Source organism: Okeania sp. KiyG1, from assembly GCF_014132355.1.
Classification (GTDB): domain Bacteria; phylum Cyanobacteriota; class Cyanobacteriia; order Cyanobacteriales; family Microcoleaceae; genus Okeania.
Genome location: NZ_BLZO01000033.1, coordinates 57672 through 115342 on the forward strand (window position 1 = coordinate 57672; position 57671 = coordinate 115342).

At 35.2% G+C, this 57671-nt stretch carries 38 protein-coding genes and 2 pseudogenes (2 of these 40 cut by a window edge); 19 read left to right on the forward strand and 21 right to left on the reverse strand.

The features are described from left to right. The 3 genes from SAGCYANO_RS05240 to SAGCYANO_RS05250 form a co-directional block, all read left to right on the forward strand. On the forward strand, positions 1–278 hold the end of the coding sequence (locus SAGCYANO_RS05240) for a hypothetical protein (RefSeq protein ID WP_202219104.1). The gene continues 355 nt to the left of window position 1, outside the view; only the last 278 of its 633 coding nucleotides appear in the window; the start codon falls outside the window, past its left edge; it ends in the stop codon at positions 276–278. Between the two features lie 75 nt (positions 279–353). Further along, a complete protein-coding gene (locus SAGCYANO_RS05245; protein WP_202219105.1) occupies positions 354–788 on the forward strand; it encodes a hypothetical protein in 435 nt (144 codons plus the stop codon). A gap of 552 nt (positions 789–1340) precedes the next feature. Then, the gene (locus tag SAGCYANO_RS05250) at positions 1341–2846 is read left to right on the forward strand and encodes an MBOAT family protein (RefSeq protein ID WP_202219106.1); all 1506 of its coding nucleotides are present in this window, start codon (positions 1341–1343) and stop codon (positions 2844–2846) included. A 2399-nt stretch (positions 2847–5245) separates the two neighbouring features. On the opposite strand, the gene SAGCYANO_RS05255 is transcribed toward SAGCYANO_RS05250, so the two are convergent. The 5 genes and pseudogenes from SAGCYANO_RS05255 to SAGCYANO_RS05280 all read right to left on the reverse strand — a co-directional run bounded on the left by SAGCYANO_RS05255 (position 5246) and on the right by SAGCYANO_RS05280 (position 12076). Continuing rightward, positions 5246–5539: a serpin family protein gene (locus tag SAGCYANO_RS05255; RefSeq protein WP_307785826.1), complete on the reverse strand. Its 294-nt coding sequence runs from the start codon at positions 5537–5539 to the stop codon at positions 5246–5248. A 44-nt stretch (positions 5540–5583) separates the two neighbouring features. Continuing rightward, positions 5584–6690, reverse strand: a pseudogene (locus tag SAGCYANO_RS05260) (serpin family protein). A 466-nt stretch (positions 6691–7156) separates the two neighbouring features. Beyond that, a complete protein-coding gene (locus tag SAGCYANO_RS05270; RefSeq protein WP_202219108.1) occupies positions 7157–8281 on the reverse strand; it encodes a serpin family protein in 1125 nt (374 codons plus the stop codon). Between the two features lie 413 nt (positions 8282–8694). Continuing rightward, the gene (locus tag SAGCYANO_RS05275) at positions 8695–9819 is read right to left on the reverse strand and encodes a serpin family protein (RefSeq protein WP_202219109.1); all 1125 of its coding nucleotides are present in this window, start codon (positions 9817–9819) and stop codon (positions 8695–8697) included. A 943-nt stretch (positions 9820–10762) separates the two neighbouring features. Then, positions 10763–12076 (reverse strand): serpin family protein, encoded by a 1314-nt coding sequence (locus SAGCYANO_RS05280; RefSeq protein ID WP_237395822.1) that lies wholly within the window; start codon positions 12074–12076, stop codon positions 10763–10765. Between the two features lie 292 nt (positions 12077–12368). Here SAGCYANO_RS05280 and SAGCYANO_RS05285 point away from each other — a divergent pair, with 292 nt between their 5' ends. From SAGCYANO_RS05285 to SAGCYANO_RS05300, 4 genes are all read left to right on the forward strand, one after another. Then, positions 12369–12851 (forward strand): ABA4-like family protein, encoded by a 483-nt coding sequence (locus SAGCYANO_RS05285; RefSeq protein WP_202219110.1) that lies wholly within the window; start codon positions 12369–12371, stop codon positions 12849–12851. A gap of 1049 nt (positions 12852–13900) precedes the next feature. Then, positions 13901–15322, forward strand: a complete 1422-nt coding sequence (locus SAGCYANO_RS05290; RefSeq protein WP_202219111.1) for an NAD(P)/FAD-dependent oxidoreductase — start codon at positions 13901–13903, stop codon at positions 15320–15322. Positions 15323–16049: 727 nt separating this feature from the next. Then, positions 16050–16490 carry a Uma2 family endonuclease gene (locus tag SAGCYANO_RS05295; RefSeq protein ID WP_237395824.1) on the forward strand — a complete coding sequence of 147 codons (441 nt, stop codon included), beginning with the start codon at positions 16050–16052 and terminating at the stop codon, positions 16488–16490. Between the two features lie 306 nt (positions 16491–16796). Beyond that, positions 16797–18479, forward strand: a complete 1683-nt coding sequence (locus SAGCYANO_RS05300; RefSeq protein ID WP_237395825.1) for a DUF262 domain-containing protein — start codon at positions 16797–16799, stop codon at positions 18477–18479. A gap of 365 nt (positions 18480–18844) precedes the next feature. On the opposite strand, the gene SAGCYANO_RS05305 is transcribed toward SAGCYANO_RS05300, so the two are convergent. The 8 genes and pseudogenes from SAGCYANO_RS05305 to SAGCYANO_RS44175 form a co-directional block, all read right to left on the reverse strand. Beyond that, positions 18845–19084, reverse strand: coding sequence for a hypothetical protein (locus tag SAGCYANO_RS05305; RefSeq protein ID WP_237395830.1), 240 nt, complete (start codon positions 19082–19084; stop codon positions 18845–18847). Positions 19085–19571: 487 nt separating this feature from the next. Continuing rightward, positions 19572–19781: a hypothetical protein gene (locus tag SAGCYANO_RS05315; RefSeq protein ID WP_202219114.1), complete on the reverse strand. Its 210-nt coding sequence runs from the start codon at positions 19779–19781 to the stop codon at positions 19572–19574. A gap of 130 nt (positions 19782–19911) precedes the next feature. Beyond that, positions 19912–20805, reverse strand: coding sequence for a CHAT domain-containing protein (locus tag SAGCYANO_RS05320; protein ID WP_202219115.1), 894 nt, complete (start codon positions 20803–20805; stop codon positions 19912–19914). A gap of 531 nt (positions 20806–21336) precedes the next feature. Continuing rightward, a pseudogene (locus SAGCYANO_RS05325) lies at positions 21337–22089 on the reverse strand (hypothetical protein); the annotation flags it as partial. A 506-nt stretch (positions 22090–22595) separates the two neighbouring features. Then, on the reverse strand, positions 22596–24401 hold the full coding sequence (locus SAGCYANO_RS05340) for a tetratricopeptide repeat protein (protein WP_202219116.1): 1806 nt from the start codon (positions 24399–24401) through the stop codon (positions 22596–22598). Then, the gene (locus SAGCYANO_RS44165; protein WP_237395832.1) at positions 24394–24819 is read right to left on the reverse strand and encodes a hypothetical protein; all 426 of its coding nucleotides are present in this window, start codon (positions 24817–24819) and stop codon (positions 24394–24396) included. The genes SAGCYANO_RS05340 and SAGCYANO_RS44165 overlap by 8 nt, the downstream gene beginning before the upstream one ends. Positions 24820–24840: 21 nt before the next feature. Next, positions 24841–25239, reverse strand: coding sequence for a hypothetical protein (locus SAGCYANO_RS44170; RefSeq protein ID WP_237395834.1), 399 nt, complete (start codon positions 25237–25239; stop codon positions 24841–24843). A gap of 51 nt (positions 25240–25290) precedes the next feature. Beyond that, complete coding sequence (locus SAGCYANO_RS44175; protein ID WP_237395835.1) at positions 25291–25722, reverse strand: ATP-binding protein; 432 nt, start codon at positions 25720–25722, stop codon at positions 25291–25293. Positions 25723–26696: 974 nt separating this feature from the next. On the opposite strand from SAGCYANO_RS44175, the gene SAGCYANO_RS05350 reads away from it, so the two are divergent. Beyond that, positions 26697–29621 carry an efflux RND transporter permease subunit gene (locus tag SAGCYANO_RS05350; protein ID WP_202219117.1) on the forward strand — a complete coding sequence of 975 codons (2925 nt, stop codon included), beginning with the start codon at positions 26697–26699 and terminating at the stop codon, positions 29619–29621. Between the two features lie 749 nt (positions 29622–30370). Further along, positions 30371–30844, forward strand: a complete 474-nt coding sequence (locus SAGCYANO_RS05355) for a pentapeptide repeat-containing protein (RefSeq protein WP_202219118.1) — start codon at positions 30371–30373, stop codon at positions 30842–30844. A gap of 567 nt (positions 30845–31411) precedes the next feature. Here the strand turns inward: SAGCYANO_RS05355 and SAGCYANO_RS05360 are convergent. Continuing rightward, on the reverse strand, positions 31412–33031 hold the full coding sequence (locus SAGCYANO_RS05360) for a serine/threonine-protein kinase (RefSeq protein ID WP_202219119.1): 1620 nt from the start codon (positions 33029–33031) through the stop codon (positions 31412–31414). 1305 nt (positions 33032–34336) lie between these two features. Here SAGCYANO_RS05360 and pheT point away from each other — a divergent pair. From pheT to SAGCYANO_RS05380, 4 genes are all read left to right on the forward strand, one after another. Beyond that, on the forward strand, positions 34337–36790 hold the full coding sequence (gene pheT, locus SAGCYANO_RS05365) for a phenylalanine--tRNA ligase subunit beta (RefSeq protein ID WP_202219120.1): 2454 nt from the start codon (positions 34337–34339) through the stop codon (positions 36788–36790). A 1558-nt stretch (positions 36791–38348) separates the two neighbouring features. Beyond that, positions 38349–39107, forward strand: coding sequence for a hypothetical protein (locus tag SAGCYANO_RS05370; RefSeq protein WP_202219121.1), 759 nt, complete (start codon positions 38349–38351; stop codon positions 39105–39107). A gap of 80 nt (positions 39108–39187) precedes the next feature. After that, positions 39188–41296, forward strand: coding sequence for a PAS domain-containing hybrid sensor histidine kinase/response regulator (locus SAGCYANO_RS05375; protein ID WP_202219122.1), 2109 nt, complete (start codon positions 39188–39190; stop codon positions 41294–41296). Further along, complete coding sequence (locus tag SAGCYANO_RS05380; protein WP_202219123.1) at positions 41290–42576, forward strand: response regulator; 1287 nt, start codon at positions 41290–41292, stop codon at positions 42574–42576. Before SAGCYANO_RS05375 ends, SAGCYANO_RS05380 begins: the two co-directional genes overlap by 7 nt. Before the next feature lie 713 nt (positions 42577–43289). On the opposite strand, the gene SAGCYANO_RS05385 is transcribed toward SAGCYANO_RS05380, so the two are convergent. Beyond that, complete coding sequence (locus tag SAGCYANO_RS05385) at positions 43290–44645, reverse strand: NAD(P)/FAD-dependent oxidoreductase (RefSeq protein ID WP_202219124.1); 1356 nt, start codon at positions 44643–44645, stop codon at positions 43290–43292. Positions 44646–45692: 1047 nt separating this feature from the next. Next, positions 45693–46727 carry a hypothetical protein gene (locus tag SAGCYANO_RS05390; protein ID WP_202219125.1) on the reverse strand — a complete coding sequence of 345 codons (1035 nt, stop codon included), beginning with the start codon at positions 46725–46727 and terminating at the stop codon, positions 45693–45695. A 103-nt stretch (positions 46728–46830) separates the two neighbouring features. On the opposite strand from SAGCYANO_RS05390, the gene SAGCYANO_RS05395 reads away from it, so the two are divergent. From SAGCYANO_RS05395 to SAGCYANO_RS05410, 4 genes are read left to right on the forward strand one after another with little or no spacing between them, the layout of a single operon-like run. Next, complete coding sequence (locus SAGCYANO_RS05395) at positions 46831–47046, forward strand: hypothetical protein (protein ID WP_202219126.1); 216 nt, start codon at positions 46831–46833, stop codon at positions 47044–47046. 3 nt (positions 47047–47049) lie between these two features. After that, positions 47050–47247 carry a hypothetical protein gene (locus SAGCYANO_RS05400; protein ID WP_202219127.1) on the forward strand — a complete coding sequence of 66 codons (198 nt, stop codon included), beginning with the start codon at positions 47050–47052 and terminating at the stop codon, positions 47245–47247. Positions 47248–47250: 3 nt separating this feature from the next. Continuing rightward, the gene (locus tag SAGCYANO_RS05405) at positions 47251–47448 is read left to right on the forward strand and encodes a hypothetical protein (RefSeq protein ID WP_202219128.1); all 198 of its coding nucleotides are present in this window, start codon (positions 47251–47253) and stop codon (positions 47446–47448) included. Continuing rightward, positions 47385–47654, forward strand: coding sequence for a hypothetical protein (locus SAGCYANO_RS05410; protein ID WP_202219129.1), 270 nt, complete (start codon positions 47385–47387; stop codon positions 47652–47654). Before SAGCYANO_RS05405 ends, SAGCYANO_RS05410 begins: the two co-directional genes overlap by 64 nt. Before the next feature lie 667 nt (positions 47655–48321). Here SAGCYANO_RS05410 and SAGCYANO_RS05415 read toward each other — a convergent pair. The 4 genes from SAGCYANO_RS05415 to SAGCYANO_RS05430 all read right to left on the reverse strand — a co-directional run bounded on the left by SAGCYANO_RS05415 (position 48322) and on the right by SAGCYANO_RS05430 (position 53883). Beyond that, positions 48322–49380 carry a WG repeat-containing protein gene (locus tag SAGCYANO_RS05415; protein ID WP_202219130.1) on the reverse strand — a complete coding sequence of 353 codons (1059 nt, stop codon included), beginning with the start codon at positions 49378–49380 and terminating at the stop codon, positions 48322–48324. Between the two features lie 333 nt (positions 49381–49713). After that, on the reverse strand, positions 49714–50931 hold the full coding sequence (locus SAGCYANO_RS05420; protein ID WP_202219131.1) for a caspase family protein: 1218 nt from the start codon (positions 50929–50931) through the stop codon (positions 49714–49716). An 897-nt stretch (positions 50932–51828) separates the two neighbouring features. Beyond that, entirely contained in the window at positions 51829–52686 is an 858-nt protein-coding gene (locus SAGCYANO_RS05425) for a M28 family peptidase (RefSeq protein WP_202219132.1), read from the reverse strand. Between the two features lie 324 nt (positions 52687–53010). Next, complete coding sequence (locus SAGCYANO_RS05430) at positions 53011–53883, reverse strand: EamA family transporter (RefSeq protein WP_202219133.1); 873 nt, start codon at positions 53881–53883, stop codon at positions 53011–53013. 1371 nt (positions 53884–55254) lie between these two features. On the opposite strand from SAGCYANO_RS05430, the gene SAGCYANO_RS05435 reads away from it, so the two are divergent. Both SAGCYANO_RS05435 and SAGCYANO_RS44180 read left to right on the forward strand, forming a co-directional pair. Then, entirely contained in the window at positions 55255–55902 is a 648-nt protein-coding gene (locus SAGCYANO_RS05435) for a PEP-CTERM sorting domain-containing protein (RefSeq protein WP_202219134.1), read from the forward strand. A gap of 253 nt (positions 55903–56155) precedes the next feature. Beyond that, complete coding sequence (locus SAGCYANO_RS44180) at positions 56156–56614, forward strand: hypothetical protein (protein WP_237395836.1); 459 nt, start codon at positions 56156–56158, stop codon at positions 56612–56614. 398 nt (positions 56615–57012) lie between these two features. Here SAGCYANO_RS44180 and SAGCYANO_RS05445 read toward each other — a convergent pair whose 3' ends face one another. Beyond that, on the reverse strand, positions 57013–57671 hold the 3' portion of the coding sequence (locus SAGCYANO_RS05445) for a glycerophosphodiester phosphodiesterase (protein WP_202219135.1). The gene runs 58 nt beyond the window's last position; the window shows 659 of its 717 coding nt (coding positions 59–717); its start codon lies beyond the right edge, outside the window; its stop codon occupies positions 57013–57015.

Below are 57671 nucleotides of genomic sequence, written 5' to 3' on the forward strand. Positions count from 1 at the left end.
TTTATTTAAGAAAAATAATTGCTTTAAGACCGGCCAATTTAAAGTGGTTATTTATAGAATACTACGATTATTTAATTGAAGAGCTAGGTGATGCAGATTCTTTCAGAAGTATATATTGGCATACTCCCAGGCAAACTATCTTAGCTTTAGGTATAACTTTGGAACAAGAAAAACCTTTGCGAAAAAAGTTTTATAGTGCTTATGGTAATTTAAAAGTCTATTCTATAGAACTTTATGGATGGGTAGATTTTCTGATTTTTGGTCAGAAAAAGTCTTAGGTTATAATTTAGTTGAATTTATAAAACAACCATACTCCAAACTGTTGATACAAGAATCTGGATATTCTGCTTCAGATGGGAAAAAAACCTGCTAAAAGTGAGATTGGTCGTCGGCAAAGATTTTTAAATAATTTAGATGATTATTATCAAAGGGTAGATAAGTTGAAGCAAAGGAACACTGCATCAATTAATTTCTCTAAAACTTATAGCTTGAAGGTTCTCAAAAATATGTGCGATCGCATCGAAGAACAGGGAATTAAGCCCATTCTTTTTATATCTCCAACTTTGGAATATCAAGAATCAACAGCAATCGAATTGTATAAACGGTACAATAAATCGGCAGTTTTTGCTTTAGACAATCCCGAAATTTTCCCTACTTTATATCAAGTTGAAAGTAGATGGGGTTTCGCGCACCTAAATGACAGAGGTGCAAGGGAATTTACTCGTTTTATGGCAGAACAATTTGCTCAATATCTTGAAACAGAAAAATCAGGAATCTATCCTTTTTAACGAAGTCAGAAGTCAGAAGTCAGAAGTTATTTTTGTAAGGGGGATTTGAGCAAGGTTCCAAAAATATTTCGTCTTAAAAGGTGGGGTTGCGCGACTCAATCCTGTTTGATAAACATTTGATAAACATTAAAAATGATTTTTACATAATTTCGCTTCCTGTTTTTCTTACTTACCGAAAAATTAATAATTAATAAATTTTAATTCAATAATTCAGCTTTATTAGCCGACCCTTTCAAGCGGAAAAAGAAATAATATTTCCTCACATTCAATTCCGTAAAGATTTTAACCATAGGTAATTATCCATTATCTATTAATGAAAGTTTTCTGTATCTATAAAATGCTGTAAATGTTATAATTTTAAAGAGTGATAGATTATATATTGGATAGACAAAAATTTATGACAAAAGTTGATATATCGAGAGATTCAACCCACCCCTAACCCTCCCAGGATGGGAAGTAGGGGATTTGAGCTTCGCTCCAAAAATATTTCGCCTTAAAAGGTGGGGTTGCGCGACCCAATCCTGTTTGATAAACATTTGATAAACATTAGAAATGATTTTTACTGAATTTCGCTTCCTGTTTTTCTTCCTTACAGTTTTCTGTATCTATTGGATATTAAGCGAACACCAACATCGTAAAATTTGGTTACTCATTTGCAGCTATATTTTTTATGGCGCTTGGAATTGGCGCTTCTTATCTTTAATGTTGGCTTCCACAGTCATCGATTATATCGTTGGTTTGATGATATCTAGACCGATAATTGATGATGCTAATTCAGATTGGGAAACTAAGGAAACTGATAAAACGAAAAACTTTGATTGGAACAACATTGCGTCCAAACCTATAGACTCCCGACAACGCCAACTATGGCTAGTATTAAGTTTAATAGGCAATCTTGGTATCTTAGGATTTTTTAAGTACTATAACTTTTTCACTGATTCAGCTGCTAATTTTCTCAATTTTCTCGGTTTACCTATAAGTTTTCCGATTCTACAAATTATTCTACCTGTAGGAATTAGCTTTTATACCTTTCAAACCCTCAGCTACTCTTTAGATATTTACCGAGGTAAACTCAAACCAACTAAAAACTTTTGGGATTTTGCCTTGTTTGTCAGCTTTTTCCCCCAATTGGTTGCTGGACCTATTGTTCGTGCTGCTATCTTTTTACCTCAGTTATTGACACCGAAAACATTTAGTCAAGTGGAGGTTAGGAGTTGTTTGATGCTGTTTCTGGTAGGATATTTTAAGAAAGCTTGTATCGCAGATAATCTTTCTCTTATAGTTGATAAGTATTTTGCTAATCCAGAGATTTATACAGTAGCGAGTGCTTGGATCGCTGTAATCTCTCTGAGCATCCAAGTTTACTGTGACTTTTCTGGATATTCAGATATGGCGATCGCATCTGCTGGTTTACTAGGCTATAAATTACCTTTAAATTTCAACTTTCCTTACTTTGCCAGTAACATCACGGAACTGTGGAAACGCTGGCATATTACTATGTCTAGTTGGTTCCGAGACTATCTTTATATTCCTTTGATGAGAAGGCGGGAAAAGAAAGATAGAACCAGTATATTTTCTTATAGTAATCTTATCTATACTATGCTGGTAACGGGACTATGGCATGGTGCAGCTTGGCATTTTGTGATTTGGGGAGGACTAAATGGTATAGCTTTAGCGGTACATAAAGAATGGTCAATATGGGTATCTCCCTACAAGAAATTACTACCTGTCAGAAATGCTCTAGGTGTTCCTTTAACGTTTTACTGGTTTAGTGCTTCTGGAATCTTTTTTCGCAGTGAAGATTTTTTTAGTGGCTTAACTATTGTCAAGTCTTTTGTCTTGTTTAATTCTCCTGGTACTGAAAACTTAGGACTTCAAGCTGGATGGATTTTTATACCTTTAGTATTTTTACATTGGGCAGCATACAAAAACTGGTTTACTAACTGGTGGCGTATAATTCCCAATTGGAGTTTTGCAGCTATTTATGGAGTTTGTGTCTCTGCTATTTTACCTTTAGTTAGAGTTGCTCATCAACCTTTTATCTACTTCCAATTCTAAGTTTCAAGGTCATTTCAGTTATCAGTACCTCTGTAATAAGAACGGAAGAAAATACGGAATTCTCTTTCTGAAGCTCCGGAGTGACTGCTTTGTTTCCTCAACTGCTCTGGTGTTAAAGTCAATTTATCTGCTTTTGTCATTTTATGAAGCACTACTAATGTGAGTGGTGATATTTTCCTTCTGTTGCGAATGTCGCAATAGTCGTTTCATTCTGTGAAGCTCCAAAATGATTGTGTTGGTTCCTCAACTGGTGAGGTGTTAAAGTCAATTTATCTGCTTTTGTCATTTTATGAAGCACTACTAATGTGAGTGGTGATATTTTCCTTCTGTTGCGAATGTCGCAATAGTCGTTTCATTCTGTGAAGCTCCAAAATGATTGTGTTGGTTCCTCAACTGGTGAGGTGTGAAAATCAATTTATCGGCTTTTCCCATTTTGTGAAGCTCCTGTGGTGATATTTTCCATTTGTTGCGAATGTCGCAATAGTCATTTCATTCTGTGAAGCTCCGAAGTAACTACTTTGTTTCTGCTAACTGGTGAGGTATGAAAACAATTTATCGGCTTTTCCCATTTTGTGAAGCACTCCGAATGTGAGTGGTGATATTTTCCTTCTGTTGCGAATGTCGCAATAGTCGTTTCATTCTGTGAAGCTCCGGAATGATTGTGTTGGTTCCTCAACTGCTGAGGTGTGAAAATCAATTTATCGGCTTTTCCCATTTTGTGAAGCTCCTGTGGTGATATTTTCCATTTGTTGCGTATGCCGCAATAGTCGTTTCATTCTGTGAAGCTCCGGAATGATTGTGTTGGTTCCTCAACTGCTGAGGTATGAAAATCAATTTATCGGCTTTTCCCATTTTGTGAAGCACTCCGAATGTGAGTGGTGATATTTTCCTTCTGTTGCGAATGTCGCAATAGTCGTTTCATTCTGTGAAGCTTCAAAATGATTGTGTTGGTTCCTCAACTGGTGAGGTGTGAAAATCAATTTATCGGCTTTTCCCATTTTGTGAAGCTCCTGTGGTGATATTTTCCTTCTGTTGCGTATGCCGCAATAGTCGTTTCATTCTGTGAAGCTCCGAAGTAACTACTTTGTTTCTGCTAACTGGTGAGGTATGAAAACAATTTATCGGCTTTTCCCATTTTGTGAAGCACTCCGAATGTGAGTGGTGATATTTTCCATTTGTTGCGTATGCCGCAATAGTCGTTTCATTCTGTGAAGCTCCAAAATGATTGTGTTGGTTCCTCAACTGCTGAGGTGTGAAAATCAATTTATCGGCTTTTCCCATTTTGTGAAGCTCCTGTGGTGATATTTTCCATTTGTTGCGTATGCCGCAATAGTCATTTCATTCTGTGAAGCTCCGAAGTAACTACTTTGTTTCTGCTAACTGGTGAGGTATGAAAACAATTTATCGGCTTTTCCCATTTTGTGAAGCACTCCGAATGTGAGTGGTGATATTTTCCTTCTGTTGCGAATGTCGCAATAGTCGTTTCATTCTGTGAAGCTTCAAAATGATTGTGTTGGTTCCTCAACTGGTGAGGTGTGAAAATCAATTTATCGGCTTTTCCCATTTTGTGAAGCTCCTGTGGTGATATTTTCCATTTGTTGCGTATGCCGCAATAGTCGTTTCATTCTGTGAAGCTCCGGAATGATTGTGTTGGTTCCTCAACTGCTGAGGTATGAAAATCAATTTATCGGCTTTTCCCATTTTGTGAAGCACTCCGAATGTGAGTGGTGATATTTTCCTTCTGTTGCGAATGTCGCAATAGTCGTTTCATTCTGTGAAGCTTCAAAATGATTGTGTTGGTTCCTCAACTGGTGAGGTGTGAAAATCAATTTATCGGCTTTTCCCATTTTGTGAAGCTCCTGTGGTGATATTTTCCTTCTGTTGCGTATGCCGCAATAGTCGTTTCATTCTGTGAAGCTCCGAAGTAACTACTTTGTTTCTGCTAACTGGTGAGGTATGAAAACAATTTATCGGCTTTTCCCATTTTGTGAAGCACTCCGAATGTGAGTGGTGATATTTTCCTTCTGTTGCGAATGTCGCAATAGTCGTTTCATTCTGTGAAGCTCCGGAATGATTGTGTTGGTTCCTCAACTGCTGAGGTGTGAAAATCAATTTATCGGCTTTTCCCATTTTGTGAAGCTCCTGTGGTGATATTTTCCTTCTGTTGCGTATGTCGCAATAGTCATTTCATTCTGTGAAGCTCCAGAGTAACTACTTTGTTTCTGCTAACTGGTGAGGTATGAAAACAATTTATCGGCTTTTCCCATTTTGTGAAGCACTCCGAATGTGAGTGGTGATATTTTCCTTCTGTTGCGAATGTCGCAATAGCCGTTTCATTCTGTGAAGCTCCAGAGTAACTACTTTGCTTCCTCAACTGGTGAGGTGTGAAAATCAGAAGTCTAATTTTCTGGATTTGTAATTTCTCCCATAAACAGAATAGTGCCAGATTGGTTATCCCTAATAGCAAAAAAGAAAGGACGATTAACCAACATTTCAGAAGGTGGACCTCTAAATCCTGCCACGCTAGTAACTGCTGCTGCTTCTGTTCCTTTTTCATTAACTTCAACAAATGTTTTATGTTTGACTTCATCAATGTATAACCCTGATGAATTAGACAGCATTTTAGAAAAATCAGCACCACTGTTAAAAGCTATCTCCATTCCTAAAGATTTCAGCACATCATTGAGATTCAAGAATTTAGAATTTAGAATTTAGAATTTAGAATTACCTCTTCTTTTCAAGGAGAGGATTGACTCAAAAGAAAATTTTTATTTATTATCCCCTTAAAAGGGGAGGCTTTAAACCACAATTTTTCGGTAACTTCATATTCTATTTTAAATTTTGGCAAGCCTAAATTAATTTCACTAAAATCTTGATTGAACAAAAACTGTTCCATCCAATCTTCCCAGTTTTTTTGATTTAAAACTTGATAAAACCCCTCTAAACCGACTTTTTCCCTAGGGAGAAATATATACATACTGACACGACTTTTTTTGTAGGGCAAACTCACTGCTCTAAAATTTTGGTTTTCATAGTATGAGTATATTGATAATTTTTGAAACATGATTGGATGTTGTTTTTGAGTTCCATCAGCTAAATAAAAAGGCATCTCCTTCGTAGAATCCTCTGAAAATGGTTGCTGCCAATCAGCTTGAAAATAAATAGCATTTAACAACAGCATTACTAAATCAGGGTTAATTTTTTGAATAATCTTATCGATTTTGCCTTCAGTTTTGTCTTTTACCCAATTATTGATAATTTTCGGACTTTCAGGATCGTCAAAGTCAATTTCTCTTACCTGACTCTGATAAAAATCTTGATTTATTTGCAGAAAACTTGGGAAAAAAGATATTCCCTTTCTACTCCAGATTTAATTAGCAATATTTAATTTAATCTCTGGATTTAAACTATTTAATAAAATCCCTAAATCCTGATTTGCTTGATTAATTTCCTCTAAACTCATACCCTCAAAGTTTAAAGTTTTAGCCATCGCTTCTTGAGTTTTTCCCGCAGCGCCATTGTAGGTCATTGATAGAGCGATCGCTATACTTATTGGTGAGATAAAAACATTTTCATCTGATTGGGATTTCTGAATTTCTGAAAATAGTTGAAAACCAAATTTATTATTGGCATTGACTAATTTCATCATGGTATTTTCATCTGCTGTTTGGGCTAATTCCTGCTGGTTATGATTTGTATATTTATCAGTATCAAGTTTCCGATTTATGAAAATTATTGTACTGCCTGGTAAGTTATAGACTCCGAGAATTACAATTAAAATAATTGCTCCTAGAGACATTTTGGCAGAAATACCAGAAAATTTCTTGACAAGTTCTTTAAACATTCTTTTACCGAATAATTATGGGTATGCGCCTCCCTTTTTAAAGGGATAAAAAAAGAGACTATTCCTTATATCAAGCTTCTTGCTTTCCTGGGTCATGCTGCGCAAACAGCTAGAGGTACTGATAATTGATAACTGATAATTGATAACTGATAACTGATAACTGATAACTGATAACTGAAATAACCTCACTAGAGTCAATTGATAAAAATGAAAATTATATTAATTTGCAACATTGCTAATTTTTTTTGTCAGAAATAATTTAAGACCGCTATATCAGACTTATATCATGTCCGGATAAGAGCGTGATAAAAAAACTTTCTCCTTCTTCTCCTGTTCTTTTTCTTCGAACTTCAGTCTTCCCTCCTGAGTTCCCCTCCTGGGAGGGGTTAGGGGTGGGTTTACTCCTGACTCCTGAGGACTCCGTCGTTATTTATTTATAACTGTTCAACCGGACATGATATTACTCTTAGTTTTTTGGATTTGTAATTGCTCCCATAAACAAAATAGTGCCAGAATTATTCTCTCTAATGGCAAAAAAGAAGGGACGATTAATTAACATATTGACAGGTATTGGTAAACTGACGGGCATTATTCCCACACTGGTAACAGCTGCTGCTTCTGTTCCTGTTTCATTCACTTCAACAAATGTTTTATGTTTAACTTCACTGATACATAACTGCTCAGGATTCATTTTAGAAAAATCAGCACCTTTGTTAAAAGCTATCTCCATTCCTAAAGATTTCAAAATATCGTTGAGAGTAACCTTATATTCATTTTTAAACTTGGGCAAACCTAAATTAACTTTATAACCTCCTCTAAACTGTTTCATCCAATCTTCCCAGTTTTCTTCATTCAAAACTTGATAAAATCCCTCTAAACCGACTTGTTCCCTGGGGAGAAATATATACATACTAGCCAAAGGTTTTTTATAGGGCAAACTTACTGCCTGAAAATCTTCATTCTCGTAATATAAATATCTTTGACTTTGGAACATAATTGGATGTAGTTTTGAAGTTCCATCGGCTAAATAAAAAAGCACTTCTCTAGTAGAATTTCCTGAAAATTGTTTTGCCCAATTACCCTGGAAATAAGTAGCATTTAACAACACCATGACACCGCCGGGTTCGAGTTCTTCAATAATTTCATCAATTTTGCCTTCAGTTTTGTCTTTTACCCAATTATTGATAATTTTCACACTCTCCGGATCGTTAAAGTCAATTTCTCTTACCTGACTCTGATAAAAATATTGATTTACTTGGATGAAAATTGGATAAAAAGACATTCCCTTTCTAGCCCAGATTGAGTTAGCAATATTTAATTTAATCTCGGGATTTAAACTATTTAATAAAATTCCTAAATCCTGATTTGCTTGATTAATTTCTTCTAAACTCATGCCTTGAAAATTTAAAGTTTTAGCCATAGCTTCTTGAGTTTTTCCAGCAGCGCCATTGTAGGTCATAGATAGAGCGATCGCTATACTTATTGGCGAAATAAAAACATTTTCATCTGATTGAGATTTATGAATTTCTGAAAATAGTTGAAAACCAAATTTGTTATTAGCATAAACTAAGTTATTGATTTTATTGCTCATATCTATACTTCCTATCTATACTTCCTATTTTGGTTAACCTAACCTAATAATACCAAAAATCATCAACGCTCAAAACTGCCGAATTGCTATTTTATGAAGCTCCTATGTTTCTCCTGGAAAAACTGCTTTTGTAACAATTATTGCGTATGTGGCAATGATTATTTTATTCTCAGTCTGGGATTAACTTCTGATATCATGTCCGGTAGCATCGGTATTGTATAGCAAAGGTAGGGAATAGGGAATAGGGAATAGGGAATAGGGAATAGACAGAAAAACTTAAGAAAGAGCAAGAAAAAAACTTAAATTCCCTGTAGATATTTACGCTAACTTTTACACAAACGATTGCGTTCGGACATGATATGACTTCTGACTTCTGACTTGCGTTTAGCTCTATATTCCTTTTTCCCTTTTGATTACGTTTCTGGATTTGTAATTTCTCCCATAAACAAAATAGTGCCAGAATTATTATCTCTAATAGCAAAAAAGAAGAGACGATTAACAAACATATTTAAACTTGTTACCATGGCACTTGCTGCTGCTATAGCTATACTGGTAGCTGCTGCTGCTTCTGTTCCTGTTTCATTCACTTCCACAAATGTTTTATGTTTAATTTCATCAATATATAACTCTGGTGGAATAGAACACATTCCCGAAAAATCTGCTGTCTTTCTGTCAAAAGCTATTTCCATTCCCAAAGTTTTTAATATGTTATTGAGGGTAACTTCATATTGATTTTTAAATTTGGGTAGAGTTAATGTGACTGTTTGAGGTTCAAACTGTAGCATCCAATTTTCCCAATTTTCTTCGTTTAAAGTTTTATGGAATTTTTCTAATCCTATTTCTTCTTTGGGGAGAAAGACATACATACTGACGCGACCTTCTCCGTAAGGTAAACTAATGGCTTGAAAAGTTTGATTTTCATAATATGAATATTGAGATAATTTCAACATTGTTGGATGTTGTTTTTCTATTCCATTAGATAGATAAAAAGGTCGGTCTAAGGTAGCAAAATCATCAAATTCTTCTTGCCAGTTTCCTTTAAAATAAATAGCGTTTAACAATACCATGACTGAATCAGGGTCTAGGGTTTCAATTATTCGCTCGATTTTGCCTTTAGTATTATCTTTTATCCAATTATTAATAATTTCTGGAGTTTTCTGATTTTCAAAGTCAATTTCCCTGACTTGACTCTGATAAATTTCTTGGTTTATTTGTAGAAAGTTTGGCTCAAAAGGTATTCCGATTTTAGTCCAGATTGAGTTAGAAATATTTAACTTAATGTCTGAATTTAAACTATTTAATAAATTTCCTAATTGTTGATTTGCTTGATTTATTTCCTCTAAGCTCATTCCCTGAAAGTTTAAAGTTTTAGCCATAGCTTTTTGAGTTTCTCTTCGAGCGCCGTTATAGGTCATTGATAGAGCGATCGCTATACTACTGGGTGAGATAAAAATATTTTCATTTGCCTGGGATTTTTGAATTTCTGAAAATAGTTGAAAGGCAAATTTGTTATTGGCAGAAACTAATTTTTCAATCATGTCTATATCTCCGATTTGGGGTAGGATTCAGCATTCAGCAGTCAGCTATTAGCTCTTGAGAAACACCTACATTTCCTGCTACATAATTGTATGAATTGAACTTAAACTCGTTGTTATTGTGCGTTATTCTCTGATTAAAAATGTAATAGAAGTTAAAAGAATGCTTGCTTCATTGATTAAAAAGCTAAGAACTGTTTGCGCAGCAGTCCGCAGGAAATACTTACAATAATAGCTTATTTGATTTTTATTGCTGACCGCTGATAGCGTCAGCATTCACCTATTGCTTTTAGTTTACGATAAAAGCTTGATTAATTGTCTTATATCATGTCCGGATAAATAGAAAATATACTTCCTGTTTTCTCTTCTGAAAAGCTTTATCTGTCAGCTTTTTAAGGTTTAATAATTGGTTAAAAAAACATTTGTATAAATTAAGCTTATAAAATATTGTCAAATATATTTGGAATTTAAACTAAATTTTCCCAAAAAGTTTAAATGAGCTATTTAGGGGGAAAAATGGGGATAATTTGAGTGCAAACGGGCGTTCCTTGGCCATTTGTTAAAAGTCTTGATATATAAGAAATATAGGGTGGTTGCTTGTGAAGAAATTTTCGTGTATTTTTGAGGTAAGTAATTCGCTCTGCGTAGGTGCTTATTAAAATGAAAAAGGATTAGTGAGTGGAAGTGCGATCGCGCAGCTAAACGTAGTTATCGCGTAGCGGAACGGAGTTCTATCGCGCTAGCGTAACGTAGTTTGATCGCGTAGCGGAACGGAGTTCTATCGCGCTAGCGTAACGTACTTCTTTCAATTTGGATATCTTTTTTGACTACATCAATTTTACGCAATCAAAGATACCAAATGGCTTCTATATATTCCCTTCCGGAGCTGTTGCCTGTTGCCTAAAAGCGATAAATTTTTGGCTTTATTCATGCATTGAGATGCACCCTAATTTTCTGGATTTGTAATTTCTCCCATAAATATAATAGTGCCAGAATCATCATCTCTAATTGTCAAAAAGAAGGGGCGATCGACTAACATATCAACAGGTACTTCTGCACTTCTTGACCTCATAGTGATACTGGTAGTCGCTCCCGCTTCTGTTCCTGCTTCATTAACTTCAACAAATGTTTTGTGTTTAATTTCATCAATATATAACTCTGGTGGAATAGGACGCATCCCAGAAAAATCAGCATTATTTTTGTTAAAAGCTATCTCCATTCCTAAAGATTTCAATGCATCATTGAGGGTAATTTCATATTCTGTTTTAAATTTTGGCAAGCCTAGATTTACTTTACAATAGTCAAATTGCAGCATCCAATTTTCCCAGTTTTCCTCATTTAAAATTTGATAAAATCTGTCTAATCCTACTTTTTCTTTGGGAAGGAATATATACATACTTACTCGTCCTTCCCCGTAGGGTAAACTCACTGCCTGAAACTCCTCATCTTCGTAATATAAATACCTAGATGATTGAAACATTATTGGATGTTGCTTTTTTTTGCCATTCGGTAGATAAAAAGGTTGTTCTTTTGTGGAACCTTCTGAAAATTCTTGCTCCCAATTTCCTTGAAAATAAATAGCATTTAACAATACCATTACTGTATTAGGTTCGAGTTTTTCAATGATTTTATCTATTTTGCCCTTAGTAATATCGTTGACCCAATTGTTGATAATTTCAGGACTTCTAGGATTATCGAAGTCTATTTCACTTACCTTACTATGATAAAAATTTCGATTTCTTTGCATAAATGTTGGCTCAAAAGACATCCCTTTTCTCGTCCAGATTGAGTTGGCAATATCTAATTTAATGTCTGGGTTTAAACTATTTAATAAAATGCCTAATTCTTTGTTGGCCTGATTAACCTCTTCTAAACTCATTCCCTGAAAATTTAATGCTTTAGCCATAGCATCTCTAGTTTTTCCCTCGGCACCGTTGTATGTCATTGATAGAGCGATCGCTATACTGCTAGGAGAGATAAAAATATTTTTATTTGATTGTGATTTTTGAATTTCTGAAAATAGTTGAAAGGCAAATCTATTATTAGCGGAAACTAATTTCATACTGATGTCCATATCTTCTATTTTAGCTAATATATTCTGTCGGGAATTTGTCTGATTATTGGTATAAAATGCCCGATTCTTTAACTTTATTGCAACTCCAGGCAAATTATAGATACTAATAATGATAATTATAGCTATAGTCCCTAGAGACATTTTTGCCGAAATAGCATAAAATCTATTTAAAAGTTCTTTTAACATTTTCTTACTTTTACCGAAAAATTGTGGTCAAAAGCCTACCTTTTTAAGGGGATAAAAAGCGTTCGTTTTGCTTCGCATAACTACGTTAACGGCTGTCGCCGACATGTTTGCGTAGCATGACAAACGGAAAAAGCGGAGCTTCCCGTAGGGTGAGATGGCTAGTAATCCTGGCCATATCTAATTGACTAAGAGAAAAAAGCATATTCCTGATTTTAAGCCTCCCTATTGCAGAGGTACTGATAACTGATAACTGTTAACTGATAAGTGAAATGACTGGAGTTAATAACTAACAATGACAATCGATCTAATTTTCAACGGTGCTAACTTATTTGTATTACCATTTTGGGCATTAATAATATTTTTGCCTAACTGGAAAGTTACTCGCAAAATCATGGAATCTTTTATTCCGTTTGTATTATTAGCCATCCTTTATCTTTACCTACTAATAAGTAGTATTACCCCTGAATCTGCCGCTGCTTTATCCAATCCTACTTTGCCAGATATTGCTAAATTCTTTGGAGAAGAATCTGCTGCAGCAACAGGATGGATTCATTTTCTTGTCATGGATTTATTTGTCGGTCGTTGGATTTATTGGGAAGGACAACGTACTGGTGTTTGGACTGTCCACTCAATAATTCTTTGTTTGTTTGCCGGACCTTTTGGGTTATTGTCTCATATTTTAACCTATTGGATTAGTCGAAAATTCTTCGGTAATCCTACAGATGATACAACTACAACACCCACTGTAGAACAAGTTTCAACAATTAATAATTAATAATTAATAATTACCTCTTCTTTTCAAGGAAAGGATTGACTAATCATGAATTTTTTTTCTTGTTTCCCCTTTAAAGGAAAGGCTTTAAACCTTAATTATTCGGTAAAATTGAGAGGGTGTATCTAATAGACATCTCTATAAAAGAGGGAATAGGGAATAGGGAACAGGGAACAGGGATAAATAATTGATAATTTATGGATAATAATTGATTTTATTTTGTATTTTTACCGAAGAATTAATAATTAAATAATTCAGGTTGAAACCCTCCCGTTTCAAGGGAAAAAAATAAATTTTTTCCTTTTAGTCAATCTTATCCCCTTTTAGGGAGAGGTAATTATCCATTATCCATTAATGAACAGATGTCTAATAGTTTGTTGCTTTTAGCGATTCTTAATTAATCTTCAGTAGTTTCTCATACCTGACTAATATTTTGAGGGTTAAATAAATAATTATTGGATTTGAGATTTGAAAAAGTTTGAAGATGCGGAGTTGCTTTTCTGGGATATTCCCCACTAATTAATACTACTAAATATCGTATTTTTTTGTATTAAAGCTATTCCTTAATTTGCTTTTAGTAGATAGTTTTACTGTGAATCATCTTTTCTTTGCAGGGATTAATACCCCACTGTCAATGGTTTACAAGGGTAGTGTCGCTACGCGGAAGTTAAAAGTCAATCATTTTTGATTTATAACTGTTTTATAATTTTGTAACTGGTCAGTTATTTCCGCCATCTTATAGTAGGTTTTTTACCTTTGATGTAAAAGAGTGTGGGGGGTGTGGGGAGAGGGAGAAGTTTTGAGCCATTTATTGTATAAATAAACTACATTTTTGTGGAAATTTTATACTAAATAAAAGTGATTACTCGCCTCTTTGTTAAAAACCTACTCCTGTAAGACCTTCAATGGGGGTGCTTAAAATTTTTTGGAGTTATTAAGACTCAGAAATGAAGTGGACCCTCGTTGAGTATCTATAAGCAAATTTTCCCTTCTTCCTTCTTCCTTCTTCCTCCTTCCTTCTTTTAATTTCCCATTTTTATAGAGGTAAAATTATGGCAGTTGAATATGATATTGTGATTATTGGTGGTGGTTCTGGGGGTTTAGTTGTAGCTTCTGCTGCTGCTCAACTTAAGGCTAAAGTAGCATTAGTAGAACGTGACCGTCTTGGTGGTGATTGTTTGTGGTTTGGTTGTGTTCCTAGTAAGTCTTTAATTCATGCTTCTCGTGTTGCTTATCAAGTGAAAAATGCTTCTAGTTTTGGCATTTACACTCAACCTCCAGAAATTGAATTTGCTAAGGCAACTGGTCATGTTCAACAGGTAATAGCTAATATTGAACCACATGATTCTCCAGAAAGATTTAGAGGTTTGGGTGTTGAAGTTATTTTTGGAGAGGGTAAGTTTATAGACCGCAAAACTTTTGAAGTTGATGGTAAAAAATTAACTGCTAGAGCTTTTGTTGTTGCTACGGGTTCTAGACCTGCAATTCCATCTGTGGAGGGGTTAAATTCTGCTGGTTTCCTGACAAATGAAAAAGTATTTTCTCTCAAAGAAAGACCAGATTCTTTGGCAATAATTGGTGCTGGTCCGATAGGTTGTGAGTTGGGTCAAGCTTTTTCTCGCCTTGGTAGTGAAGTAACTATTATCTCTAGTAAAAGTCATATTTTACCGAAGGAAGAACCGGAAGCTGCTCAAGTTGTACAGGAACAATTTGAGTCGGAAGGTATTAATATTTTGAAGGAAGTTAGGGCGGAAAAAGTGGAAGTTGTGGATGGGAAAAAAGTAATTACGGCAGGTGGAAAAAATATTATAGTTGATGAAATTTTAGTTGCTGGTGGTAGATTGCCAAATGTAGAATCTTTGAATTTAGATGCTGCTGGTGTGGAGGTAGGAAAGCAGGGAATTATTGTTAATGAAAAGTTGCAAACTACTAATTCTAAAATTTATGCTTGTGGTGATGTAATTGGTGGTTATCAGTTTACTCATGTGGCTGGTTATGAAGCGGTTGTAGCTTTAACAAATGCGTTATTTTTTCCTATTAGTAAGGCTAATTATCGGGTTATTCCTTGGGCAACTTTTACTGACCCAGAATTGGCAAGAGTAGGATTAACAGAACAGCAAGCAAGAGAACGTTTTGGAGATGATGTTTGTGTATTGAAGCAGCCTTTTTCTGGTGTAGACCGCGCTCAAGCTGAGGCAGCTACAACTGGATTTGGTAAGATTATTACTAGAGGTAATGGAGAAATTTTAGGGGCGCATTTAGTTGGTATTTCTGCTGGTGAATTAATCCATGAAATTGTTCTGGCAATGTCGAATAAGTTGCCTGTTTCTGCTTTGACTGGAATTCATATTTATCCGACTTTATCTGAGGTAAATAGTAAGGCAGGTTTATTGTTGAAAAAACAGAAATATGCCAATAATTTATGGCAGCAAAATATGTTGGAGAAGTTTTTTAATTGGAGGCGATCGTTTTAAAGGAAGGAAGAGGTTAAAGAATTTAGAATTTAGAATTTAGAATTTAGAATTACCTCTTCTTAATCAATGGAGAGGCTTTATACCTGAATTTTTCAGTAAATTTAAAAGCAATTCTAGGGTGCGTTGCAACGCACCTTATAACTTATAAGTAAATTCATAGAGTGGGCAAATAATAATTTTTTGGTAGTCCTGCTCGCTTAATGGTAGATAGGAATAAAAAATTATTGGTATGGGAGCAAGATGCTAAGGTGTTTCGTAACAAAAATAATTACAATGCACGACCAATGAAAGACCCAGATTTTACTGACAACTAATAACTGATAACTGATAACTGATAACTGATAACTGATAACTGGTAACTGAAATGAATAAATATCAAGAGTTTCGACTGCTTCAAAATTTCGTTAAATAATGATGTTTATTTGCGCCTCTCTACTTATAATTGCTATATTAAATCCTATAAAATTTGCCTACTTCTTTTCTATATTAAGGATATTTTTGCCCATAAATATTATTTAAAACCATGAAAAAGCAAGAGCTGAAACAGTCCAGTAGGGTGCGTTAATGAAATGTAACGCACCGCCAACCCAGATTTTACTAATAACTAATAACTGATAACTGAAAAAAACCAGATTTTACTGAAAACTAATAACTAATAACTGAAAACTAATAACTGATAACTGATAACTGATAACTGATAACTGAAAATACCCTAGAATACATGAGGATGAAATTACCCTATCGTATTCCCCAGAAAGCATTAATCAAACTCAAAGATAAAGAAACTGGCTATAATCCAGATGTATTAATTATGGATCGCCAAAATTTGATTAATGAGCAATTATGGAATGATAAATCAACTCTTATTCATGGAGAATCAATTCCTTTAGTTGTTGAAGTAGTTAGTACTAATTGGCGTGATGATTATGGTTATAAATTAATTGATTATGAAGCAATGGGTATTCGTGAATATTGGATTGTTGATTATTTAGGAATAGGAGGCTTTCGTTTTATTGGGCATCCCAAACAACCAACTATTTCTATTTATCAGCTTCTAAATGGAGAATATCAAGTACAACAATTTAGAGGAAAAGATTTAATTAATAAGTCTCTAATTTTTCCGGAATTGAATTTGACAGTTGAACAAATTTTTCAAGGTCAACGTTAACTAATTGATAATTGATAATGAATAATTATTTTTGAGCATAATTATCAATTATCCATTGGTAAGGATATTAATTCTTGCCCTCAGAAATTACAAAAGTTTCAGAAAATGTTTATGTAATTTCTCGACATATCTATATCTTAGAATTTTCTCACTCAATGCGGTTCAGATAAGATTGAAACGGTCAAAAAAATATTTTGACTAAGTTTAGTAATTCAGGTAAAATTAGTAATTGCTAAGTATAAGGAAGTAATAATCTAGCTGCCCTTAAACTTATATTGGTAGTTCCACAAAAAGAAAGCAATTATTATGCCTATTAAAATTCAAGGTACTCAATATAATATTGGAGATATTTTCTGCGATAAGTTTCTGTTTTCTATACCTTTATATCAGCGTCCTTATGATTGGGAAGAAGAAGAAGCTGGAGAATTATTGGAAGATTTACTAGGTTGTTTGGAGAATAGTTCATCTGAAGATTTAAATCCTTATTTTCTCGGAAGTATTGTTTTAATTAAGGACGAAGATTCTCCAGAAGCTCAGATTATAGATGGGCAACAACGTCTGACAACTTTAACTATTTTATTAGCAGCATTAAGAGAAGTAATCTCTGACAAAGAATACACTAATGAGTTAAGCGAATTTATCTATCAGAAAGGTAGGAAATTGACTCAAACTCCCAATTCTTACCGGTTGACTTTACGACAGCGCGATGCTGATTTTTTTAGGAAATATATTCAACATGAGGATGGAATTAGTCAACTAGAAAATTTAGATTATTCTCAACTTTCTGATAGTCAAAATAAACTCAGGAATAATACTCTATTTTGCCAGAAACGTTTGACAGAAATATCAGAAGAACAACTTATTAAGCTGGCTGGATTTATTATTAAAAAATGTCTTTTAGTGGTTGTTTCTACTCCAGATTTAGAATCCGCTTATCGAATTTTTTCTGTTCTGAATGACCGGGGTCGGGATTTATCACTTACTGATATTTTTAAGGCAGAAATTATTGGAAATATTCCCGATGAAGAGAAAGAAAAATATACAGAAAATTGGGAAAACATAGAAGAAAAATTAGGGCGAGATGAGTTTGAAAATCTCTTTTCTGATATTCTGATGATTTACCGCAAAGCTAAATCTAGTGAAGCCATTATTAAAGAACTACGAGAATATGTTAAGCCTAGCGATAATCCTACTAATTTTATTGATAATAAACTCTCCCCTTTTGCCAATGCTTTCTCCAATATTAGAAATGCTAATTATCAAAGTTCTAAATATGTCGAGCAGATAAATACTATTTTTAAAGCACTCAATCAAATAGATAATAAAAATTGGATGCCTCCAGCTATTCTTTATTTATCTAAGTACAAAAATCAACCAGAAAAGCTACTTAATTTTTTTCAAGACTTCGATCGCTTGGCATCCTGTTTAATGATAATACGAGCCAATATTAATCAACGTATAAAAAGATATGGAAGTTTGCTTTCGGAAATTGAAAATGGAGAAGATTTGCACAGACTTGACTCAGCTTTGCAACTAAAAAATCATGAATGTCAAAGAATTATTAATTCCTTGAATAAGGACTGTTTTTATGGGGAAAGAACTTGTCGTTATGTTCTACTACGTTTAGATACTGCTCTTTCTGAAGGAGTAGCTAATTACGATTTTTCTACCATTACTATTGAACATATTCTTCCTCAAAGACCTCCTCATAATAGTCAATGGTTAAATTGGTTTACTACAAAACAACGTCAAAAATATACTAATTGCTTAGGAAATTTGGTACTTCTCTCTTGTAAAAAAAATCAGCAAGCTTCTAACTATGAATTTGAGGAAAAAAAGCAGAAATACTTTTCCACAAATGATGGAGTTTCTCCTTTTGTTTTAACCACACAAGTTTTAACGGAAAATGAATGGACTCCAGAAATAATTGAGAGGAGGCAACAGAAATTATTAGAAAAATTGAAAGAGCTTTGGCGTTTAGATATTTAATTAGGGTTTGCTGAAAAAGTCTTTTTGTGGAGGTAGGGAGTAGGGAGTAGGGAGTAGGGAGTAGGGAGTAGTTAAGAGTTAGGATTTAGAGGAGTTGTAGAAGAGGTGGTCATTCATCATCCCCCCTTAGTTTTTCTGTCATAATTACCCCACTTATACTCACTTTTTCTGCTTTATCAAGCAAAAAGCTGGTACTTTTTCAGCACCTAAAATTGTTCAAACCTTTATCTCTAAATGCTTTTAGATTTAATCAGTAAGCCCTAATTATAAAAGTATTTATATTTCTTTCGAGTTTTTATTTTAATTTATTGAGTTTATCCTTTGAAGAAGTTTTTCAGGTTCGTGGAACAAACCTCAAATAGAAATTACCGATCTTTATTATTCGTCCAACTTTGATACGCTACGAACAAAAATAAAATTCCAAAGAGGAATATAAATATCCCATATTCTCGAATTAAACTTTCTGAACTATCATCAATTTCTGCTGTTTCTAATCCTAATTTACGTTGCAAAGACTTCAAAATTCCATAAAGTCTCTGGGAAAGATTCATTAAAACAAACGGGATATATTTCATATTGGAGTATTGATGTAAACGAATATTCAATCATTATTGCTCAAATATACAATTATGCAAAGATGATTATTAATCTGTTTAGTATTAGATTGAAATGTGATTTGGCTATAGGTATATTGCCACTCAGTTTATGACCTGGAGCGAAGGATTTTCTAGAAATCAGAAAAAAGAATGTAGAAACTTTCCATGTCAAGTCCCTAAGTTCGTTTTATTGGGTATCCAAAACAACCAACTATTTCTATTTATCAGCTTCTCAATGGAGAATATCAAGTACAACAATTTAGAGGAAAAGATGTGATTAATAAGTCTCTAATTTTTCCGGAATTTAATTTGAAGGTTGAACAGATTTTTCAAGGTCAACGTTCATTAATGAATAATGAATAATGAATAATGAATAATGGATAATGGATAATGGATAATTATTTTTGAGCGCAATAATTAATTATCGGGAGAGGCTTTCAATTTAATGAATTAATTACCAATTATAATTATCTATTGGTAAGTATTCAAACGAAAATCACTTATCTTTATTACTCGCCCAACTTTGATACGCTACGAACAAAAATAAAATTCCAAAGAGAAAAATAAATATACCATATTCTCGAATTAAACTTTCTGAACTATCATCAATTTCTGCTGTTTCTAATCCTAATTTACGTTGCAAAGACTTCAAAATTCCATAAAGTTTCTGGGAAAGATTCATTAAAACAAACGGGATATATTTCATATTTGGATATATAGATGTAAACGACTCTTCAATGATTATCACTCAAATATACAATTATGCAAAGATGATTATTAATCTGTTTAGTATTAGATTGAAATGTGACTTAGATATAGTTAATGAGAAATTGACTTTATTGACTAATAGCAGAAAATGCTGCCCAATAAAAAGGGTCTTTAAAAGGTTGGTCGTTATCTGATAGTTGGCGGAGTTGATATTTAAGGTCACGTCTAAGAGTTACATCAATAGGAAGTTGATTATTTTCAATCCATTCCAGTAATTCTTTTTTGGTGATATTTCGTAACCAAATTTGAGCTTTATTAAGAGCAACTGACACAGTAAAATTTTGATGAAGGTTTTGATAAAATTTAATCAGTAGGAAAGTAGTAGGTAAATCGCTAACTTTCCACAAACTACTAACAACATTAGAACTTCCTGCATAAATGAAACTGCTAGGAAAACTAATATATTCATCACTAAGATCGGTAAAATCTGTTAATCCGGTTTCACAAGCTGATAGAGTAACTAAACGACATTGACTCAAGTTAAGCTCAAAGACTTCAGCTAATGTCAAATTTTCGGTTTTAGTTTCAGCATTAGCTAATAATAGGGATGATTCTAAAGGAGAATTTATATTAAAATAACCATGACATGAAAAATGAAGGCAGTTAACTGATGAAAAGTCATTATAAGTTTTGAAGGCGGTTTTGGTTGCTTTTTCTTTTGCTAAAATTTCAGCAGAATCAAAATACGAACTAATTGTTTCTACTTCTAAGTCAGTGTAAATTAAGTCTTCCGTAGGATTTTGAATAGCAAATAATTTCTCAAAGTTAGGACGTTGCTGATTTTTAATCAGTTGCAATAATTTACAACTTGGGGAATAAGTTACTTCATAACTATCTAATAAATAACTACCATCATTTAAGATAAAAGCATGAATTGGTAATAAGTTTAAAAAGCGATGGGGAATTAAGATAATTTTCTGGCATTTTTGAGGAATATGGGAAATAATTTCATCTAAATGCAAAATTTGAGCAAAATTTCTTAGATAAAATGATAATTCACTTCGCCACTTTTGTTTATCAGAGTAGTAGAGATTCAGATATTCATTTATAGGAGCAACAAATTCATCGAAAGCAGCTTTATCTTGAAATAGAAAATTTTTGTTGATTGGTATTTCGTAGGGAACTTCAACAATTAATAATTAATAATTAATAATTAATAATTAGGGATTGCTGATTAATTCTCAAAGGATTGACAGGTAAAAGCTTGAGCCTTCTTAGATTCCCAGAAAGTTTTAGGTAAAGAGTCAAAATCCTCAAAAAGTTAGCATAAAAGGCAAACTAAGGATACAAAAATTGAGGGATAATTCTTACTTCTACCTCCTCTAAATTCCTCGTTTATCCTAACTCCTAACTCCTGACTCCTACCCTGCCAAAAGACTTTATTCAGCAAATCCTAATTACTTATTCTTGAAAAGAAGAGGATTGACTAAAAGGAAAATTTTTTCCTTTTTCTCCTTTAAAGGAGAGGCTTTAAACCTTAATTATTCGGTAATTTATCCTGAAATTAATTCATCTAACTCTTGTTGAAGTTGATTAAGTTTACTATAGTCAGTTAGTTGAGGTTGTAACCTCTCTCTTTCAGTAATTACCCTCAACTTATGATTATTTTGTTCGATAGCTAGTTGCTTTTCTTCAATATTAATCTCTCTCCTAAGTCGGTCTAGTTCTTGAATAATTGTGGGTGAAATATCGCCTTTAGGATATAAGTCGCGGTTAGTAATAAGTTCAACTAAAGTTCTATTTTTACTAAGTTCTACATACTCTATGGCTTTATCTATTTTTCCCAAATTAATGTAGGATTCAACGATGCAATAATAAACAGTAATAGCTTGAGAGATAATTTCTTGGCGACGTATTTCTGTTATTGCCCAACTACAGGAAATTTCTACTGCTTTAATAGCAATTTTGTAAGATTCAATAGCCAATTTCCATTCTGCTTTTTGAAAGTATAAATCACCTAAATTATGACTAACAGTTAAACATTCAATAGGAAAATTTTCAGCAGTAAAAATTTGCAAGGAATTTTGAAAAGCTGTAATTGCCATTTCAATATTTTCAGCTTTATCTCCTTTTATTCTGTTTCCATAGGCAATGGCTAAATTATTCTGAGTTTCTGCCCATTTCAAAGGTAAATATTGTTGGGTATAAACTTCTAAAGCTGTTTCTAAACAAGCGATCGCCATTTCAATATTTTCAGCTTTATTTCCTCTAATTCTTTCTCGGTAAGCATTGCCTAAATTATTTTGAGTTTCAGCCCATTGTAAAGGGAAATTTTATTTCATATAAACTTCTAAAGCCATGTTTAAAGAAGCAATTGCCATTTCAATATTTTCAGCTTTATTTCCTCTAATTCTTTCTCGATAAGCATTGCCTAAATTATTTTGAGTTTCAGCCCATTGTCAAGGTAAATTTTCTTTCGTATAAACTTCTAAAGCCATGTTTAAAGAAGCAATTGCCATTTCAATATTTTCAGCTTTATTTCCTCTAATTCTTTCTCGATAAGCATTGCCTAAATTATTTTGAGTTTCAGCCCATTGTCAAGGGAAATTTTCTTTCGTATCAACTTCTAAAGCCATGTTTAAAGAAGCGATCGCCATTTCAATATTTTCAGCTTTATTTCCTCTAATTCTTTCTCGGTAAGCATTACCTAGTGCAGGATGGCAGAAATAACTAACCAGTTACAAAATCCTAAAAGTCTTACCAATAAATACTTTTGACTTTTAACTTTTGACTTCCGCGTAGCAGCACTAGATTATTTTGAATTTATGCTCATGTTGTTTAGGAAAATTTCTAAAGCTGTTTTTGAACAAACGTCCGCCATTTGAATATTTTTAGCTTGATCTCCTTTTATTCTTTCCCGATAAGCATTAGTTAAATTCTTTAGAGTTTCTGCCCTTTTAAAAAGTAAATCTTGTTTCGTATAAACCATTAAAGCACTTTTAAAACAAGTTATGGCCATTTCAATATTTTCAGCTTTATCTCCTTTTATTCTTTCCCGATAAGCATTACCTAAATTGTTTTGCGTAGTTGCCCAATCTTCAGGAAAACTTTCTTTAGTATAAATTTTTAAAGATTGATAAAAACAATTAATAGCTTGCTCTAAATTTTCTTCTTTGTCTCCACATATTCTATATATATAAGCATTGCCTAAATTATTTTGAGTTTTTGCCCAATCTACAGGAAAATCTATATAAGTTCGTACTTGTAAAGCTAGGAAATAAGTACCAATAGCAGTTTCTAGATTTTCTTCTCTTTTTCCTCTTATTCTTTGAGTATAAGCAATAGCTAGATTATTTTGCGTAGTTGCCCAATCTTCAGGAAAAGTTTTACGAGTCCTAACTTTTAATGCATATAGATAATAAATAATCGCGTGTTCTAAATTTTCAGCTTTCTCGCCAAAAATACGATTACTATAAACATAACCAAGATTATTAAGAGTATTTGCCCATTGTTCCGGAAAAGTCTCGTGGGGATGAAAATTTAAAATAGTTTCTAATCCAGTAATTGCTATTTCAAAAACATTTGACCATTTTGCCCAAGAGAATTGAGAAAGATCCAGACAAAGACTTTCTACTATTCCTAAAATTGCTTCTTTTTCTTCTGGATTAACTTCAGAACAAGTATCAATTATCCACTTTTGTAATAATCTGGCAAAAAAGTAATCTAATTTATCAATATTAGATTTAATAACAGAGTAGAGAAATTTTAAATCTCCATGATTTTCATACTCTAACAAGAGAAGCTTTCCCAGCAACAAAAAATTCTCTTTATTATCTATATCTATATCTATGTCTTTATTTTGATCTAATGCAGAATTTTCAGGTGCTTTCCTTTGTTTTTCTTGATCAAGATAACGCTCAAAATTATTTTCATAACCTAACAAGAGAAGCTTTCTCAGCAACAAAAAATACTCTTTATTATCTATATCTTTCTTTTGATAAAATAATACAAAATCTTCATATACTTTCCTTTGTTTTGCTTGCTCAATATCGCCCTTAAGTGAAACAAAAGATTGTAGTAAATCAATTTCGTCGTTATCTACAGGAAACTCAAAGACTCCAGAACGCCAATCAAAAAAATCTGGGGCACGACGCACTAAATATTTTAAGGTGTATTTCTCGATTATGAAAACTAAACAGCATTTAAAATCATCTCTAAATCTTTCCCGTTGCCAATTTATATGACCTAATATGCGTGATACCGAACCTTTTTCGTGAGAAATTTTTGGTTTTTCTTGGTCTAGTTTCATAAGTTCATCTAAATTTAAAGACTTTTCAATACCACTAATAAATAAGATATTAATTGAATTATCTTTAACCTTCTCTGCAATCAAATCATATAAATTATCAATAGAATGTTCTAATTTTAAAACATCAATTTTTTTGTCTGGAATATCTTGCTCAACTTTGCCAATAATCAAACTTTTTTGTACAGGAGTACACTTGACAAATAAAATACCAAAACCTTCACGCCAGGATAAATCACGTTTCAGGGTCAGATAAATTTCTTGTTCATCTGGTCTAAATTTTTCTATGGGACTGACTAAGTTATTACTCATTAGAAATTAATCTATTTAGTGCAGATTGAAATTCTGATGTTCCCTCAATTAAAGGATGAATATCATACCAACGTACAGGATTATCTTCTACATCAACATCTCGATATTCCAATACACAACGACGGAATAATAAACTGCGATATTCCTCATTATGATCGATATTTTTTGAGCGATAAACTTTTGCCAACTTATCCCATTCTTCAGAATTAACTGCATTTCGATAAGTACCATCTCTAGCATCACTAATAGCACGATTAACCGCTTTTATATTTATCGGAAAATCATCAACTTGACGCATTGCAGATTGCATTAATAACATCAAATCTCGGACATGACCGCCAGTCATCTGACAAAGTTTTATTCTAGTTTCTGAATTATCAAAAATTTGAGTATCAATATCAATCTCAGGGTTAACCAAATGAACCCTTTTTTCAATAATTTACTTTAATTTATCTAATCCTTTCCCATAAGATTCATTTTGACGATTTTTGACCATAATCATTGGTAAAACTTGGGGACTTGCATAAATATTTCTTAGTTCAGTTGCTTGACTTGAATAAGCTAAAGAAATAGGAATCGTATAAACAATATGACAGTTTAAAGCAGTTAACTGATTACTATAATCCAGGAAAAATTCATCGTGACTTGTTCTTTTATTACCTCTTTCAATCGGTATGATTCTATCTAAATTATCAGGAATTACAACTATTTTTGATTGTGCTTCTGGTAATTTTTTTTGAGCCTCTTCAATAAATTCATTTAAAGCAGCAATTAAATCAACACTATGATTATCAACCTGTTTTCTAATAGTTTCACGGGTACTTGGAACTCGCCTCAAACTCGTAGTTAGTTTACTAAAAACATTAATTTTAGATTCAATACTTAGCTTTTAAAACTCCATATCTGATAAAGCTAAATCCTTTAATTCATGCCATCGAGACTGTAACCAATCTAATAAAAGATTAGGAGAAGCATAAGCTTGAAGCTTCTCCAAAATATTACGAGTACAAGCCAAAATAATGTCAGTATATTGAACATCTAATTCATCAATATCTCCTTCCGTTGCTGGGAAATAAACCACAAAACAACCATTTTTTTGTAAATAATCTTCTAGACGTAATAATTCTGTTGATTTACCTACACCTCGATGTCCAGTGTAAAGTTGACAGGTAGGTTCATCTGAATAAATAATAGTCTTACCAACTTCCTTAAAAATATTATCATCTCCCCTCACTTCACTACAGTTTACATAAGCTGGATCGTGAGCAGGTAAAGGATTAAATGGGTTAAATTTATTATATATATTTTTAATTAAATTCATAAGCTGGTATCTTTAACGAAGTCAGAAGTTAGAAGTTAACCCACCCCTCGCCCCTCCCAGGAGGGGAAGTAGAGGATTTGAGCAACTCTCCAAAAATATTGTGCCTTAAAACTGGAGTTTAGACCCATGTTATTTTGAGAAAAAGGATTTATTAGTCTATGTTCATTAATGGATAATTGATAATGGATAATTGATAATTACCTCTGGCTAAAACCGTTACGGAATTGAATATAAGGAAATATTATTTCTTCTCTTGGTCGATTGGATATGTCGTAGGTTTCCTCGCCATCCCATCCTACGGAATGCTCCGCAAACGACCGCTTTTTTCCCCTTAAAAGGGTCGGCTTTAAACCAGAATTATTTAATTATTAATTATTAATTATTAATTATTAATTATTAATTATTAATTATTCGGTAATCTCTAAAAATGAGATTTTAGCATAACAACTCTAGATAGAAAATTAGATATTTTACTGAACAAATAACAAGAGGATAATTCATCTGAAGATTAATTCTTTACGATGATAATCTTGAGGGATAAAAATAATTAACCATATTCCTTAAAAAATAACTTTATGAGGAAAAAATTATGACAACAGAACCTTGGTATGATAAATAAACCATTTTAGTAAGCTTTGACAAAAGGATTATCAACAGAACAAGCTGAAACACTATGTGATTTTACCTTGAATCAGTTTCAATCTCAATATACCTTAGAAAAATTTCAGAAATTAATGAACAAAACAGTATAAGGAGGAAACGCCAGAAGAATTAATAGAAGTCGGAGAGATTTGTGCTGAAGAGTTGATAAATTAGGTGGTAGGTTTTATATCAAGTACTTTGAAAAAACCTATCCTATTATACAAAGGAAATATCTCTACTCTCTTTTCTTTTAATTAGAGCTGAGGTAATTTGTCCCAAGTTCAATTAATACCATTACGGTTCCAGGACTTTATACCTACCACCTACCACCTATGAAACAATCTAAAGCAAAAAATCTACGACAACGCTGGAATATTTCCAGATGGGCGATCGCTCAACCATGGTTAACTATTTGTTTTTGGTTAAGCGTAGTAATAGCAGGTATTTTTGCCTTTAGTAGTCTCAAATATGGTTTATTTCCAGAAGTCAGTTTTCCAGTAGTGGTAGTACAAGCAACAGCAAATTTTGACAACACTATCGAAACAGAAACGCAAATTACAACTCCCATCGAGAAAGCTGTTAAAATCCTTGAAAAAAAAGGGATGTATGAATTGCGCTCCTCAACATATCCAGGTCAAGCAGTCATCAACATAGCTTTTACCACCCAAAGCAATTTAACATCAGCAACAGCAGATGTAGAAACTACACTCAAACAAGTACCCCTCCCTCCAGAAACTAACTTAGATATAATCAGTCTTGACCTAAACGAGTCAGCAGCAATTAGCTATGCCATTATTAGTGACAGTAAAACTCTCAGGGAATTAACTGCCATTGCTCAAAATCAAATTATCCCTACTATTTCAGAATTACCAGAAGTTTTAAAAGTAAATCTACTTGGTGACTCTTCCTTAAAACAAAAAGACACTGACACATCACTTCCTAACACTTTCCCGACCTTAGTCAGTTTCAATAATCAAAATGCCATAGCTTTCCAAGTAGTAAAACGTGCTGATGCCAATACATTAGAAGCTGTAAGTAAAGTAGAAGCAACCGTAGCAAAAATGCAGTCTGACTTGCCAGAAATAAAACTCCTCTTAGCAGAAACTCAAGCAGACTATATTCAGGAAGCAACCCAAGCTACTATTGATGCTTTATTATTAGCAATTATTCTAGCAGTAGCAGTCATTTTTCCATTCTTGCGGAATTTTTCAGCCACCATAATTACAGCTTTAGCAATACCTATTTCTCTATTAGGTACTTGTATTGTCATGGCAATATTTGGATTTAACCTAGAAACTATTACCCTCCTCGCCTTAGCAATAATAATTGGAATCATTGTTGATGATGCTATTGTAGATGTGGAAAACATTGCCAGACATCTTGAAGCAGGAGAAACTCCCAAACAAGCGGCCATCAATGGTACTGATGAAATAGGTTTAACCGTTGTTGCTTCTACCTGCACTATTGCCGCAGTATTTCTCCCAGTCGCTTTTATGGGAGATACCCTTGGTCAATTTTTTCAACCCTTTGGTTTAACAGTTTCCGCAGCAGTATTAATTTCTTTATTAGTTGCCCGCACTTTATCCCCAGTATTAGCAGTGTGGTGGTTAAATGAAGTCAGAAGTCAGAAGTTTGAAGGCAGAAGTTTGAAGTCAGAAGTCAGAAGTCAGAAGTTTGAAGTTAGAAGTCAAGAGTTAGATGGAAATAATAATGAAGTCAAAAGTTATTTGAAACAAGATGGTTTATTAAATCAAACACCAATTAGAAGTCAGAAGTTAGAAGGAAATTATGATGAAGTCAGAACTCAGAACTCAGAAGTCAGAAGTTCTTTTTATAACCTAGAGAGTTTATTCAATCAAACACAACAGTTGGAGAAAACTTTATCTGATCGATACCAAAAATTACTTAACTGGTCCCTAGATCATAGAAAAATTGTCATAGCAATAGCTTTACTCAGTTTCATCCTTGGTGTGGCAATGATTCCTCTAATTCCTAAAGGTTTAGTACCACAACTAGACCGAGGAGAATTTAATATTACCTACACTTACCCTCTACCTAATTTTGCTAAAAATACTGAAAATACTCCCTCTCCCCAAGTAACTCCAGAACCTCCCGATAACTCAATTTTTGCTGAAGGAGCATTTAATTGGATTAGCGATCTAACCAAATCTCCCACTAGAATACTTTTAAGAAAATCTCGTAGAATAGCGCAAAATATCGAGGAAATTGTTTTATCCTCCCCAGAAGTAGAATCAGTATTTAGTATTGCAGGTTTCCAGGGCGAACCAAATCGTGGTAAAATATATGTAAAACTTAAAAAAGAGCGATCGCTAACTACTGCCCAAATACAAGAACAAACTCGTAAAGCTTTATCTGATTTAAAAAATATTAGTATTAGTGTTGAGGATATTCCATTTGTTGAGACTGGTGCTGGAAAACCTTTTGAAATAATGCTATTAGGAGATAATCTAGAAACTCTCTACAATACAGCTCAAAAAATTCAAACTCAAATTGCCAAAATACCAGGATTTGTCGATTTAACTATTGCGCCTCAGTATAATAATAATTTCGATAACCCGATGGAAATAACTCACCGCAGTCAAAAGCAAGTTATCTATATTACAGCTAATCTTTCTGAGGGTTTAGGATTAGGGAATGCTATAGATTTAGCAGTAGAAATAGCTCAACCAATTTTACCTCCTGGTGTCAAATTAGACTTAGGTGGAGATTCTTTGAGAGTAGGAGAAGTCTTTGGTAGTTTTTTTGTGACTTTAGGTTTCTCTGTTGTATGTATGTTGACAGTCTTAGTGTTACTTTTTGGTAGATTTTTAGAACCCTTGGTCGTAGGTTTGTGTTTACCTTTATCTATTGTGGGGGCAATGTTAGGATTATTATTTACTCAGAGTGATTTTGGCGTTATTTCCCTGCTCGGTCTAATTTTTCTCCTCGGTTTACTGGATAAAAATGCTCTGTTGTTAATGGATTATATTAATCAACTGCGTCAGTCAGGGTTAGACCGCAGACAAGCTATTTTGCAAACTGGGTTAGTACGACTGCGACCCATTTTAATGACAACAAGTTCAACAGTTTTAGGAATGTTGCCGATCGCCTTGGGATTAGGAGCAGGAGCAGAATTACGACAACCTCTAGCTGTAGCAATTATTGGAGGGTTAACTACTTCTACTTTGTTGAGTTTAATTGTAGTTCCTGTTTTGTACACCTTATTAGAAGATTGGTGGAAATTGAAATTGAGTTAGGGAGTAGGGAGTAGGGAGTAGGGAGTAGGGAGTAGGGAGTAGGGAGTAGGGGGAAAAGAATTGATAAATAAGAGTGCAATAATTGATTTGATTTTTTATGACCGCCAGATGTCTATTGGAAAACCGCTGTATGATAAAAAAAGTGGTAGTGGTACATTGTAATTATTTTTGTTATCAGACACGGTAGTGGGAGCATCTTGCTCCCTTGCGGGTAGGATGCTAGGAATTGCTTGTTCCTATGTTTACTTCTTTATTCGGTATAAAAAAATGTTCCATCTTCAATTATTACCAAATCTTTCTCCATATTCCCCTCCTGGGAGCAGTAGGGGTGGGTCCCCATCTCCCCACACTCCCCACTCGCGAGCGAGACGCTCGCACTGATACACTCGCCATTTCCCCACACTCTTTATCTAATTACACCGATGCTAAAGGATTTGATATGACTCCTGAATCCTGACTCCTCCCTTCATAATATAAATCAAGCTTCATACAAATTTATAAAATTTTAAACTTTTGTGTAGTTTTAGCTACATTTTTTCATGTTTCTGCCACTATAAAAAATATATAGCAGTCAAAGCAAAGGGTGCGGACAGTTCAAAAGTTTAAAACTCAAACAAAATAATACTTTTCCTTCTTCCTCTCTTGGTGCGCATTCCCTTGCGTCTGCCGCCGACGCGGGATCGCACCACTTCTTCCTTCTGCTATAACCATCTTTAAAAAACTAATTTTATCAAACGGAGTTAAAAAATATGGATGCTCAAAAATTCCTCAGTCGCTACTCTATAGGAAAACGTTATTTCCGAGGAATTTGCCTCAGTAATGCAAATTTGCGTGGGGTAAAATTGACTATGGTTAATCTAAATCAAGCTGATTTAAGTGGTATTGACTTAAGTGGAGCAAAACTAAGTGGAGCTGAGTTAAGTCAAGCAAATTTATCTGGTGCCGATCTGAGTTATGCAGACTTGCGTAGCGCGAATTTAAGTGATGTTAATCTCATCGGTGCTGACTTGACAGGAGCAAACCTAGCACGAGCTAATTTGAATCGAGCAGACCTGCGCAGTACTAATCTTACTGGTGCAGACTTAATTGGAGCAAACCTGAGTGAAGTAGAAATGAGTGGCGCAGATTTGACAGAAGCAAATGTTAATCAAGCAGAACTAAGTGTAGCTAGCTCTCATTTAGGTGTTTCTCGTAAATGGGTTACATGGGCAGGAAGCCATTAGATTTTGCTCGAAAAGTATAAAATTTGAGCTTATATCATGTCCGGATAAGAGCGTGATGAAAAAAACTATCCTGTCACAAGGGAGGGCAAATCTCTATCTTTTCCCTACTGCCTACTCCCTGATTTATAAGTATTCAACCGGACATGATATTACTAAGAATATCCCACGCCATTAGACGTGGGTTTCTACTATTCTCAGTCATTCTTTATCCCTAATTCCAAAATATTTTCTGCACAACCATGTCTATAACCCACATTCCGCACGTCAGTTTGTAACATTAAAAACTGTATAAATTACTTCTCAAAAGTCAAATTTTCAGTTAAATATTAAGCATAAATACTTACTGAATTATTGACTCCCATTGACCACTATAATTTTCTTCTGACTTTTGACTTTTGACTTTTGACTTCTGACTTCTGACTTTTGACTTTTGACTTTTGACTTATATTTTTATGCTATATTTTGTCGTGCGGAATGTAGGCTTAAAGCACGCGCTTGTCCTATGCAATAACAGGACTACGAAGCGAGAGAGCCCACACTATACTGAATGGTTAGTGTGGGAGTATGTCACAATCCCGAACCTCTTTTACCGTTGGGCATAATTGTCCGCCAATTAGTTTTTGCCATATCTAGTTGTCTGTCATTGACCATTGCATTAGTGAGATTAGTACCACACAGATTTGCTCCTCGTAAGTTCGCGCCACTCAAATAAGCATTTGTCAGGTCTGCATCCCTCAGATCGCATCCTGCCAAACTAGCTGTACTTAAATAAGCCTTAGTCAGATTTGTATTTTTCAGAACAGTATTAGTTAAATTAACATGACCAAGATTAGCATCAGACAGATCTGCACCTTGCAAATCACTTTGATGCAAGTTAGCTCCATAAAAATTCACCCCAGACAACTTGGCATTACGCAAATTTAGGCGACTTAAATTACAATCAGCAAAATCTCTTCTACCTTTAACATAAGCACTACGCAAGGTTGCAGCAGTCCATTTTTCTGGAGTTTTAGAGTTTAATTCTGCTGTTGTCTTTTTTGGAGAAACTGTCGTCAAATACCCTTTAGTAACTTCTTTCCTCATCTTCATCTGAGGTAGAGATCGAGTTGCAGGTTTTTTTTCTATACGAGTTTTACGTTCTCGAATTTTTTGAGCAACTTGAGTATTAGGAGACATCCAGGACAAATCATTTTCATGTTCATGAAAAACTGTTGGCTCTTTTGGCTCTTCTCTAAATGCAGTATTTAGACTATTTGAGGTCGGTTCAACCTGCTTTTTCTCAGGTTCTTTTGTCTTCAATGCTGTTAAAAGTTCTTCTGCTGACTGGAAGCGATGTCGCACGGAAACTTCTAGCATTTTCTCCAATATTTTCCCAAACCAGTCGCTAATATTAACAAGAGGACGCCAGAGAATTTCACCATTGATCTGGTCGTAACCAAGGCCGTTTGGAGTTTTTCCTGTCAGCAGAAAAATGCAAGTTACTCCTAGAGCATAAATATCACTTGCGTATACAGGTCGCAAAGCCATTTGTTCTGGTGGAGCAAAACCAGAAGTACCAATAGAAATATTTGTAAAAGCAGTTTCTCCTGTACCACCACTGGCAAGATGAGTTTGATTAACATGATCTTTAACTGCACCGAAGTCGATCAGAACTAAATGACCATCCTGACTCCGACGAATGATATTAGCAGGTTTAATGTCTCGGTGAATTACTTCCTGACTGTGGATATAACTTATTACTGGCAATATCTCAATCAAAAATTGCTTAACTTGTTCTTGATCGAGTATACCCTGTTTTTTGACTTCCTGTTTTAATGTTGAGCCACTCACATATTCTTGAACTAAATAAAAATGTTTCTTCCACTCAAAATAACCTAATAATCTGGGTACTTGGGGATGATGGCCAATTTTTCCCAGAGTTTCAGCTTCTCGCTCAAATAGTTTTCGCGACATCTCTAATACACTTGGTGTTGTTGTCGATGGACGCAATTCCTTGATTACACAAATTGGAGATCCTGGTAATGAGGTATCCTTAGATAAAAAAGTTGCTCCAAAACCTCCTTTACCAAGAGGTTGAATAATTTGATAGCGATCGCGTAAAATTAACTCTGAACCACAAGCTTGACATCTATTTACACTATTTGGGTTCTGAGGTTGAGGACAGGCAGGGTTTATACAGTAGCTCATATTATGCAAAAATATTAATTGAAATTTTTCTTTTAATAACTAATCTCTTCAACACTAATTTCACTAAACAAAGGCCAATTTATTTGGATTTACACAAAACTTATTCTCTAAAATTTCATACATCTATCGTAGTCCCGGCTTGGTGAGTCCAGATATATAGTTCATAGTATAGTTACATATATTTCCTAAACAAGAGATAGATATGCTAAACATTTGTTAAATAGGTTGATTTTAAATAATTAACTTAATAATCTAGATATATTACATTATAGTTATGTAATAGTGGGATGATAATATGATTAAAGTTTATAGTTATTTTGCCAAATCATCTCAAATCAAAAAATTCTTGATTAAGATTAAGTTGACCTCTAAATCAAATATTTCCAGAATCAGAAAAGATATTTTAGCCAGGATAGAAAAGTAGAAGTACCAAGTATTCAAAATCAGAAGTAGTTATCCGTAATACTAATGAGTTACTCGAAAGCATTAATATGACTTTTGAGTTCTGTATCTGCAAACTCCACAAAAGTCAAAAGTAGATACATATAGGTTAAGAATTTTAACTGATAGTCATTTGAGTGAATTAGTAATTAATAAAGTAACATTTGTAACTTTTACCTTTTGTGATGCTGGAACAAGAAGTTAGAAGTTAGGAATAAAGATCTAACCGTTAAAGGAAGTATTGGCATACAAAATGAATTAGTGGCTGGTTAAGGCCAACTACTAACTAAATACTACCAAATTAATGATTTGTTGGGAGTCTTAAACTCACTTATTCCACTCCCACGCCCAAAATTTAAGTACCTATCTCAATTAACTTAACATTTAATTGAGATAGGGAAAAGGGAATAGTAAGGGAACCCTGTATCGATCATAAAACAAATAACGGTTTCTTTGCCATATCTCATTGACCATCAAGGCCGACATTGACATCCTCCCGACGCTGCTCTACGAGAAAGCGCGGCATTCCCTATAGATAAATTAAAAGTTTGACAAATTATGACCCCACCCACCCAGGACTGTTTCATTCTCGATAGACACGGGGACGCACCAGACACGGAGACACGGAGACACGGGGACACGGGGATGGAGACTTTTAATTTATGATTAAAAGTGGACTTTTCACCCAAAGAAGTAGAACTGCCCATAACTGTCTCCCCATCAGGCTTTGAGAGAAACGCCAAAATTTAGAATGAAACAGCCCTGCCACCCACCAGAGAGATAAAATGTTACTTGAAGTTATAAATATGGCCTAAGAGCAAATATCTTGCTCTACTGTGCCTCAAGATCGGGAATTACTAAAGAATGCGTATCTCTCTGAACTGGTTGCGGGAACTGGTAGACATCAAAATTTCTCCAGAAGATTTAGCCGAAACTCTGACAATGGCAGGTTTCGAGGTAGAAGAAATAGAAGATCGAAGTACCTGGGCAACCGGGGTAGTTGTAGGAAAAATACTAGAAGCTAATAAGCATCCTAATGCTGATAAACTCCAAGTTTGCCAAGTAGACATTGGTAAAGCAGAGCCATTAAATATTGTCTGTGGAGCGGCGAATGCTAAAGCCGATATTTATGTGCCAGTAGCAACTATTGGTACTTATTTGTCGAAAATTGACTTAAAAATTAAAAAGAGTAAACTACGAGGTGTCCCCTCTGAAGGGATGATTTGCTCCTTGGCAGAATTGGGCTTAACAAAAGATTCTGAAGGAATTCATATATTTGAGTTAGAAAATCCACAGTTAGGCAGTGATGTTCGGCCTTTACTTGGGCTAAATGATGTCATTTTAGACTTGACAACAACGGCAAATCGTGCTGATGCTCTCAGTATGATTGGCGTTGCTCGAGAAGTGGCTGCCTTAACAGGAGCATCTCTGAGAATACCAGAAGCGTCTGGCACTCTGATTACAGGCCAAGAAAGCTCCTGCAGTCTGAAAATAGATATCTCAGAGTCGGCAGCTTGCCCGGTCTATATTGGTACTGTCATTGAAGGAGTAAAAATTGCTTCTTCTCCAGGATGGTTAAAACAACGATTGGATGCTGCAGGTATCCGGTCTATCAATAATGTAGTAGATGTTACTAACTATATTTTGTTAGAGTGGGGTCAACCGCTTCATGGGTTTGACCTAGATAGGTTAATAACTCTGACAGGTAATGAGCAGTTGACAATAGGAGTTCGTTATGCAATGTCTGACGAATCTCTGACTACCCTAGATAGTCAAAAGCGCACCCTGGAAGCTGAAACATTATTAATTACGGCCAATGATAAACCAGTGGCTTTAGCTGGGGTAATGGGTGGAGAAGAAACGGAAGTTAATGACAATACCACAAACCTATTATTGGAAGCAGCAATTTTTGCTCCGATCGCTATCCGTCGTTCAGCTCGGACTCAAGGTTTGCGTACAGAAGCATCAACTAGATATGAACGCGGGGTTAATCAAGCTGAATTAGCATTGGCCTGCCGTCGTGCTATTATGTTGATTACTGAATTAGCTGGTGGAAAGACTACTACTCAAGAAACTTTTAGCACTACAGCAGAGCATCTGACAGTAACTCGCGAATTATCCCTCCGTCTCAACCGAATTAATGAAGTTTTAGGACCACTGAAGCGCGGAGAAGATACTTTGTATGAATCTTTTCTCCAACCAGAAGAAGTGGAAGGTATTCTCACTTCTTTAGGATGTGGTTTAATTAAATCGGAAACTACAGAGGAGGTAGTTTGGAATGTGACAGTACCTCCGTATCGTTATCGAGACCTAGAACGGGAAATCGATCTTATAGAAGAAGTTGCCCGTTTGTATGGATATGATAATTTCTGCGAAACTCTACCTAGCAAAAGTGCTGCGGGTTATTTACCACCGGAACAGTCTGCGGTGCTGAAGCTCAGAGCGGCTTTCCGTGGAGCTGGGTTAACTGAATTGATGCACTATTCTTTGGTTAAGCAAGGTGAGGAAAATCAAATAGCGATCGCTAACCCTCTATTTGTGGAATATTCTGCTCTCCGTACAGAGTTACTAACTGGACTTATTGATGCTTTTCAATATAATCTCGAACAAGGAAATGGAGCATTAAATGGGTTTGAAATAGGTCGTATTTTCTGGAAACAGGGAGAAAATTTTGAGGAAGCAGATGCGATCGCTGGAATTATTAGTAATGCTCCCAAAAGTTGGACTCTAGGTGGTGGGGAACAACCTTTAAGTTGGTTTGAAGCTAAAGGTATTTTGACACAAGTGTTTGAACGACTCTATTTAGCAGTTGAGTATAAACAAAGCTCAGAAAATCCTTTGTTGCATCCAGGGAGAACAGCGTCATTATGGTTGGAGGGTAAGTCACTTGGTGTATTCGGGCAATTACATCCTCAACTACGACAGGAGCGAGAGTTACCAGATGAGGTTTATGTTTTTCAACTAAATTTAGAGCTACTTTTGTCAGTGATGACTCAAGCAGATATGTTGAGGCGCAAGTTTAGCGGTTATTCTACGTTCCCACCTGCTGACCGAGATATTGCTTTTTTTGTGTCAGTTGAGGTGTCTGTGAATGAGATTAAACAGGTAATTTCTGAGTCTGCTGGAAAGTTATTAGAGTCAATAGAATTATTTGATGAATATCGGGGTGAAAATGTACCCGAAGGTCAAAGGAGTTTAGCATTTCGGTTAATTTATCGGACGAGCGATCGTACTCTTACGGATGCAGATATTGACCCAATTCAGCAAAAGGTTCGAGATGCTTTGGTTGATAAATTTCAAGTAAATCTCAGAAGTTAATATTTGTAAGTTATTGTTGGTAGTTCATCATCGAAATCAAAATGATGAATTATCAACAATAAATACATCTATAGAGATATCCTCCAAAAGAGGGAATAGGGAATAGGGAATAGGGAATAGGGAATAGGGAGAAATTTATCAGAACCTTAACCAAATTATCGTAAGCATTTCCTGCGGAATGCTGCGCAAACAGCTATTAGCAGTCAGCTCGAGCGCAATAAAAATGAATGAAGCAAGCACTTGCTTAACTTCTACTATAGCAATGAGCGCTGGTATATTTACAAATTGCAGGAGAGGCCAAATAGCTAAAAGTCTTATGTTATCGTCAACTGATTCCCCCTGTTGCCTGTTGCCTGTTGCCTGTTGCCTGCGCACAGCGCTATACATCAGGACTTACGCATAACCACCATATCTAGTAGGGGCACCTGCGGAGTATGCGCAAGCAAACGGCCGAAAGCTTGCGCATAACTATCGTTAACGCCCCTACAGATGGTGTATAATTTGATATTTTGTGTAATATCATGTCCGGATAATTAGTGATGAAAAAACTTATCATGAGTGCTTAAACAGTAAATCTTTCTATTTTCCCCTCCACGGTCGGGGAGGGGCGAGGGGTGGGTTCCCTACTCCCCTACTCCCCTACTCCCCGTACGGACGCCCTTATGCAACGTCCCTACCCGCTCCCCTACTATTTTAATAATAAGTATTTAACCGGACATGATATAAGTCCTGTACATTTTTCAACAAAGAATTGAAGCACAAGAACAACGAGATTAAATTGTCCACTAAAGGTAATAAAGCTGATAGCTGTTAACGTTTGCGTAGCATGACAAACGGAAAGTTCCGACTTTATGAGGCTAGCTGACTGCTGTTTGCTTACAAATTATCAGCTTATCTCTGTAGCTATTTTTTCATTAATAGATTAATATTAAGGTAAGCATTTCCTGCGGAATGCTGCGCAAACAGCTATTAGCTGTCATCTATTAGCTATCATGAGGGGGTTTAAATGAATATAGACTGTTTTAGCAGACTTTGATAGTAAATATAAATTCTATCTCAATTAGTAAAGATTTTATCTCAAACTAAAAGTAATAGCTGTTTGCGTAGCATCCCGCAGGGAAGTACTGATAACTGACGGTTGTTTGCGCAGCATTCCGTAGGAAATGCTTACATATTAAGACAGTTAAGATAATATTAATTGTTCAAATTTATGAATTATTACCGAATAATTAAGGTTTAAAGCCTCTCCTTTTAAGGAGAAACAAGCGGTCGAGGGATGGCGAGGAAACCTGCGCCATATCCAATCGACCAAGAGAGAAAAAATTTTCCTTTGATTCAATCCTCTTCCTTTTAGGGAGAGGTAATTATCAATTATCCATTATCAATTATCAATTATTGAAGGAGCTTAATTCTCCCAATTTAGACAACTTGAATACCATCAAGTTAAATGTAATTTAATATAATTTTGAGAACTACCAAAAACAAAGTTTAAAAAAATGAATTTTTTCCACAAAAATAAAAAATTACTAAAAAATCTAGCTTGACAAGCAAATTTGGATTGATATTACTAATAATCTTAGGTTATTTAGGGAACTATTTCAAATTACCTTTATTCTTTGGGGTAGATTTTCTCTTCGGTAGTATTGCAGTTTTTATTATAGTCGAACTCTATGGAGCTATATGGGGAACAATAGCCGCCTTAATTGTCAGTAGCCACACATACTTCCTCTGGCACCATCCCTATGCGATCATTACCTTTACTCTGGAAGCTATGTTTGTGGGAATAATGTTAAAGCGTCGCCGTCTGCAAAATATAGTCTTGCTAAATGGAATATATTGGCTTGTAATGGGGATGCCTCTAGCAGTATTACTTTACGGATTAGTGTTGAACGTAGGTACAACACAAACTGTATTAATTATGATGAAGCAGTCAATTAATGGCTTCTTGAACGCCTTAATTGCTAACTTAATTGTCAGTTATTTACCCATACGTCAACTGTTGAAATTATCTCAATCTTACAAAAGAATCTCTTTTCAACAAACTATTTTTAACTTATTAATCGCATTTATTTTATTACCCGCTTTAATCCTCACAATATTTAATGGACAACATATACTGACAATAGTAGAAAAAGATATTCAAAAAGAACTGAATGCAGCAACAATTCCTCTGGTAAATAATTTAAAGTTTTGGTATCAAAAGCACTTGTACGCTGTTGAAGAGTTGGCAAAAATAGCAGCTCAAGTACCTGATAATGAAGTATTTACTTTCCAACAAAGTACATTAGTAATGAAAAAAGCATTTAGCTCTTTTTAAGAGTATATGTTACTGATGCTAAGGGGAATATAATTGCTGCTGAACCAGCATTTAATGAATTTGGAGAATCATTACTCAACTTGAACATATCCGAACAGTACCCTTGGAGCAAACTCGCTACAGAATTGCAACCACAAGTTATAGATATTCATATAGCACGACCATCTACTGCACCCCATATAGATATAGTAATACCAATAGTCAAAGATAATAGCTTCAAGGGAATAGCTCATGCTTCTCTAGACATAGCTGAGTTAGATAAACTCCAGCAACTAAATACTCAAGTAAAAGAAATAGAAACAGTACTGGTCGATCGCGAAGGATATATCATTACTGAGAGTAACTCAGAGGTAACTACGGAGAAAAAATTTGACTTACTGGAAACAGGAAATGTGGAATATAATGGAGATATCTTTAAGTGGCAACCAACAACACCAGGAATGCCAGAGATGAAACGATGGAAAAAATCTTTATATGGAAAAAAGATACAAATTAGTGCCGATCTTCCTTGGACTCTATATGTCACCTTACCCACAGGACCCTACATAGACTTTTTAGAAACGAGTTATATTAAAAATCTGGTGACAATGCAAATAATTGCAGTGGTAGGATTAATCATATCAGTCCTGGTCAGTAAAAGATTAGTAACGCCGTTGTTAAAACTAACACAAGTTACTACAGACTTACCTCAAAAGCTGCTGTATCAAGAAATTCCTATAGGTTTGCCACGAAAGAGTAGAATCGCAGAAATTAATGCTCTCACGGCTAACTTTCAGTCAATGGTATTAGCTTTACAGGAAAATTTTACTGAAATTAAGCACACAAATGAATCTCTAGAAAACCGAGTCAAAGAAAGGACTCAGGAACTACATAAAAAAAATCAAGACCTCAGTGCAGAAATTCTGCAACGTCGCCGGATAGAATCTATTTTGAGCGATCGCGAAGAACGCTATGCACTTGCTATATCTGGTACAAACGATGGTATTTGGGATTGGGATATACAAACAAATCAGGTTTACTATTCACCTACCTGGATGAGAATTATTGGTTACGAAGACGATCCACTTCCTCACACTTTATCTACTTGGTCAGATAATATACATCCAGACGATCTAGAAGCAACTATCACAGATGTAGAAGCACATTTATCAGGGGAAACAGAACGTTTTCAGAATAACCATCGCATCAAACATCGGGATGGACATTATGTCTGGATATTGACCAAAGGACAACGTATTTGTGACGAATCAGGTAAACCCTATCGTGCTGTTGGCACAATAACAGATATTACAGAGAAGAAACAAGCAGAAGACCGAAGCAGAGCTGCTAAAGAAGAAGCAGAAATTGCTAACCGAGCCAAAAGTGAATTTCTCGCTACAATGAGCCACGAGATCCGGACTCCAATGAATGCAGTTATTGGGATGACAGGTTTACTGTTAGACACAGAGCTAAACCCACAACAGCAAGATTTTGTCGAAGTTATCCGCAACAGTGGAGATGGTTTGTTGATCTTAATTAATGATATTCTTGATTTCTCTAAAATTGAATCTGGTAAACTAGATTTAGAGGAACAACCTTTTAATCTCCGAAACTGTATAGAAGAATGTCTAGATTTGTTAGCTCCAAAAGCAGCTGAAAAAAAATTAGAGCTAGCTTATCTAATACAATCACAAACTCCCGAGCTTATAGTAGGAGATGTAACTCGATTACGTCAAGTATTAGTTAATCTCCTCAGCAATGGAGTCAAATTTACAGAAACTGGGGAAGTAGTAGTATCAGTAACAGCTTCACCTCAAAATCAAGATTTAGACTCTTCGCCAAAAATGGGTTGTCCCATTCCCGAACGAACAGAATGTCTAGAATCAAATATTCCCTGCTCTCCTATCTACGAAATACAATTTGCGGTTAAAGATACTGGTATTGGTATTCCTCAAGATCGTATGGATCGTCTGTTCAAACCTTTCAGTCAAGTTGACGCTTCTACAACCCGTAACTATGGTGGCACAGGATTGGGGTTAGTTATTAGCAAGCGGTTAAGTGAAATTATGGGAGGAAAGATGTGGGTAGAAAGTGAAGCAGAAGTTGGTTCGACTTTCTTTTTCACTGTAGTAGCTACTGCTGTTGCTGAAAATTCATGTCTTGCTCAGAATTCAGAAACTGAAACAATATTAAAAATAAACATTTGTTAATTGTAGATGACAATGCTACTAACAGGCAAGTGCTAACACTTCAAGCAGAATCTTTATGTATGATTTCTCAAGCTGTGAGTGGTGGGCAAGAAGCGATAAATTTATTACAGTCAGGACAGAAATTTGATTTTGCTATTCTAGATGTACAAATGCCTAAAATGGATGGCTTCACTCTAGCTAATAAAATTCGCAAGTTACCGAATTGTCAACAATTACCTTTAGTTTTTCTCAGTTCTCTCAGCCAAGAATACTCAAGTCAGAATGCTCATATCAATGCTGCTGCTTATCTCAACAAGCCAATTAAACAATCTCAACTAGAAAAAGTTTTAGTAGGTCTTCTGACAGGGGGTATAGTTAATAGTACCCAAAAATCTAAAATTCAATCAAATGTCAAGTTAGCAGAAAAATTACCTCTGAAAATTCTATTAGCTGAAGATAACGTCGTTAACCAAAAAGTAGCAATTAATATTCTCAAAAATTTAGGATACCGAGCTGATGTTGCCGCTAACGGGTTAGAAGTATTAGTAGCTTTACGTCGTCAATCTTATGATGTGGTATTTATGGATGTACAAATGCCAGAAATGGATGGTTTGACTGCTACACACAAAATTTGTACTGAATGGGAGAAAGAAAAACGCCCCCGTATTATCGCAATGACGGCAAATGCAATGCAGGGCGATCGGGAAAATTGTCTAGCTGCTGGTATGGATGACTATATTAGTAAACCAGTTCGCTTAGAAGCATTGACTACAGCTTTAAGTAAATGCTATATCCCAGAAACAACAACTGAACAAGATGTTTTATCTCAACCAGAGTTAGAGGGAGTCATCGATCTAGCAGTGTTGCAAGAGTTGAAGAAAATTGCTGGAGGTGAATCAGAACTTTTAGTAGAAGTAATTGATTGCTATTTGGAAGATTCACCTAAACTGTTAGATGAAATGAGTCAAGCAATTAAACAACAGCAGGCAAAATTACTACAAAGGTCTGCTCATAGCATGAAATCTAGTAGTGCTTCTGTGGGAGCTAGTAATTTGTCTGAGCTTTGCAAAAAGTTAGAATATATTGCCCGTGAAGGTACAACAGAAGGAGCGGATAAGATTTTATCTCAGGCGCAGGCAGAATATAGACTGGTTGAGACTGCCTTGCGGTCTGAGCTTCAAGCTATATTTAGGGTTTGGGGAGTGGGGAGTGTGGGGAGTGGGGGAGTGGGGAGTGGGGAGTGGGGGAGTGGGAGAGTGGTGGAGTGGGGGAGTGGGGGAGTGAGGGAGATTGAATATTGAAGTATTGAAGTATAGTGATAAACAGATAGTATATAAAAAGAAAAAATTTTCCTTAAGCGTTAGTCCCCTTCTTTCAAGGAGAGGTCATTTCAGTTATCAGTTATCAGTACCTCTAGCTGTTTGCGCAGCATGACCTAGGAAAGCAAGAGGCTTGATATAAGGAATAGTCTCTTTTTGTTATCCCTTTAAAAAGGGAGGCGCATACCCAATTTTTCGGTAATATTAAATCCGTTGGTTTCTAAGTAATAAAATTTCTATCGCCATTCATACTCAAAACTCAGGTTTTGTAGGGTTTGCTGACCAAACCCCTACAGGGTGTGAATTGTACCGATGCTACCAGATTTGATATATAGCGCTGTGCGCAGGCAACAGGCAACAGCTCCGGAAGGCAACAGGGAACCCACCCTCGCCCCTCCCTCCCAGGAGGGGAATAAAAAAACGATAATATAAGACTTTTAGCTATTTGGCCCCTCCTGCAATTTGTAAATATACCAGTGCTCATTGCTATAATTGTTAATTATTAATTATTAATTATTAATTGTTGAAGCATAACCAGCACATATAGTAGGGGTTAACGGCCGTTAACCCCTACAAATGGTGTATAGCAAGGAACGAGTTGCTTAGGACTTATGCAGATGATGAATCTTAGACTAGGAAATGTTTTTCCAACTGTTCCCTATTCCCTATTCCCTATTCCCTATTCCCTGATTAAATTAAGCTTCAGCAGATGATTTACTTGTCACTAGAGGAGTATAGCGACCATCGCTTTCGTTATTTTTATTGCTTCCTTTTTCAGTGATCAGACGAGCACCACCTTGACCAGTAAAGTAACTCCAGGCCCACTGAATCATCACAATGAGTTGGTTGTCAAACTCAATCATATAGAAAACGTGAATAAACAACCAAGCTACCCAAGCTGGGAAACCAGAGAAACGAATTTTTCTATATTGTACAACGGCTTGGTTACGGCCAATAACTGCCAAACTGCCATAGTCAGTATAGTGGAATGGAGGCAAAGTCTGATTTTTAAACCGCTTTTTAATCAGAGTCGCTACATAATCTCCTTCCTGCATTGCTGCTGGTGCAACTCCAGGTACTGGTGAGTCTCCCTGATGAGAGAAGTTAGCCAAGTCTCCAATTACAAAGATGTTGGGATAACCAGGTATTGTCAGGTCTTCATTGACAAAAACACGACCTGCACGGTCTAATTCTGCTCCTGTGCGATTAGATATTGCTTGAGAAATTGGTGATGCTTTAACTCCTGCTCCCCATAATATTGTATGAGCGGGAATATCTTGGGTTGTCTCTCCAGAGCGAACGGTGATGATATTATTTTCTATATTAGTCACTCGTGTTTTAGTCAACACAGTGACTCCCAATTTCTCCAGTTCTAATTTTGCTTTAGCTGACAAAGCAGGTTTGAAATAAGGTAAAATTCTTTCTCCGCTTTGAATTAAGTAAATTTGAGCTTCTCTGGTATCAACAGAACGATATTCTTCTCTTAATTTAGTGTGAGCTAGTTCTGCTAAAGCTCCTGCTAATTCTACCCCTGTTGGACCTGCACCAACGATCGCAAAGGTTAACAGTGCTTTTCTTTTTTCTGGATCTGATTCTTTTTCTGCAGCTTCAAAGGAGGCAAATATTCTACGACGCACTTCTAAGGCGTCTTCTACTGTTTTTAGTCCGGGAGCTTTTTCTGACCAATCATTTCCAAAATAATTCTGGCTAACACCGGTAGCCATGATTAATGTATCGTAATCTAGTTCGTTATCTCGCAAAAAGAGTTTTTTCTGTTCGGGATCGAGATCCACAACTTCACCCATCAGAACATGGGTATTTTTCTGTTCTGCAACTACACCGCGAAGGGGAGAAGCAATATCTCCGGGAGAAAGACTGCCTGTAGCTACTTGATAAAGTAATGGTTGAAATAGATGGAAATTTCTTTTGTCAACCAAGGTTACTTTGACAGGTGCTTTTCCTAGCTTCAGAGCTGCTTCTAGCCCTGCAAACCCACCTCCAACGATGACAACATGATGAGGAGATTGATGCTTTTCCTTGTTTAGACTCATAGTTATTTCCCTCTTTCGACTTAGTAATTACTATTTAACTAGCTATCAGCTATTAGCTATCAGCTATCAGCTATCAGCCTAAAAATTTGCGCAATTAGGTATCTGTTTGCGTAAAATTTAGGACTGAAAAGCTTGGGTAAAACGTCCCCTACTTCTAGCTTGTCGCTTAATTTTAGGAGGGGTTTAAATCCCCTTTCCGTTCCCGAATTCTCTGCTTTCCGCGCAAAGTTGACTGCTGACTGCTGATTGCTGAACTGCTGTTTGCGCAGCATTCCGTCAGGAAACGCTTTTTAATAATAGTGACTTTTTTTTAGTCTTTAATGGTCGTTATATTGCAACCTTAGTTTCAAAATATCACAACTTTTAAAAGGGTTTTAGTATCAAGAGTTACTTTTGTTAACTTTCAAAAACATTTATTTTTTTATTGACAAAAATAGCTTTTTCAATATAATTTTAAGCACTAAACAATCTAAAATTGATAATCAATTAACATAATTATACTTAAAAACATGGTTTTTGCCAGGGTAAATCTTAAAAACTACTGCTAATTAAAGAGATAATATATTTATTAGTTGCAAGTTAGATGTATAATGGCTTTAATATTTTTCCAGAGTATAAAAAAGAGTAAGCAAATTAAGTCAAATGACTCTCTGTAGCTTACTCTACACAGACAGTTAGGAAGTATATTGAGAGCCAGACCGGAAATTCAAGAATTTAGAATTTAGAATGCGCGAATTTAGAATTACCTCTCCTTGAAAACGGATAGGATTGACGAACAGGAAAACTTTTATTTATTATCCCCTTAAAAGGGGAGGCTTTAAACCACAATATTTCCGTAACTACAGGTTAAAATCCGCGTGTCGTTATTCAACCAGGGGTTAAAACACTCCGGCTAACTTCTGAGCGCCTGTTTTTCTGTTTCAGATCAAATCCGTTTAATTGGACATAAAAAAAATTCGACCATTGCCATAACTACGCTCATCTTGTCTTATCTTTCTACTCCTGACTCCTGACTCCTGACTCCTGACTCCTAGAGACTTAAGCATTCTATAACTGTTTAACCGGATTTGATATCAGCAACTCAGAACATTCTTGCGAAATTTCCTGAAAAAGCTTTTGTTGAATAGCCACAAACTCTGAAAAACCTTGTAAAGCCAATTTTTGAATTTCCCTATCTGACTCAGTTCTATATTTTGCAACTAAATCAAGAGCTTCAAGTGCCAACTGAAAATGTTCAGCTTCGACCCCAACACCTTGATGTTTACCGTGAATTACAATCCAATACCAGGGACTAAACTGACCTTGCTCAACTTCAACCTTCCCATTGATTTGACGAAGGTAAGCATCAAAACCAAGATTACGGTTGTCGTGTCTGACAACTTTATCAATAATCGAGTATTCGCGATGAGCAAGCACTTCCGATGCTGCATGAAATCCTATGGCGCGAATTAGTTCAATAACATTACCTGGTACCCCTTGATATCCTTGAACTGTCTTATCTAAAATTTCTAACATCCAATCTGGGAGCATAGAAAAAGTGTTTCGCTCGTCCACCGTTAGGCTAGCATAATCACCAACAGCTCTTAGAGTTGCTTGCGCTAAAGTACGGTGAGGTACAAATTTTGCACCTCGATCAGAGTGTTCATCAATGGTCGCTGCAAATACTTTTGCTGCAATTTCTAATCCTCGGTCAGCTTCATCTACAACAGGATTTGAGGAACTATTGAACAGATGACGAGACAAGCCAATTGAACTAGCTAAACGAGCGACTAAGCTACCTGCATAGCCGTTAAAATGAGTATATCGCTGCATAAATAAGTACAGAGACTTCGGATGTTGTACTGCTAATTGACTAGCTAATTCTACGGAGCGATCGAGATTAGCAAAATCAAATAAATCATCAAGTTGGTTGATGGACAAGACCGGACTAACAGAGGAAATCGTTGGAATCTTACTATCATCTGAATTTGGTTCTCCTACAACATTAGGAAATACAGGGCAAGGAGCGTCATCACCTGCAAAATCAGTATTAATCAAACTACTACCGTTCGCAATTACTTGTGCTTGTGCTTCACTAGACATTTTTGTAAGACCTCATTAAAATTAGATTAAGAAGATTTTGCGGATAGGACTCGCTCATAATAAAGGAAATTCCATAACTTATAATAACATAGGGCTTTGTTGCATGAAAGTAGCGTTCTTAACATCCATTCGACAGTTATATCGCCCTGTTTCGCAATTATTACTATTTATCTATTGGACAATAGTTATTGCTCTGCACAGAAAGCGATCGCCCTGTTTCGCAATTATTACTATTTATCTATTGGACAATAGTTATTGCTCTGCACAGAAAGCGATCGCCCTGTTTCACAATTATTACTATTTATCTATTGGACAATAGTTATTGCTCTGCACAGAAAGCGATCGCCCTGTTTCGCAATTATTACTATTTATCTATTGGACAATAGTTATTGCTCTGCACAGAAAGCGATCGCCCTGTTTCACAATTATTACTATTTATCTATTGGACAATAGTTATTGCTCTGCACAGAAAGCGATCGCCCTGTTTCGCAATTATTACTATTTATCTATTGGACAATAGTTATTGCTCTGCACAGAAAGCGATCGCCCTGTTTCACAATTATTACTATTTATCTATTGGACAATAGTTATTGCTCTGCACAGAAAGCGATCGCCCTGTTTCACAATTATTACTATTTATCTATTGGACAATAGTTATTGCTCTGCACAGAAAGCGATCGCCCTGTTTCACAATTATTACTATTTATCTATTGGACAATAGTTATTGCTCTGCACAGAAAGCGATCGCCCTGTTTCACAATTATTACTATTTATCTATTGGACAATAGTTATTACTCTACAGAAAGCGATCGCCCTGTTTCACAATTATTACTATTTATCTATTGGACAATAGTTACAGCAGTTTCCGCACGTTATTGTTGTACATATGCGGAGCAAGCGCGGCAGCTATATACTTTCATGCAATAAAGCCATAACATAGTCAGGACTTACGTAAAGGCACTATTTATAGAGTCCAAGTACCATTAGACAATAGTTTTGAGCGCTATATATAGCGTATCTGCGTAAGTCCTAATAGTATTAATTTAGAGTTGTTGGGAAATCAAAAATGAAACTACTCAAAAGCTTACTATAGCAGGCAACAGGCAACAGGCAACAGTGGGAAAAACATTGCCTAATCTAAGATTCATCATTAGTCTATGTCAAACACCAACTCGTTCCTTGCTATATATAAGTCTTTGTGTCATTTAAACCCCAAAAGCACTATACCCTTTAACTGATAAAGGTTTTAGCTACTTTTGTAGATTAATTTCCAACAAGTCTTTTAATTAGGGATTGCTGATTAAATCTAAAAGCATTGACATAGACTTTAGGCTTTTTGGGGTAGAAAAAAGTGCGCCTGTTTCAGTCTAAAACGCTCAAAAAGTTAGTATTTTACGCGCATAGTTGGGCAGAAAAATCTCATTCTGACAAAACTTAGCTCCTACCTCCTCGCTCATTCCCCGTTCTTCCTGTCTTCCCTCCCTCCTGGGAGGGGTTGGGGAGTGGGTTGGGAGGAGGGGCGAGGGTGGGTGTCTCCTACCTTCCCCTCCTGGGAGGGTTAGGGGTGGGTTAAAAGACTAGTGAAGCGCAAACCCTAATTACTTAAATTCCAGACAAATCTACCAATTTTATCTATATAACCTTTTTTTCCATCTACCCACACCTCTGCAATACCATTAGAAAACCCAAAAGCATTATCAAACTCTGGCTCAATAATCATCTCATTAGAAGCATTGATATAGCCATACTTGTCATCAATCCTGACTTCTGCTACACCTTCTGAAAAGTTGCCAGCAAAATCATATTGCGGTTGAATTATTCTGTTACCAGAAACATCTATATAACCATACTTGTCATCAATTTTTACTGCTGCTAACCCTTCGGAGAATTCTTGATTAAAAACAAACTGTGGTCTAATAAATTCTCTACCAGTTTTATCAATATACCCCCACCTATCCCCAATTTTGATTCTCGCTAAACCATTGATAAAATCTCCAGCAAAATCATATTGTGCCTCAATTATCAGTTTTCCAGTCTGGTCTATATAACCATATTCATAAGCACTGCCAATTCTCACTGCAGCTAATCCATCCACGAAGAACCCGCGTCCCGTTTGTCCTCTATATTCTGGCTGAATCACTATGTTGCCAGCTCGATCGATATAACCCCACTTACCATCAATTGTAACTCGTGCCAGACCTTCAGAAAAATAGACCGCCTCTTCAAACTGCGGTTTAATTACCATTTCTCCACTTTTGTTAATGTAACCCCATCTCTGACCAATTTTTTTGACTGCCGCTAAAGATTGGGAAAAACGTACAACAGAATCAAATTCTGGCTCGATAACTATTTCTCCTTGTTCATTAATATAGCCCCACCTTTCTGCAATTTTTACAGCGGCTAATCCTTCTGAAAAGTTTTGTACCCGCTCGAATCTTGGAGGGATAACTATTTTACCCATTTTGTTAATAAACCCATATTTTCCGTTTTGCTCAATCGGAAATAATGTTCTTTGTTCTTTTTTTGTGACAGGTGATGCTGTGGGGGTTGGTGGTGGGGGTGGGTCAATTAATTCCTGAATTTCTTTGACAGCGCTACAGGATGTTAACCCTAAAATAGCTAGACTTATAAATAAATATAGAGAGCGTTTCATTTTGTACAATTTTCCTCCAATTTCTAGTTAATTCTTTAATTTGTATAACTAGATTCAATATTCTTAGGTTTTGGTCATTTATACCATGCCTCATATCTATTAGACATCTCCGGAAAATAAATAAACCTTTTAATTAGAGCGGTTAAGGAAAGAAAAATTCGCCCTAAAAAATCCTTTTTCGTGCCTTTTTGTAAAAAATCTTACCGAATAATTAATAATTAATAATTAATAATTAAATAATTCTGGTTTAAAGCCGACCCTTTAAAGGAGAGGTAATTCTAAATTCTAAATTCTAAATTCTAAATTCTAAATTCTAAATTCTTGAATTCTCCCCTACTCCCCTCTTCCCGGGATACCTGCTTCGCATTTGAGTAGACGCTCAAGAATAGCGATCGCTTTTTTATCTGAAGCTTTGATAATTTTTTCTTCTACACCAATATTAATTAATTCCATTCCTAAACGGAGAAAATATGCTCGTTCTATTTGATTATTAATTTCTTGTTCGGTGATGCTTCCTCCACCATTTTCTATGTAAGATTTTTGCAGGTCTAAATTCAACATTTTGACTATTGATTTAACTACATATTGTTGTTCTGGTCGTGCTTTGGATAAAAGATTAATTATTGGTTGTTCCCAAATTAATGTAATATCGGCTTTACTTGCCTGATTTTGTAACCATACTTCTAAAGTTGAAACTGGCAAATCAATTGTTTTTTCGTCTACTTTCGCAAAGCTATGAGCTTCGATATAACTAATTTTTCCGTCTCGATTATAATCTGCTGAAGCCACTCTTTTTCCCATACGACTGTAGCCACTTAATCCAGCAAAAAAACTGGAACTATAATCTTTATAATCTGCTTCGTTTACTTCTGGAGTGCAGCCCACTGAAGGTAAGGTTTTGATAGTAGCAAAAAAGCCACAACGGCTCTGAAGTGCTATGGGTTTATTGGGGTCGCCACCTTGATAAATTATATTAGCAAATGAGCCGGAAAAACATTGAGCCATCATTGTGACTACTGGAGTATTTTGGGGTAATTTATCTAGAGTTTGTGATAATTTCTGAACTGTTAGAGGTCGGTCTTCCCAAAGCATTAGAGCGTTATTATTATAATTGTTTGGGTTTTTGATGCCATGACCTGTAAAGTAAAAAAATATAGGGCGACGAGATGTTTCTCTAGCAGCTTTTTGAAACCAAGTCAGGAGATTTTTTAATGTTGCTTTGCCCTGGATATTCGGAATTTCTGGTACTTTAAATCGTTGTTTTCCTAATTCATCAATATAGCGAATTGTGGCTTGCCCATCATTGCCATTAGCAAAAAATGTTGTGGCTGTTAATGGGTTATATCCCATTTTTTCTAGGGTTCGTTGAAAGTAAAGTACATTTTTTTCAATGGCAATTTCATTTTGTGCTGGAGTACCACCTCCTCCAAATACTAAAAATTTTGGTTGTTGTCGATCAATTTGACAATTATGAGTTTTTTGTTGGCTGAGTTTTGTGGAATTATTATCTGCTTCTGCTACTTGCTGGATGCTTCCGACTCCTAGAATCATTAATCCTAAAATTAGTTTTTTATTGTAGATTTTTTTGCATAATTATGATATTTAAGTCTAGATTTTTTCCTACTTTATTTTTTATAGCATTTCTCAGTAAGTGTGAGGTAAACTGCTGGAGATTACGCCTAATATCAAATCTGGTTTAATAATTATTATATAGTTGGGAGTGGGGGAGTAGGGAAGTGGGGGAGTGGGGGAGTGAGGAAGATTAAATATTGAAGTAATTATATAATTATAAACAGACATTATATAACCGGATTCTATGTGCAATTAACCGGATTTGGTATAAACCCCCTTGATAAGAAGGGAAACCGAAAGTCCCCCTTTTTAAGCTATCCCTTATCAGGAATTCCTGAAAACCTTGTGGGGATTAGGGGAGCAGGGGAGAAAAAATCATAGTAGATAGGAAAAACTACTTCAGTTATCAACAAAAATTTACTTTTTAATACACTTTTCCTCTGACAAAAACTTTTTAAAGACTTGTATATAACTTGTCTAGTTTATCAATTTTTATGTTAATAAAAATGTTTATAAAGCATGGCTTTTTAAGGGTGATTTAGGGGGAGCTTTGATTTGCCGAATAATTAATTATTAATTATTAATTGTTGAACTCATGCCTTGTGAAAATAGATATATATGAAATATCAAAAAGAATGCTACGAATAATTTCTCTACTTAAAAGACTTTACCTAGAAATGTCGATTTGACTAACAACAGAGTTTGACTCTAGCTAAATGATATATAGGTTATTTATACTGACTCCAGTACGGGCGCCATTCGGAGCTTTGCGCTAGCAAATGGCATTTGCTTCGCATAACTATCGTTAACGCCCCTACAACTCCTTACTCCTTGAAACAACCTAAGTATTTGTAGCAAAAATTTTAGTATTTCACATTACATAATATTTCTCATAGCGAAAATTAATCCCTGACAAACTCCTGTGAGAAAATCTAAGTCTAAAGTTTCAAGAGTATCACTTTTTTGATGATAATTAGGATTCCGCATATTGGCAGTATCGGTAATCATTATAGCTTTATATCCTCTATCCCAAAATGGAGCATGGTCGCTGCGACGGGTATCAGGCACAATTAAACCTCGATTTGGTACTGGTAAAAACTGACAATTAGTTCCTATTTTATTAAATTTTCTACTCATTTGGAACATATCAATAATGGTCAATAAATTACCAATTAATGCAATAAAATTACCCTGGTTTGGATAAAAATATTTTAACCCTGTAGGATAACTTTGGGAACCGGGAGTATAGTCACAATAGCCGAGCATTTCTAGGGATATCATTAGTCGTAGTTGCTGTTGTTTTTGTTTAAGTTTTTCGGCATAATGCTGACTACCTAATAATCCATATTCTTCCATATCAAATGCAACTAAACTAACTGGATATTTCAATGGTTGAGATGAAATTTCTCTAGCTAATTCTAGTAAAACTGCTACACCAGTTGCGTTATCATCTGCTCCTGGTGTACCTAGTACTGCATCATAATGAGCGCCAATTAATATTGGTGCTAAATTCTGTTTTTTACTGTTATTAATAGAGGGTAAATTTAACACTAAGTTTTGATGAGTTTTGCCTCTTACCTGAAATTCATCAATTTCTACATTTCCCCACTGTGACAACTGCCGAGCGATATATTGTCTGACATAAAAATGTCCTCCTGATGCTAGATATGGGTCGCGATCGCGTACTATTTCATTCAGATGATTTTCTAATCTTGCTTGTAAATTAAATTTCATATTTAAAAGGGAATAGTTTAACAATGAATAATTAATAATTAATAATGAATAATTAATTATTACCTCTCTTTGAAAGCGGATAGAATTGACTAATAATGAAAATTTTTTCTTGTCCCTAAAAGGAAAAGGTAATTATCCATTATCCATTATCAATTAATGAATTCGCACCTTCTAACTTGCTAAGGCGCATTTTAAATATGTTTTAGCTTACACAATTAATTGTGTTTCACTACTTATTTTTATTTTTTCCCTTCTTCCCTCTCCCCTCTCCCCTCTTCCCTCTTCCTTCTTCCCTCTTCCCTCTTCCTTCTTCCTTCTTCCTTCTTAATTGAGTTGTGAAATACCGATTAAAAATACTCCAAATACCATAATTGCAGCTCCTAAAAATCTTTCTTTGATGCCTTTTTCTTTGAGAATTATTTTTCCCAAAATCACACTAAATAATGCACTTGTTCTTTTGACAGAAATCACATAAGCAACAAAAGTTAAATTTATAGCAATCATTTGACATCCCATAGCTACAGAGTTAATCATACCATATATAACTAATTTCCACCCACCAGTTTTAAGTTTGTATAGATTATGATGGGATTTATATAAAACAATTGGTAACAGTAAAATTGATATAGTAAAAAATACAGAAACTACCCAAAAAATAGGTGAAGAATTTTGCACGCCTACCTTATCAAAATTACTGCTAAGACTCCAAATAAAAGCGACTAATAAAGCTAGTCGCGAACCTTTATCTTTAATTATTGCTCGAAAGGGAGCAAAATATCCCCGCTGTTTTTCTTTGATATTTAACAAATATGAACCAACTACAATGAAGAACACACCCATCATACCGAGCGGGTTAGGAAATTCTCCCACAATTAATGGCGAAGTTATTAATAAAAATAAGGGAGTAAAAGTGGTAATAGGAGCAATAATTGATAAATCAGAAATCTTAATAGCTTTGAGATAAATTGTATAGGCGATCGCGTTCAAAGAGGCACTGACTAATAAAGCTAACCAAAAATTATTTCCTAACTGAGGAATTTCAATAAAAAATAATAGGGGACTTAAAAATAAAGCAGTAAAAAATGTCAGACTACATCCAATAATATATTCATCAAAATTTTTTAGTTGTGTCTTGTTATAAACATCTTTAACAGATTGAAGAAATGCTACTGAAGTAGCTAAAAAAAACCAAAGCATAGATTATTTTCCTGCTCAACTGAGTAATAAAGTCGCAGTCTCTATATTAGACATCTCTAGAAAAGAGGGAGTAGGGAGTAGGGACGTTGCATAAGGGCGTCCCTACAGAGTAGGGGGAAATAATTGATAATTTTTGTGCGATAGTTGATTTGATTTTTTACCGAAAAATTGTGGGTATGCGCCTCCCCTTTTAAGGGGATAATAAAGAAAATTTTTCATTATTAGTCAATCCTCTTCTTTTCAAGGAGAGGTAATTATTCATTATTCATTATTCATTATTCATTGTTGAAGATCGCGCCTATGTCTATTAGACTTCTCCAGAAATTACATATAGAATCCCCGATCGTATCTTTATACGCGGTATGTGCTTTTGGCAGAAGTCCGACCCGACGACTGAGGAGTGAAGAGCGAAATTCAGGAACGAGAATAGGGGAGGCAAACATATGCGACTCCGCGACGACGTTAGTCGCACTTGGTAGGGGGGCACCAAGCAAGTTGAAATTTGCTTCCATCTCCTCACACTCCCCACATTCCCCTCCAGGGAGGGTTAGGGGTGGGTCCCCACACTCCCCACACCTCCCACATTCCCCTCCAGGGAGGGGTTAGGGGTGGGTCCCCACACTCCCCACACTCTCCCTATATTTTTAAATAGATCCACTCAGGGGTTCTATAGGGGGAAAAGGTAGAAATTTGCTCCCATCTCCCTATCTTTAACTATATAAATAGACATCTCCAGAAAAGAGACAACAGCTCCGAAAGGCAACAGCTCCGAAAGACAACAGGGAACCCACCCCTAACCCCTCCGGGGAATAATTGATAATTTATGGATAAGAATTGATTTGATTTTTGATTTTTACGCCTATGTCTAATAGTCTATATATGCAATATGCACACATTCATTGATGCCTGATATGCGATCGCTGATTTTGGAATGAAAGTAGCAAATGTTACCATATTAAATTCCGTACTTAAACTGGGACAATATTTTTTCTTTCTACTAAAAATTACTTACATTTAAAGTAAAATAAATAACATAAGTATTTAAGCGCTTGCACGATTGATACTATTCTTTTACGCTTCCAGTAAAGATTCTAGGATTAAATCTTATTTCTCTAAAAGCCTTTTATAGTAGAGCTTATAAGATATTTAGCGTATGACTTATATATTATTTATTTTAAAAAATAACGATCGAGATCATTTATTGTAATGATTTTGATCACGGTATAAAAAAATTAATCAGAATAAAAATAGATATAGGGAAACAGGCAATGCGTCTATCAATACAAAGGTAGAGTATTACTAAAACATGGCCTGAAAATAAATTTAATAGTAGCTAATTACACACACACACACACAAACCAAACGAATACTATGATTAACAATCTAATTAACTCTAAATTCTTTGCAGGTCTAACTGCTACAGTTGCATTTACTGGGGTAATGGTTAATGCTGGTGTTGCTAACGCTGCTGCTCTGATTGGGGAATTGCAACTTGCTGGTCTAGGTACTGCTCTAATTTCAGAAGAGCAACTGAGTTTCAATCCAAATCCAACTACTCTTTTTCTTAGCCCTATTACTGCAACAGGAAGTTTTAATCAGTTTGCTGGTATAAATACAACTATCGAAGGACCTATATCATTTAATCCATTTGGAGCACCCGATCCATTCATAAATTTTGGTGGTGGTAATGAATTTAGTCTTGAACAAGCTGAAATAGGAGAAGTTATCCAGAGTGGAAAGAATGCATCCGTAGATATACTCCTCTTTGGAACATTTATCAGCGAAAATGGCGATACAAGTGATGGTGCAGGTAACTTAACACTTCAATTTAACGATACATTAGCAAGCACAATTGAGCAAAGGCTTGAAAATGGTGAGACACTTACAGCTCAATTTTCTGGTGCTTTGTTCTCTACTACTTCTGTTCCTGAACCAACTGCATTATTCGGTCTTGGTGTAGTTGCTACAGGTTTAGTTGCTAGTCGCAAAAGAAATAAAGACTCTAAAGTAAAAATCTAGTGATGGGTGAGCGATACCTTTACTCTAATTGATCGTAGCGATATTAGAGTGAGTATACGAATATTCTCAGAGATTATGTGAATCTTCTGAAATACTTGGTTTAGTTTGATTTGCTGGTGTAGGTATTTTATCTAAAAAGAAATCAGCCAATAAGTCTTAAATCAAATCAATTTTTACTAAATTAAAATTCTGATAATTTTCTCCTTTTCAAAATTATATTATGAGAGAGCTTCTTATAACCAAGAAGCTCTTTTTGTTATTTTTAAAATGTTATAGCAATTCCCATAGTGGTGAGGTACAAAATTCATTAAAGCAAGGTCATTTCAGTTATCAGTTATCAGTTATCAGTTATCAGTTATCAGTTATCAGTTATCAGTTATCAGTTATTAGTTATCAGTTATTAGTTATCAGTTATCAGTTATCAGTTATCAGTTATCAGTTATCAGTTATCAGTTATCAGTTATCAGTTATCAGTTATCAGTTATCAGTTATCAGTTATCAGTTATCAGTTATCAGTTATCAGTTATCAGTTATCAGTTATCAGTTATCAGTTATCAGTTATCAGTTATCAGTTATCAGTTATCAGTTATCAGTTATCAGTTATCAGTTATCAGTTATCAGTTATCAGTTATCAGTTATTAGTTATCAGTTATTAGTTATTAGTTATCAGTTATCAGTTATCAGTTATCAGTTATCAGTTATCAGTTATTAGTAACTCCCACTAAAGCAGGAGGCTTGAAATACTGAACTGAATATTCTCTTGGTCGATTGGATATGGCGAGGAAACCTCGCCATCCCACCCTTCGGGAAGCTGCGCTAACGACCGCTTTTTCATACCCTTAAAAGGGGAGGCTTTGGACCTCATTTTTTGGTAATAATATCAAATCCGTTTAATTGGACATAAAAAAATTCTTCAATCGTCATAACTACGCTCATATTTGTAATTCTTTCTCCTCCTGACTCCTGTAGGGGCGATTTCCGTTCCGGAATGCTCCTAATTACGCGAATCGCCCCTACAACTCCTGACTCCTCCTAACTTAACCATTCTATGGCTGTTTAACCGGATTTGATATAATAGGAAAAATTAAAAAATATATTAATAGCTAAATACTAATTCCTATTGAATAACTTCAAAGCTAAATCTGGTCTATCTGTAATTAATGCAAATACCCCTTGTTTGACAGTTTTAACCATTAATTTTTCATCATTAATCGTCCAAACATAGATATTCTGATTAACCAGTTTCATGCGCCAGACAAAACCAAACTTTATCAATTGATAATTAGGCGAAACAAAATCAGCTTTAGTTGTAAACAAACGAAATTCAGGAAAGATTTCTGATAATCGAGTAGCGATTAAATTTTGGGGTTTACCAACTCCTAATAACAGTCCAGTTGTAATTCGATTATCAGCTTTTTTGACTGCAATAATAGCAGCATCCAGAAAAGATTTAATCACATAATCTTGATAATCTAAATATTTTTTGACTAAATTAACTATCTCCAATTCATATCCCACTTCTTTCAACTCAATATCAAGTTTAATTTTCCCCCGACACAACTTCAACACATCCTCTATCAATGGCACATTAAAACCTTTTTGCCGAGAAATATCCAAAAGTTGTTGATAACTCAAATCACTAACTTTCATCCCATCAATTGATTCATCGTGAAACGCAACAAATAAATTATCCTGAGTTTTTCTCACATCAAACTCAACCATTGGTACACCCAATTCAATAGCTTTTTCAAAAGAAGCTAAAGTATTTT

Excerpts from the sequence above, each read along its gene's own strand:
- SAGCYANO_RS05385 (WP_202219124.1), bottom strand. The coding sequence starts at position 44,645 with ATGAGTCTAAACAAGGAAAAGCATCAATCTCCTCATCATGTTGTCATC.
- SAGCYANO_RS05390 (WP_202219125.1), bottom strand. The coding sequence starts at position 46,727 with ATGTCTAGTGAAGCACAAGCACAAGTAATTGCGAACGGTAGTAGTTTG.
- SAGCYANO_RS05290 (WP_202219111.1), top strand. The coding sequence starts at position 13,901 with ATGGCAGTTGAATATGATATTGTGATTATTGGTGGTGGTTCTGGGGGT.
- SAGCYANO_RS05270 (WP_202219108.1), bottom strand. The coding sequence starts at position 8,281 with ATGAGCAATAAAATCAATAACTTAGTTTATGCTAATAACAAATTTGGT.
- SAGCYANO_RS05435 (WP_202219134.1), top strand. The coding sequence starts at position 55,255 with ATGATTAACAATCTAATTAACTCTAAATTCTTTGCAGGTCTAACTGCT.
- SAGCYANO_RS05245 (WP_202219105.1), top strand. The coding sequence starts at position 354 with ATGGGAAAAAAACCTGCTAAAAGTGAGATTGGTCGTCGGCAAAGATTT.
- SAGCYANO_RS05285 (WP_202219110.1), top strand. The coding sequence starts at position 12,369 with ATGACAATCGATCTAATTTTCAACGGTGCTAACTTATTTGTATTACCA.
- SAGCYANO_RS05275 (WP_202219109.1), bottom strand. The coding sequence starts at position 9,819 with ATGATTGAAAAATTAGTTTCTGCCAATAACAAATTTGCCTTTCAACTA.
- SAGCYANO_RS05430 (WP_202219133.1), bottom strand. The coding sequence starts at position 53,883 with ATGCTTTGGTTTTTTTTAGCTACTTCAGTAGCATTTCTTCAATCTGTT.
- SAGCYANO_RS44175 (WP_237395835.1), bottom strand. The coding sequence starts at position 25,722 with ATGAATTTAATTAAAAATATATATAATAAATTTAACCCATTTAATCCT.
- SAGCYANO_RS05300 (WP_237395825.1), top strand. The coding sequence starts at position 16,797 with ATGCCTATTAAAATTCAAGGTACTCAATATAATATTGGAGATATTTTC.
- SAGCYANO_RS05420 (WP_202219131.1), bottom strand. The coding sequence starts at position 50,931 with ATGATTCTAGGAGTCGGAAGCATCCAGCAAGTAGCAGAAGCAGATAAT.
- SAGCYANO_RS05295 (WP_237395824.1), top strand. The coding sequence starts at position 16,050 with ATGAAATTACCCTATCGTATTCCCCAGAAAGCATTAATCAAACTCAAA.
- pheT (WP_202219120.1), top strand. The coding sequence starts at position 34,337 with ATGCGTATCTCTCTGAACTGGTTGCGGGAACTGGTAGACATCAAAATT.
- SAGCYANO_RS05415 (WP_202219130.1), bottom strand. The coding sequence starts at position 49,380 with ATGAAACGCTCTCTATATTTATTTATAAGTCTAGCTATTTTAGGGTTA.
- SAGCYANO_RS05360 (WP_202219119.1), bottom strand. The coding sequence starts at position 33,031 with ATGAGCTACTGTATAAACCCTGCCTGTCCTCAACCTCAGAACCCAAAT.
- SAGCYANO_RS05350 (WP_202219117.1), top strand. The coding sequence starts at position 26,697 with ATGAAACAATCTAAAGCAAAAAATCTACGACAACGCTGGAATATTTCC.
- SAGCYANO_RS05395 (WP_202219126.1), top strand. The coding sequence starts at position 46,831 with ATGAAAGTAGCGTTCTTAACATCCATTCGACAGTTATATCGCCCTGTT.
- SAGCYANO_RS05355 (WP_202219118.1), top strand. The coding sequence starts at position 30,371 with ATGGATGCTCAAAAATTCCTCAGTCGCTACTCTATAGGAAAACGTTAT.
- SAGCYANO_RS05250 (WP_202219106.1), top strand. The coding sequence starts at position 1,341 with ATGATTTTTACTGAATTTCGCTTCCTGTTTTTCTTCCTTACAGTTTTC.
- SAGCYANO_RS05340 (WP_202219116.1), bottom strand. The coding sequence starts at position 24,401 with ATGAGTAATAACTTAGTCAGTCCCATAGAAAAATTTAGACCAGATGAA.
- SAGCYANO_RS05425 (WP_202219132.1), bottom strand. The coding sequence starts at position 52,686 with ATGAAATTTAATTTACAAGCAAGATTAGAAAATCATCTGAATGAAATA.
- SAGCYANO_RS05315 (WP_202219114.1), bottom strand. The coding sequence starts at position 19,781 with ATGAAATATATCCCGTTTGTTTTAATGAATCTTTCCCAGAAACTTTAT.
- SAGCYANO_RS05280 (WP_237395822.1), bottom strand. The coding sequence starts at position 12,076 with ATGTTAAAAGAACTTTTAAATAGATTTTATGCTATTTCGGCAAAAATG.